The 57,671-nt window shown below is 71.8% G+C and carries 45 protein-coding genes and 2 pseudogenes (2 of these 47 running past the window's edge); 23 read left to right on the plus strand and 24 right to left on the minus strand.

Annotated features, from left to right (window positions below; translation table 11 throughout):
- A protein-coding gene (locus LIV37_RS20805; protein WP_020869090.1) for a serine/threonine-protein kinase crosses the window boundary here: on the minus strand, positions 1-819 show its 5' portion. The gene continues 804 nt to the left of window position 1, outside the view; 819 of the gene's 1,623 nt are visible here — the first part of the coding sequence; it begins with the start codon at positions 817-819; its stop codon lies beyond the left edge, outside the window.
- Between the two features lie 188 nt (positions 820-1,007).
- Here LIV37_RS20805 and LIV37_RS20810 point away from each other — a divergent pair, with 188 nt between their 5' ends.
- From LIV37_RS20810 to LIV37_RS20830, 5 genes are all read left to right on the plus strand, one after another.
- Complete coding sequence (locus LIV37_RS20810; RefSeq protein WP_020869091.1) at positions 1,008-1,922, plus strand: TetR/AcrR family transcriptional regulator; 915 nt, start codon at positions 1,008-1,010, stop codon at positions 1,920-1,922.
- Between the two features lie 49 nt (positions 1,923-1,971).
- The gene (locus tag LIV37_RS20815; RefSeq protein WP_020869092.1) at positions 1,972-2,865 is read left to right on the plus strand and encodes a beta-keto acid cleavage family enzyme; all 894 of its coding nucleotides are present in this window, start codon (positions 1,972-1,974) and stop codon (positions 2,863-2,865) included.
- A gap of 54 nt (positions 2,866-2,919) precedes the next feature.
- Positions 2,920-3,933 (plus strand): 3-hydroxyacyl-CoA dehydrogenase NAD-binding domain-containing protein, encoded by a 1,014-nt coding sequence (locus LIV37_RS20820; protein WP_020869093.1) that lies wholly within the window; start codon positions 2,920-2,922, stop codon positions 3,931-3,933.
- On the plus strand, positions 3,930-4,403 hold the full coding sequence (locus LIV37_RS20825; RefSeq protein ID WP_020869094.1) for a thioesterase family protein: 474 nt from the start codon (positions 3,930-3,932) through the stop codon (positions 4,401-4,403). The genes LIV37_RS20820 and LIV37_RS20825 overlap by 4 nt, the downstream gene beginning before the upstream one ends.
- Positions 4,404-4,527: 124 nt before the next feature.
- Positions 4,528-5,379, plus strand: coding sequence for a class I SAM-dependent methyltransferase (locus LIV37_RS20830; RefSeq protein WP_121825354.1), 852 nt, complete (start codon positions 4,528-4,530; stop codon positions 5,377-5,379).
- A gap of 49 nt (positions 5,380-5,428) precedes the next feature.
- On the opposite strand, the gene LIV37_RS20835 is transcribed toward LIV37_RS20830, so the two are convergent.
- Positions 5,429-5,842, minus strand: coding sequence for an SRPBCC family protein (locus tag LIV37_RS20835; RefSeq protein ID WP_020869096.1), 414 nt, complete (start codon positions 5,840-5,842; stop codon positions 5,429-5,431).
- A complete protein-coding gene (locus LIV37_RS20840; protein ID WP_020869097.1) occupies positions 5,839-6,150 on the minus strand; it encodes an ArsR/SmtB family transcription factor in 312 nt (103 codons plus the stop codon). The genes LIV37_RS20835 and LIV37_RS20840 overlap by 4 nt, the downstream gene beginning before the upstream one ends.
- 343 nt (positions 6,151-6,493) lie before the next feature.
- Here LIV37_RS20840 and LIV37_RS52615 point away from each other — a divergent pair.
- Positions 6,494-6,958: pseudogene (locus LIV37_RS52615) on the plus strand (recombinase family protein); the annotation flags it as partial.
- 245 nt (positions 6,959-7,203) lie between these two features.
- On the plus strand, positions 7,204-8,121 hold the full coding sequence (locus tag LIV37_RS20845) for a recombinase zinc ribbon domain-containing protein (protein ID WP_243146189.1): 918 nt from the start codon (positions 7,204-7,206) through the stop codon (positions 8,119-8,121).
- A gap of 485 nt (positions 8,122-8,606) precedes the next feature.
- Here the strand turns inward: LIV37_RS20845 and LIV37_RS20850 are convergent, their stop codons facing one another.
- On the minus strand, positions 8,607-9,386 hold the full coding sequence (locus LIV37_RS20850; protein ID WP_121824683.1) for a helix-turn-helix domain-containing protein: 780 nt from the start codon (positions 9,384-9,386) through the stop codon (positions 8,607-8,609).
- Positions 9,387-9,767: 381 nt separating this feature from the next.
- Between LIV37_RS20850 and LIV37_RS20855 the strand changes: the two genes are divergently transcribed.
- Positions 9,768-10,832 (plus strand): 1-aminocyclopropane-1-carboxylate deaminase/D-cysteine desulfhydrase, encoded by a 1,065-nt coding sequence (locus LIV37_RS20855; protein ID WP_121824682.1) that lies wholly within the window; start codon positions 9,768-9,770, stop codon positions 10,830-10,832.
- Positions 10,833-10,933: 101 nt separating this feature from the next.
- On the opposite strand, the gene LIV37_RS20860 is transcribed toward LIV37_RS20855, so the two are convergent.
- The 4 genes and pseudogenes from LIV37_RS20860 to ligD all read right to left on the minus strand — a co-directional run bounded on the left by LIV37_RS20860 (position 10,934) and on the right by ligD (position 13,673).
- A complete protein-coding gene (locus LIV37_RS20860) occupies positions 10,934-11,182 on the minus strand; it encodes a hypothetical protein (protein ID WP_020869103.1) in 249 nt (82 codons plus the stop codon).
- Between the two features lie 68 nt (positions 11,183-11,250).
- Positions 11,251-11,667: pseudogene (locus LIV37_RS52620) on the minus strand (MBL fold metallo-hydrolase); the annotation flags it as partial.
- 54 nt (positions 11,668-11,721) lie between these two features.
- A complete protein-coding gene (locus LIV37_RS20870; protein ID WP_185057981.1) occupies positions 11,722-12,663 on the minus strand; it encodes an ATP-dependent DNA ligase in 942 nt (313 codons plus the stop codon).
- Entirely contained in the window at positions 12,660-13,673 is a 1,014-nt protein-coding gene (ligD, locus tag LIV37_RS20875; RefSeq protein WP_020869106.1) for a non-homologous end-joining DNA ligase, read from the minus strand. The genes LIV37_RS20870 and ligD overlap by 4 nt, the downstream gene beginning before the upstream one ends.
- Positions 13,674-13,703: 30 nt before the next feature.
- Here ligD and ku point away from each other — a divergent pair, with 30 nt between their 5' ends.
- Positions 13,704-14,810, plus strand: coding sequence for a non-homologous end joining protein Ku (gene ku / locus LIV37_RS20880; RefSeq protein WP_121824681.1), 1,107 nt, complete (start codon positions 13,704-13,706; stop codon positions 14,808-14,810).
- A gap of 255 nt (positions 14,811-15,065) precedes the next feature.
- Here ku and LIV37_RS20885 read toward each other — a convergent pair whose 3' ends face one another.
- Complete coding sequence (locus LIV37_RS20885; RefSeq protein ID WP_020869108.1) at positions 15,066-15,893, minus strand: NAD(P)H-binding protein; 828 nt, start codon at positions 15,891-15,893, stop codon at positions 15,066-15,068.
- Positions 15,894-16,059: 166 nt separating this feature from the next.
- Here LIV37_RS20885 and LIV37_RS20890 point away from each other — a divergent pair, with 166 nt between their 5' ends.
- Complete coding sequence (locus LIV37_RS20890) at positions 16,060-16,650, plus strand: TetR/AcrR family transcriptional regulator (RefSeq protein WP_243146187.1); 591 nt, start codon at positions 16,060-16,062, stop codon at positions 16,648-16,650.
- A 65-nt stretch (positions 16,651-16,715) separates the two neighbouring features.
- Here the strand turns inward: LIV37_RS20890 and LIV37_RS20895 are convergent, their stop codons facing one another.
- Positions 16,716-18,182 carry a glycoside hydrolase gene (locus tag LIV37_RS20895; protein ID WP_020869110.1) on the minus strand — a complete coding sequence of 489 codons (1,467 nt, stop codon included), beginning with the start codon at positions 18,180-18,182 and terminating at the stop codon, positions 16,716-16,718.
- 297 nt (positions 18,183-18,479) lie between these two features.
- Between LIV37_RS20895 and LIV37_RS20900 the strand changes: the two genes are divergently transcribed.
- Complete coding sequence (locus LIV37_RS20900) at positions 18,480-20,504, plus strand: GTP-binding protein (RefSeq protein ID WP_020869111.1); 2,025 nt, start codon at positions 18,480-18,482, stop codon at positions 20,502-20,504.
- Here the strand turns inward: LIV37_RS20900 and LIV37_RS20905 are convergent.
- Complete coding sequence (locus LIV37_RS20905) at positions 20,501-22,015, minus strand: IPT/TIG domain-containing protein (RefSeq protein ID WP_121824680.1); 1,515 nt, start codon at positions 22,013-22,015, stop codon at positions 20,501-20,503. The genes LIV37_RS20900 and LIV37_RS20905 overlap by 4 nt on opposite strands.
- A gap of 83 nt (positions 22,016-22,098) precedes the next feature.
- Positions 22,099-22,851, minus strand: a complete 753-nt coding sequence (locus tag LIV37_RS20910; RefSeq protein WP_020869113.1) for an IPT/TIG domain-containing protein — start codon at positions 22,849-22,851, stop codon at positions 22,099-22,101.
- Positions 22,852-23,298: 447 nt separating this feature from the next.
- Between LIV37_RS20910 and LIV37_RS20915 the strand changes: the two genes are divergently transcribed.
- From LIV37_RS20915 to LIV37_RS20935, 5 genes are read left to right on the plus strand one after another with little or no spacing between them, the layout of a single operon-like run.
- Positions 23,299-25,002: a S1 family peptidase gene (locus LIV37_RS20915; RefSeq protein WP_020869114.1), complete on the plus strand. Its 1,704-nt coding sequence runs from the start codon at positions 23,299-23,301 to the stop codon at positions 25,000-25,002.
- Positions 24,999-27,419, plus strand: coding sequence for a serine/threonine-protein kinase (locus tag LIV37_RS20920; protein ID WP_020869115.1), 2,421 nt, complete (start codon positions 24,999-25,001; stop codon positions 27,417-27,419). Before LIV37_RS20915 ends, LIV37_RS20920 begins: the two co-directional genes overlap by 4 nt.
- Before the next feature lie 21 nt (positions 27,420-27,440).
- On the plus strand, positions 27,441-28,943 hold the full coding sequence (locus LIV37_RS20925; protein WP_020869116.1) for a VWA domain-containing protein: 1,503 nt from the start codon (positions 27,441-27,443) through the stop codon (positions 28,941-28,943).
- Positions 28,940-29,872, plus strand: a complete 933-nt coding sequence (locus LIV37_RS20930; protein WP_020869117.1) for a hypothetical protein — start codon at positions 28,940-28,942, stop codon at positions 29,870-29,872. The genes LIV37_RS20925 and LIV37_RS20930 overlap by 4 nt, the downstream gene beginning before the upstream one ends.
- Positions 29,869-31,155 (plus strand): ABC transporter substrate-binding protein, encoded by a 1,287-nt coding sequence (locus LIV37_RS20935; protein ID WP_020869118.1) that lies wholly within the window; start codon positions 29,869-29,871, stop codon positions 31,153-31,155. Before LIV37_RS20930 ends, LIV37_RS20935 begins: the two co-directional genes overlap by 4 nt.
- Positions 31,156-31,220: 65 nt before the next feature.
- Here the strand turns inward: LIV37_RS20935 and LIV37_RS20940 are convergent, their stop codons facing one another.
- Both LIV37_RS20940 and LIV37_RS20945 read right to left on the minus strand, forming a co-directional pair.
- Complete coding sequence (locus tag LIV37_RS20940; RefSeq protein ID WP_121824679.1) at positions 31,221-33,122, minus strand: MFS transporter; 1,902 nt, start codon at positions 33,120-33,122, stop codon at positions 31,221-31,223.
- Positions 33,123-33,322: 200 nt separating this feature from the next.
- Complete coding sequence (locus tag LIV37_RS20945; protein WP_020869119.1) at positions 33,323-35,629, minus strand: hypothetical protein; 2,307 nt, start codon at positions 35,627-35,629, stop codon at positions 33,323-33,325.
- A gap of 567 nt (positions 35,630-36,196) precedes the next feature.
- Between LIV37_RS20945 and LIV37_RS20950 the strand changes: the two genes are divergently transcribed.
- From LIV37_RS20950 to LIV37_RS20960, 3 genes are all read left to right on the plus strand, one after another.
- Positions 36,197-36,952: a GOLPH3/VPS74 family protein gene (locus LIV37_RS20950; RefSeq protein ID WP_121824677.1), complete on the plus strand. Its 756-nt coding sequence runs from the start codon at positions 36,197-36,199 to the stop codon at positions 36,950-36,952.
- 381 nt (positions 36,953-37,333) lie between these two features.
- Positions 37,334-38,227, plus strand: a complete 894-nt coding sequence (locus tag LIV37_RS20955; RefSeq protein WP_121824676.1) for a helix-turn-helix domain-containing protein — start codon at positions 37,334-37,336, stop codon at positions 38,225-38,227.
- 193 nt (positions 38,228-38,420) lie between these two features.
- Positions 38,421-38,630: a DUF397 domain-containing protein gene (locus LIV37_RS20960; RefSeq protein ID WP_075200332.1), complete on the plus strand. Its 210-nt coding sequence runs from the start codon at positions 38,421-38,423 to the stop codon at positions 38,628-38,630.
- Between the two features lie 133 nt (positions 38,631-38,763).
- On the opposite strand, the gene LIV37_RS20965 is transcribed toward LIV37_RS20960, so the two are convergent.
- A complete protein-coding gene (locus LIV37_RS20965) occupies positions 38,764-39,591 on the minus strand; it encodes a hypothetical protein (RefSeq protein ID WP_020869123.1) in 828 nt (275 codons plus the stop codon).
- 169 nt (positions 39,592-39,760) lie between these two features.
- On the opposite strand from LIV37_RS20965, the gene LIV37_RS20970 reads away from it, so the two are divergent.
- Together LIV37_RS20970 and LIV37_RS20975 are read left to right on the plus strand one after the other, a co-directional pair.
- The gene (locus tag LIV37_RS20970; protein ID WP_020869124.1) at positions 39,761-40,543 is read left to right on the plus strand and encodes an SDR family oxidoreductase; all 783 of its coding nucleotides are present in this window, start codon (positions 39,761-39,763) and stop codon (positions 40,541-40,543) included.
- A 314-nt stretch (positions 40,544-40,857) separates the two neighbouring features.
- Positions 40,858-42,432: a sodium:solute symporter family protein gene (locus LIV37_RS20975; RefSeq protein ID WP_020869125.1), complete on the plus strand. Its 1,575-nt coding sequence runs from the start codon at positions 40,858-40,860 to the stop codon at positions 42,430-42,432.
- A 164-nt stretch (positions 42,433-42,596) separates the two neighbouring features.
- Here LIV37_RS20975 and LIV37_RS20980 read toward each other — a convergent pair whose 3' ends face one another.
- Positions 42,597-43,184: a GNAT family N-acetyltransferase gene (locus LIV37_RS20980; RefSeq protein ID WP_020869126.1), complete on the minus strand. Its 588-nt coding sequence runs from the start codon at positions 43,182-43,184 to the stop codon at positions 42,597-42,599.
- A 246-nt stretch (positions 43,185-43,430) separates the two neighbouring features.
- Here LIV37_RS20980 and LIV37_RS20985 point away from each other — a divergent pair, with 246 nt between their 5' ends.
- The gene (locus LIV37_RS20985) at positions 43,431-44,843 is read left to right on the plus strand and encodes a glycosyltransferase 87 family protein (RefSeq protein ID WP_020869127.1); all 1,413 of its coding nucleotides are present in this window, start codon (positions 43,431-43,433) and stop codon (positions 44,841-44,843) included.
- On the opposite strand, the gene LIV37_RS20990 is transcribed toward LIV37_RS20985, so the two are convergent.
- The 3 genes from LIV37_RS20990 to LIV37_RS21000 all read right to left on the minus strand — a co-directional run bounded on the left by LIV37_RS20990 (position 44,828) and on the right by LIV37_RS21000 (position 51,836).
- Positions 44,828-45,952 (minus strand): ADP-ribosylglycohydrolase family protein, encoded by a 1,125-nt coding sequence (locus tag LIV37_RS20990; RefSeq protein WP_020869128.1) that lies wholly within the window; start codon positions 45,950-45,952, stop codon positions 44,828-44,830. The genes LIV37_RS20985 and LIV37_RS20990 overlap by 16 nt on opposite strands.
- 184 nt (positions 45,953-46,136) lie before the next feature.
- Positions 46,137-49,151: a tetratricopeptide repeat protein gene (locus tag LIV37_RS20995; RefSeq protein ID WP_121824675.1), complete on the minus strand. Its 3,015-nt coding sequence runs from the start codon at positions 49,149-49,151 to the stop codon at positions 46,137-46,139.
- A gap of 72 nt (positions 49,152-49,223) precedes the next feature.
- A complete protein-coding gene (locus LIV37_RS21000) occupies positions 49,224-51,836 on the minus strand; it encodes a bifunctional FO biosynthesis protein CofGH (protein ID WP_020869129.1) in 2,613 nt (870 codons plus the stop codon).
- 313 nt (positions 51,837-52,149) lie between these two features.
- Here LIV37_RS21000 and LIV37_RS21005 point away from each other — a divergent pair, with 313 nt between their 5' ends.
- A complete protein-coding gene (locus tag LIV37_RS21005; protein ID WP_121825351.1) occupies positions 52,150-53,697 on the plus strand; it encodes a CehA/McbA family metallohydrolase in 1,548 nt (515 codons plus the stop codon).
- Positions 53,698-53,730: 33 nt separating this feature from the next.
- Here LIV37_RS21005 and LIV37_RS21010 read toward each other — a convergent pair whose 3' ends face one another.
- From LIV37_RS21010 to LIV37_RS21030, 5 genes are all read right to left on the minus strand, one after another.
- Positions 53,731-54,387, minus strand: coding sequence for an O-methyltransferase (locus LIV37_RS21010; RefSeq protein ID WP_020869131.1), 657 nt, complete (start codon positions 54,385-54,387; stop codon positions 53,731-53,733).
- A 33-nt stretch (positions 54,388-54,420) separates the two neighbouring features.
- Entirely contained in the window at positions 54,421-54,612 is a 192-nt protein-coding gene (locus LIV37_RS21015) for a hypothetical protein (RefSeq protein ID WP_148717814.1), read from the minus strand.
- A gap of 17 nt (positions 54,613-54,629) precedes the next feature.
- Complete coding sequence (locus LIV37_RS21020) at positions 54,630-55,520, minus strand: SDR family oxidoreductase (protein ID WP_020869133.1); 891 nt, start codon at positions 55,518-55,520, stop codon at positions 54,630-54,632.
- A 4-nt stretch (positions 55,521-55,524) separates the two neighbouring features.
- Positions 55,525-57,267, minus strand: coding sequence for an N-acyl-D-amino-acid deacylase family protein (locus LIV37_RS21025; protein WP_020869134.1), 1,743 nt, complete (start codon positions 57,265-57,267; stop codon positions 55,525-55,527).
- Between the two features lie 113 nt (positions 57,268-57,380).
- Positions 57,381-57,671, minus strand: the 3' portion of a protein-coding gene (locus LIV37_RS21030; protein WP_020869135.1) for an LLM class flavin-dependent oxidoreductase. The gene runs 837 nt beyond the window's last position; the window shows 291 of its 1,128 coding nt (coding positions 838-1,128); the start codon falls outside the window, past its right edge; the stop codon is at positions 57,381-57,383.

Genomic DNA, 57,671 nt, shown 5'->3' on the forward strand with positions numbered 1-57,671 from the left:
CCCGTCCGCCAGGCGCCGCAGCGCGGCTCCGACCGTGGCCGCGGACGGGCGCTGGTCCGGTGACTTGTTCAGCAGGGCCTCGACGACGGGCCGCAGGGCGCCGACCCGTTCCGGGATCTCCGGATCCGCGAAGGTGACCGCGTGCAGCGCGGCGGCCCCCGTGGAGCGCTGGAAGGGCGCTACGCCGGAGGCGACCGCGGACAGGGTCGCGCCCAGCGACCACAGGTCCGACGGCGGGCCGGCCTCCTCCGCGGTCAGTCGCTCGGGCGCCATGTAGCCGATGGAGCCGAGGAGTTCACCGGTGGAGGTGAGCGACTCGTCGTCTTCCAGGGCGGCGATGCCGAAGTCGGTGAGCACGGCGCTGCCGTCCCGGCGCAGCAGGACGTTGGCGGGCTTGACGTCGCGGTGCAGCGCCCCGGCGGCGTGCACGGCCTCCAGCGCGCCGAGCAGCTGCAGCCCGAGGGCGGCGGTGTGGCCGGGGGTGAGGGGGCCGTCGTCCGCGATCCGACGGGCCAGGTTGGGGCCGTCGATCAGCTCCATCACGATCCACAGCCGGCCGTCGTGTTCGACCAGGTCATGGACGCCCACCACATGCGGGTGGTGCACCCGGGCGACGGTACGCGCCTCTCTCAGCGCCCGGCGCAATCGTCGGTGGTACTCGTGGTCGTCGCTCGCGACGTTCAGCTCCTTGGCAGCGACCTCGCGCTCCAGCATCTGGTCGTAAGCGCGCCAGACCGTGCCCATGCCGCCTCGCCCCAGCCGGTTGCCCAGCTGGTAGCGGCCGCCGATAAGCCGTACGTCGTCCCCATCCGATGTCACCCGATCTCTCCTGTCCTCACGCCCGGTGAGCATAGTCGGAAGTGTTCGAACATCATCAGGCACAACTGATGCATCAGTCAGCCCGCATCGCAATTCCCGGGTGAAATTCCAATAGATTTAGGGAGGGACCGGGCATCTCACTGTCACATTCATTGCGTTTATCTCAACGCGTCCGTACGGTGTCGGCCATGCGGCAACAGTTCGACGTGGCGGAACGCGTACGTCAGGTGATCGGCGAAGCCGGTTGCACCCAGCGCGAATTCGCCCGGCGGGTCGTGATGGACCCGTCCAAGCTCTCGCGGTCGCTCAGCGGGAGCCGGCGCTTCACCGTGGCCGAGCTGGCGCGGATCGCCGACGCCGGGAACGTGGACGCCGGATGGCTGCTCGGCACCACGACGGCCGACGGAGCCGAGGGAGCGTACGGCGGGGCGGCCGGGGCGCCGCGGCCGCCCGCCCCCACCGCGCCCCCCGGCAGCGGACGGCCGCTGCAGATCGTGCGGGAGACGGTGCGGCTCATCGCCGAGCGCGGCTTCCACGCCGTACGCGTCGCCGACATCGCCGCCGCCTGCGACACCAGCACCGCCACCATCCACTACCACTTCCCGGGCCGCGCCGAACTGCTCGAGGCCGCCGTGCGCTGGTGCATGGACGAGGACACCGCGCGCCGCGCCGCCCGGATCGCCGCGGCCGACGACGCGCGCGAGGAGCTGCGGCAGCTGATCGCGCTCCAGGCGCCGTACACCGAGGGGCAGCGGCAGCAGTGGCTGGTGTGGATGGACCTGTGGGCCGAGGCCGCGCGGTCCACGGCCATCGGGCGGCTGCACGCCGACTTCTACCAGCAGTGGCGGCGGACCGTGGCCGAGGTGATCCGGCGCGGTATCGAGCAGGGGGTCTTCCGCACCGTCGACCCGGAGTTCAGCGCGCTGCGCCTGACCGCGCTGATCGACGGACTCGCCATCCAGGTGCTGGCCACCGGGCCCGGTGCGGGCGGTACGAGCGCCGAGGCCATGGACATCGCCTGCAACGCGTACGTGGACACCGAACTGACCGCACGGCGCTCCGGCGCCGACGCGGCCGGACCGGCCGACCGGCCCGGACCGTAGCCGAAGCACCACAAGAGTGCGGTGCACCGCGAGAGAGGGAGAGAAGCCCATGCCCATGAACGACAGCGTCATCATCACCTGTGCCCTGACCGGCGCCGGTGACACCGTGGGCCGCAGCCCCCATGTCCCCGTCACCCCCGAGCAGATAGCCCGCTCCGCCGTCGAGGCCGCGGAGGCCGGGGCGGCCGTGGTCCACATCCACGTACGCGACCCCGAGACCGGCGCCCCCGCCCGCGATCCGCGGCTCTACCGCGAGGTCGTGGAGCGGGTCAAGGAGACCGGCACCGACGTCGTCATCAACCTCACCGCGGGCATGGGTGGCGACCTGGTCATCGACCCCGAGAACCCGCTCACCCACCTCCCCGGCACCGACCTGGTCAGCGGCCTGGACCGGCTCCCCCACGTCGAGGACCTGCTCCCCGACATCTGCACCCTGGACTGCGGCTCGCTCAACTTCGGCGACGGCAGCGACCTCTACGTCTCCACCCCCGACATGCTGCGCACCGGCGCCAAGCGCATCCAGGAGCTGGGCGTACGCCCCGAGCTGGAGATCTTCGACACCGGGCAGCTGTGGTTCGCCAAGCAGCTGCTGGACGAGGGGCTGCTGGACGACCCGACCGTCTTCCAGCTGTGCATGGGCATCCCGTGGGGCGCCCCGGCCGATCCGGGCGTGCTCGCGTCGATGGTCAACATGCTGCCCGAGGGCGCCCAGTGGGCCAGCTTCGCGCTGGGCCGGACGCAGATGCCGTGGGTGGCGCAGTCCATCCTGCTCGGCGGGAACGTACGGGTCGGCCTCGAGGACAACCTCTACCTCAGCCGGGGCGTCAAGGCCACCAACGGCCAGCTCGTCGAGCGCGCGGTCCAGATCACGGAGCTGCTGGGCGCGAAGGTCGCCACGCCGGACGAGGCGCGGCAGCGGCTGGGCCTCAAGCCCCGCGCGTAACCCCCCACCGGCTCCCCCTCTTCCTCCTCTCCCCCTCACACCCTTAGGACCGCCATGCCCTCATCCCCCTGCGCCCCCGAAGAGGTACGCCGCGTCGCCTGCGTCGGCGCCGGAGTCATCGGCGGCGGCTGGGTCGCCCACTTCCTGGCCCGCGGCTACGACGTCACCGCCTGGGACCCGGCCCCCGACGCCGAGGAGAAGCTGCGCCGCCTCGTGGCGGCCGCCTGGCCCGCCCTGGAGCAGATCGGCCTCGCCGACGGCGCCTCCCCCGACCGGCTGACCGTCACCGCGACCGTGGCGGAGGCCGTGGCCGACGCGCAGTTCGTCCAGGAGAGCGCCCCGGAGAAGCTGGAGCTCAAGCGGTCGCTGCTGGCCCAGCTGGACGCGGCGGCGCCGCCCGGGGTCGTCATCGCCTCCTCCACCTCCGGCTATCCGATGACCGATATGCAGACCGAGGCCGCCGACCCCGGCCGCCTCGTCGTCGGCCACCCCTTCAACCCGCCGTATCTCATTCCGCTGGTCGAGGTCGTCGGCGGGAAGCGCACGGACGACGCGGCGGTCGAGTGGGCCTCGCGCTTCTACAAGGTGGCGGGCAAGTCCGTGATCACCATGGAGCGCGAGCTGCCCGGCTTCATCGCCAACCGGCTCCAGGAGGCGCTGTGGCGGGAGGCGCTGCACATGGTCGCCAACGGTGAGGCCACGGTGAAGGAGATCGACGACTCCATCACCGAGGGGCCCGGACTGCGGTGGGCGTTCATGGGTCCGTGCCTCACGTTCGCCCTGGCGGGCGGCGACGGAGGCATGGGACATATGCTCGACCACTTCGGACCCTCGTTGAAGTCTCCGTGGACCCGTCTCGAGGCGCCTGAGCTGGACGACACGCTGCGTGCGGCCATGGTCGACGGCTGTGACGAGGCGGCGGGCAGCCGTACCATCGCGCAGCTCGTCGCGGAGCGGGACCAGGGCGTCATAGACGTCCTGCGGGCGACTGGCCGTCTGCCGCGGCAGCGCACCGAGGGGACGGACGGCATCGCACATACCCCCAGCACCATGGGAGACGAGAAGTGAGCAGCACGCTCCCCGACTACCGGCAGACCGTACGTCCCGAGTGGATCGACTACAACGGCCATATGAGCGAGGCGTTCTACGTCCTCGTCTTCGGCCACAGCACCGACGAGATGATGGTGGAGACCGGGCTCGACTCGGCCTACCGCGCCAAGACCGGCTGCTCCCTCTACACCGTGGAGTCGCACATCCGGTATCTGAGCGAGGTCGAGGAGGGCGCCGAACTCACCATCCGTACGCGCGTCATCGGCGTGGACGAGAAGAAGGTCCGGTTCACCCACGAGATGCATGTGGGCGAGCCGGACGGCGCCCCCGTGGCCACGACCGAGCTGCTCGCGCTCCACATCGACCAGAAGGAGAGCCGCTCGGCTCCGTTCCCCGATGAGGTGCGGGAGCGGCTGACGGATCTGCTCGAGAAGGCCCCCGAGTGGGCGGGCCGGGCGATCCGCCCGGTTCCGGCCGAGGCGGGTTGAAGGACCGCCGTACCGCCTGAACGCCCCGGCCCCGGATTCGTCCGGGGGCCGGGGCGTTCGCCGTTCCGGATGAGGGACCGGGTGAGGTTGAATGGCGGTGGAGGCGATGGAAGCGGTGGAGGCTATGGCGGAAACGCCGAGGGACGGCGAGGGCGGTCGGCGCCTCGAGCTGAGCGAGGTGCCCGAGACCCTGCTGTGGAACCTCTATATGCGGGCCGCCGAGGCCCGCCGGGCGCGGACCGTGCTGGACGACCCCAAGGCCGTGGAGCTGGTCGACCGCGTCGACTACCCCTTCGAGGAGACCTTCGGAACGCCCAGCCCGCTGCTGGCGCAGGGCCAGGCGCTGCGGGTCCGCACCTTCGACAACGCCGTACGGGCCTTCCTGGACGAGCATCCGGACGGCACGGTCGTCACGCTCGCCGAGGGTCTGGAGACGCAGTACTGGCGGGTGGACAACGGGCGGGCGCGCTGGCTGTGCGTGGAGTTGCCGGAGACCGCCGAGGTGCGGCGGGCGCTGCTGCCCGACGAGGAGCGGCGGCGCACCCTCGCCCGCTCGGCGCTCGACCTGTCCTGGCGGGACGAGGTCGATCCGGCGCGCGGGGTGCTGATCACCGCGCAGGGGCTGCTGATGTATCTGCGGCCGACCGAGGTGAAGGACCTGATCGCGGGGTGCGCCGAGCGGTTCCGGGGCGGGGCGCTGGTCTTCGACGCGGTGCCGCGCTGGTTCAGCGCCCGCACGATGCGCGGCGAGATGCGCACCGCGCGGGGCTACAGCCCGCCGCCCATGCCGTGGGGCATGGACGCGGGTGAGCTGCGGAAGGTGCGGACGGCCCATCCGGCGATCACGGACGTGCGCGAGGTGCCGCCGCCGCGCGGGCGGGGGTTCTACTACGGGGCGCTGGCGCCGCTGATGCGATGGCTGCCCGCGGTACGGAACCTGCGGCCGACGATGACGGCGATGGCCCGCTTCTCGTAAGGCTTCCGGCCTGTTGCCTCCCGGCCCGTTGCTCTCCCGGCCTTGTTGCTCAGCTCGCCGGTTCGGCGAGGACCCTGGCGAGGTTCTCGAGCACCGAGGGCCAGCCGTGGCCCATGCCGTCGAGCGCCTTCCTGCCGAGCGGGGAGTCGAGGTCGAACCCGGCGTGCTCGAGGAAGAGCCGGGTCCCGGCGCCCTCCGGTTCGAGGCGCCAGGTGATGGTGGTGTCCAGGGTGGTCTCGGCGAACCGGTAGCTCAGCAGCCGCTCCGGCTCCACGGCGATCACCTCGCAGGGCTGCTCCCCCCACGGCCCCATGTCGAGCGTGAAGCGGTGGCCGACCTCCGCCCGCACATCGCCCGCGGCCCACCACCGTGCGTGCAGCCGCGGATCGGTGAGGGCCTTCCACACGACGGCCGGAGGGTGGGGCAGGAACTGGTCGCAGTGGATGGCATCGGGCTCGGTCATGGGTTCTCCTCGTCGAGGACGTCGCGCAGCGCGCGGAGCCGGCCGCGCCAGTAGTGCTCGAAGGGATGCAGCCACTGCCGCACCTCGGCGAGCGGGTCCGGCTCCAGGTGGTAGTACCGCTGCCGCCCCCGCGGCTCCTCCCGTACGAGCCGGGCCAGCCGGAGCACCTGGAGATGTTCAGAGATCGCCGGTCTGCTCAGCTCGAACTCGCCCGCGAGATCGTTGACGGCGCGGGGGCCGTCCCGGAGGCAGTCGAGCAGCTTGCGGCGCACGGGGTTGGCGAGCGCGCTGAAGACGTCTGTGGGCACACCCGGAGATTACGTCGGAGATTTCCGACGCGTCAATATTTCCCGACGCGTCGCCCCCGGCGCGGCGGCAGCCCCCTGAGCGGGCCGGTCACTCCGGCGGAGAGAATGGACAGGTGAGACGCCCGCCAGAGACCACCAGCCCGATACGGCCCCGGCTGCCGTCCCCCGTGCGGGACGTGGTCGACCCGTGGCTCGCCGAGCGGGGCGTGGAGCTGCGGCTGATCGGGACGACCTCATCCACCCGCTGGTGCCCAAGAGTAAGCCGACTGGTGGCAACCGAGTGGGCCAGGTGTTTTAGACGCAAAACTGGACTGCCCGGTGCGCCTTGACCGAAGGTGAACTCATGGGCAGAACAGCAGATCCGTCCAAGCTGTGCGATCTGTTCCTCCGCCGAAGCACATTGCAGGACGACAAGACCACACTCAAGGCCCACGAAAGCGATTTGAGGGAGCGCGCCAAGCGGGAGGGCCTGGCCGTCCGCAAGGTCTGGAAAGAAGAGTTGTCCGCGTTCAAGGCGGGCGTCGTACGAGAGGAATTCGACTCCGCGATAGCGGCCGTGCTCGCTGGGGAAGTACGTCACCTCCTGGTGTGGAAACTGGACCGGCTGAGCCGCCGGGGCATGGGGCAAGTCGGTCAAGTGCTCGACCAATTCGAGGCGGCGGGCGCACGCCTGGTAGCGCATATTGATGGACTTGACAGCAGCGTTCCGCAGCATCGCCGGTTATTCGCCTGGCTGGCGGAACAAGCTCGCTCGGAGTCGTTCAACACATCCACACGCACGCGCAGAACCAAGGCAGAAAAGAAGAGCTCGGGCGCCTGGCCCGGCGGGCAACCTCCGTACGGCCTGCGCATCAACGGGCGAACAAAACAGACGGAGCCTCACCCCAAGGAATACGCCACCTCTCGCCGCATAGCTGACGCACTCCTCCGAAACGAAGCGGCGGGTGCCATCGCCGACAAGCTCAACACGGAGGGGCTGAAGACTCGCCGGGCGGCAAGTGGCGGTCGTCCACGATCACCCAGCTTGCCCACTCCCCCGCGTGGGCCGGGCTCATGCCGGTCCACGAGCGCTACACCGACCGCGCCGGACGGGAGCGCTGGCGGGCCACCGGCGAGCCGTTCATCGGCCTTGACGGCAAGCCACTCCGCATCGGTGAGGGCGTGGTCACGGCAGAAGAGCGGGCACGGATTCTGGCGGGTCTGCGGTCTCGCACGTCCGAGTCCCTGGCCACCGGGAGGCGCGGTAAGCCGCGAGCCCAGTCACTCCTTTCCGGACTGCTGAAATGCGGCCGGTGCGGGGGAAACATGACGAAGGGCGGCCGGTCGTATCGCTGTTATCGGCGCGTGAACCTGGGCAAGGCGGTGTGTCTGGGCATGAGCGTGCTAGTGGAAGACGCAGACAGGGTATTGACATCTGCTTTCATGTCACGCGTCACGTCACTCAAGGACGAACACGAGGTGTTTCAAGCGCTGGCTCACCGCTGGCCCGCCTACGAGAATCCGGAGGCGGACGCGCGCCGCAAGGAATTGTCCATCGCCATGGACGATGCCGAGGCACGCTTGAACGCGCTGGACGACGCCTACTTCGTGAAGGGTCATTTCAAGGGCGCCAAGGGACAGCATCGATACGATCAGCTTCGAACAGCCATCGCCGGTCAGCTTGAAAGCGTCACCGCCGAGTTGGAAGAGATCTCACAAGCCACGGACCTCACAGTACTCCGGGATGGCGACCGACTGCACGAAGCATGGGCTTCCGCCGATCTGGAGCAATCCCGGATACTGCTCCGCATCGCCCTTCACTCGGTGACGCTGCTGCCCCCTCCGAATACCGGTCCCCGGTCCTGGTTCGAGCTCTTCACGCGATTCTGCTTCCACTGGGTGGGCGAGAAACCACAACCGCTGGAAGTGGACAGGGCGCGCCTCGACGGCATCTTCTACTTCGTACCGGACACGGCAAGGCTGGCCGCGTAGGCGCGGTGCCTGGAAGGCGCGCTGTGGACACGCCGACGGCCGTAGAGGCTTTGGACGGGAGCTGCCACGGGGCGAGAGACCAGGGTGCCTTACGCTGGCCCGCGAATCGGGCTGGCTCCTCGCCTGCCCGCAATGGCCCGATCGGCCCCCTGGTCTTGGAGGCTCGCCCCGTGGTGGCTGTCTAAAGTCTCGGAGGCCGTCGGCCCCAGCCACGACGCCCTGTCGCGACGGCGGCCGAGGGGCGCAGGAAGGGAGTCGGACCGTGCCGCTCGCGGAAATCTCCTACAGCCGGGCCGCCTCGCTTCGCCGGGCGGTGGGCGTCCGGACGAGACCGGCCGCCAGGCCGCAGCTCGGCCGGGGCGCCCTGGCCGCCCGGCGCGCCGCAGGCGCGCCCTTGAGTAAGTAAAGAGACTTTAGACGCGCCCTGGCCCGATCCTCTGGCCACCGCTCATGGCCGACCCATTGAGCCGCCCTGAGCGGACCGGTCACTCCGGCGGGACGCTGTACCGCTCCAGAGTCGCCTTGGAGACCGAGGTGTCCATGAGGCGCAGCTCCCATGGTCCGGTGTTGACGTCGAAGTCCTTGCCGAAACCGACCCACTTGCCAGCCATGCGGCGACTGGTCGGCTCCACGAGCATCTGAAGCGCGCCGTGGTAGCACGCCCCCTGGTAGTAGCCGCCGGTGGCCGTCTGCTCGGTCCAGGTGCCCGTGACCACGCTCCGGTCAACGGTGAGGTCCAGGGAGAGCGGGGAGTCCGGGTTCAAGGACGCTCCGTTGAGTGACCGCCCGGTCAGGCGATTGCCGTGCTGCACGAGCACCACGTAGTGCCTGCCCTCGAAGACGTCCTCGCGCCCCGACGAGTAGTACTCGTACCGGGAAAGCCAGACGCCACCGTAGTTCTCCGCCACCGTCCGCTGGCCCGCCCGGGTGTCGGCGGAGGCGGGGGCCACACCCTCCGCGCTCGGTGTCATGTCATGCCCTCCTGCTCCATCACCATGGACTCTCGCCATGGGCACCTGCGGGGCGAACCCCAACGACTCGATCGGTACCCCTGTGACCTTCTCCAGAGCGCGGATGTAGACCGGCCTCGGCGATCTGCTGATACCGGATTCCCAGCGTTGGACCAGCCGCTTGCTGGCCTCGTTCGGCTCGCCTAATTCGACACCTGCCCGGCGGAGCGCCTTTGCCAAGTCGTCCTGGCTCATCCGCAGGCCGATCCGCACAGCCCGCAGCGCGTCATTCGGTGCGTGTACCTCGGTCGTCATGACGTCCACGCTAGCCCTGAACACCCATGAATGACACCGAAATGACGCCCTTTGAGGGACACCCCAGTAGCGCCTTTTCTGTCGTCGCAGCGTCCTGGGCAATGGCGGGACCATCACGACCCAAAGCGGCAGAAGAGGCAGATCGTGATGGACAAGGCAGAAAAGGGACAGCGGCTCATGAGCCTGCGGGTGTCCCATGACAGTGGCCAGACCTGGAGCGCCGAGGTGGTGGTCATCAGCAGTGACCCTCTGGCTCCCCTCCTCACCTCGACATGGCCACCTTGCCAGTGCTTACGCTGTGTGACCGGCTCGGGCCCCGCGTCCGTACGGCCCACAGGCGGCACGGCTCAGTAAAGGAGGACCAGCGGTCAGAATGGACAGGTGAGACGCCCGATAGACCTCGCCACCCTGTACCAGCCCTGGCCGCCGTCCCCGTTGCAGGACGTACAGGACGAGTGGCTTGCCCGCCGGGGCGTGGAGCTGCGGCTCAAGCGGGACGACCTCATCCACCAGTGGCTTTCCGGCGCCGCCGGGGCACATGCGCCAGTGGACCTGTACCCTCCGGGCAACAAGTGGCGCAAGCTCACCCCGAATCTGCGGGCGGCCGTCGAGCACGGCCACACCCGGCTGCTCACGTTCGGCGGGGCGTACTCCAACCACATCCGCGCGGTGGCCGCGGCGGGCGCCGCGTACGGGCTGTCGACGGTCGGGGTCATCCGGGGCGACGAGCTGGCCGACGCGCCGCGCAACTGGTCGCTGGCGCGGGCCGAGGCACACGGCATGGAGCTGGTCTTCGTCACCCGCTCCGCCTACCGCGAGACGCTGCGCGGCCTGGGCGCGGACGGCCCCGGGCCCCTGCGGGCGCTGGAGGAGCGGTGGGGGCGTGCCTACGTGCTGCCGGAGGGCGGTACGAACGTCCTGGCGGCGCGCGGGGCGGCGGAGCTCGTCGCGGAGCTGCCCGGCCCGGGGCCGGGCGATGTGGTGTGCTGCGCGGTGGGCACCGGCGGCACGCTGGCCGGGATCGCGGCCGGACTCCCGGCTGGTGCGCGGGCGGTGGGGTTCGCCGTCCTGAAGGGGGCGGAGGGCTACCTGGACCGCGAGGTGGCCGCGCTGCACGAGCGGGGGTGGGGGCGGGCCTTCGGCAATTGGCGGATCGAGCACGGCTACCACGGCGGCGGCTACGGACGGGTCCCGGCGGAGCTGGCGGCGTTCGCGGCGGAGTTCGAGGCGCGGCACGGGGTCCGGCTGGAGCGGCGGTACGTGGCGAAGCTGCTGTGGGGTGTGTACGGGCTGGTGGGGCGGGGCGAACTGGCTCCGGGCAGCCGGGTGACGGCAGTCATCACCGGCCCGCCGGATCCGGCGGGCCCGCCGGGTCCGGCGGAGCGGGTGGATCCGGCGGGCCCGCCGGGTCCGGCGGAGCGGGTGGATCCGGGCGTTCCCCGCTGACTCCGGGCGTTCCCCGCCGACTCCTCGCGTTCCCCGCCGACTCCTCGCGTTCCCCGCCGATTCCTCGCGTTCCCGGTCAACTCCGGCCGGAGCCGCGGCCGTCACAGCTCGGCGCGCAGCCCGTCGTGGGCGACCTCCCAGCCGCTCAGATCCTCGGCCAGCGCCGTCGGGGACAGATGGGTGAGCAGCAGCCGTCGGCAGGTGAAACGGTCACGGTGGCGCGCGAGCGTGTCGAGGTCGAGATGCCAGCGGATGGGGCGCGGACTGTAGCCCTCGCACAGGAACAACCCGACGCCGTCCGCCGCGTCGAGCAGGGCATCGGTCCACTCGGTGTCGCCCGAGTAGGCCATCGCTCCGCTCGGCCCTCCACCCGTAGCGCGTAGGCGGGAGCTCCGGAGGCGTGCCGCACCTCGAAGGGGGTGACCCGCAGGGGCCCCAGTTCCCTGGGGTGCCGGTCGGCGTGGACCAGGACGTGGACGTCGAAGCGCCGTCGCACCCCGCTCGAGCCGGGGAACAGCGCTTCCATCGCCCACGTCAGCCGGTCACCGGTCCCGGGCGGGCCGACCACGGTCAGATCACGGGTGCGGCGCCGGAACTGCCCGTCGAGGACGAGGAACGGCAGACCGCCGAAGTGGTCACCGTGCAGATGGGTGACCAGGGCCGTGTCGATGTCGTTGGGTTCGATCCCCTGCCGGCGCATCGCCGTCAGGCTGGTCGCGCCACAGTCCACCAGGACGTGGGGCGGGCCGGCCGGGTCGGGGGCCACCGCCAGGCAGGTCTGGAACCGCCCGCCGGAGCCGAACGCGTCACCGCTGCCCACGACCGTCACCCGCATCCGCGCATCGTCGCACGGCCGGGGCACCCGGGGCACGGGGTCGGCCGGAGGTGATCAGTCGGGGATGCGGAGGCGCATGACTCTCGTCGCCGCGTGGCGGACCGTGCCTTCCTGGCGGACCTCGACGGTCAGGTCCGGGGCGATGGGGCGGTAGGCGATCTCGGCGCCGACGCGGTCCAGGGCGGTGGGGAGTTCGGCGGGCGGGGGCTGGGGGTCGGGCAGGTCGCGCAGGGCCGTGCCGAGCTGGGCGCGGACGGCCGTGGAGAGCGGGGCGGAGATCAAGGGCGCGTCGTCGCCGGGGAGCACCAGCGCGAGGGCGCGCGGGCGGAGGCGGGGGCCGACGACGCCGACGACCACGGCGTCACGGGTCTCCGAGTGGCGCACCTTCCGCCAGTGGCGGCCCGGCCGGTAGGGCTGGTCCAGCTCCTTGATGACCAGGCCCTCGATACCGATCTCCAGGAGTGACGCGTACCAGGTGGCGGCGAGCTCCGGATCAGTCGTCATCGGCACGGCCTGGAGCGGTGGGCCGAGCGGTTCGAGGAGCGCCATCAGCCGGGCGCGGCGCTGTTCGTACGGAAGCGGCCGCAGATCCTCCGCGCCGATCGCGAGCAGGTCGAAGGCGGCGTAGGAGGCGGGCAGTTCCCGGGCGAGCCGCCCCGCCCGGGACTCGGACGCGGCGAAGGCGCGCTTCTGGACGGCGGCGAAGTCCGTACGGCCGCCCGCCCACACCACCACCTCGCCGTCGAGGACCGTGCCGGGCGGCAGCGGCCGCGCGGCGGCCGCCAGGTCGGGGAAGGCGCGGGTGATGATGCGGCCGGAGCGGGCCTGCATCCTTACGGTGTCCCCCAGCCGGAAGATCAGCAGCCGATGGCCGTCGAACTTGGGCTCGTACGCCAGTCGCCGGCCGGGCGGGGCGGTGGGCAGGATCGGGACGACACGGGCCAGCGCCACGTCCACGGGTGGCTGAAGGGGCGGCTCAGGGGAGGGCGAGGTCATCGGTCGGCCGCGCCTTCGCCGTCGCCCTGGCCACTGTCCTCGTCCTCGGCGTCCTCCTCGACGGCGGCCCCGGCGTCCTCCTCGACGGCGGCCCCGGCGTCCTCCTCGGCGGCGGCCTCGCCCGTCGGCAGCGGGCGCCCCTCCGCCGGGTCCAGCAACGGGGCCAGCAGATCCCCGTGGCGGTCGAGGCGCGCGGGGATGTCGTCGATCAGGAAGGTCAGCGCCGCGGGGTCGCCGCACGCCTCGACCTCCTCCCAGGTGACGGGCGCGGAGACGGCCGGTTCGGGGACGGCGCGGGGGGTGTACGGGGCGGCGGTGGTCTTCGCGGCGGCGTTCTGGCTGAAGTCCACGTACACCTTCCCGGGCCGCAGTGAGCGGGTCATCTTGCGGATGACCAGGTCCGGCATGGCGTTCGCGGCCTCCAGGGCCAGCCGTCTGGCGTAGGCGGTGGTCTGCCGGGAGGGGGTCGGCTCCACCGGCACCAGCAGATGCAGCCCCTTGGAGCCACTGGTCTTCGCGTACGCCGTAAGGCCGTCGTCGGCCAGCCGTTCGCGCAGCCATACGGCGACGACGCGGCAGTCCACGATCGTGGCGGGCGGCCCGGGGTCGAGGTCGAAGACGAGCCGGTCGGCGATGCCCACGCCCTGGTCGATCCGCCACATCGGGGTGTGGAGCTCCACCACGAGGTTGGCCGACCACATCAGCGAGGGCAGGTCCTGGATCACCACCTGCCGCGCGGTCTCCCCCTTATGGCGGGTGACCTCGGCCGTCATCACCCAGGAAGGCGTGCCCGGAGGCGGGTTCTTGGTGAAGAACTTCTGGCCGTCGGGGCCGTCCGGGTAGCGCAGGAACGCCAGCGGCCGCCCGCGCAGATGGCCGAGGAGCGCGTCCGCGGTGGACGCCAGGTAGTGCAGCAGCTCGCCCTTGGTGGTGCCGGTGGCCGGATGGATGACCTTGTCGAGGTTCCTGAGCGTGATCCGCCGCCCCTCCACCTCCGCGATCGGGGACATACGATAAGAATCTCACGAAAGGGATCAAGCATGCGATCTATCTGGAATGGGAACATTTCCTTTGGCCTGGTGAGCATTCCGATCAAGATCTATCCGGCCACCGAGGACCACTCGATCTCGTTCCGGCAGATCCACACCAGCGACAACGGCCGCATCCGCTACCGCAAGGTCTGCGAGCTCGAGGACAAACCGGTGGAGTCGAGCGAGATCGGGCGGGCGTACGAGGACGCGGACGGCGCACTGGTCCCGATCACCGAGGAGGATCTCGCGGCCCTTCCGCTGCCCACCACCCACACCCTGGAGATCGAGGCGTTCATCTCCGCCTCCGAGATCGATCCGCTCCAGATGGGCGACGCCTACTACCTGGGCACCAGCGGCGCCGCCGGGGCCAAGCCGTACACCCTGCTGCGCGAGGCGCTCAAGCGCAGCGAGAAGGTCGCCATCGCCAAATACGCCCACCGCGGCCGCGAGCGGCTGGGGATGCTCCGCGTCGTGGGCGACACGATCGCGCTGCACCGGCTGCTCTGGCCGGACGAGGTGCGCGAGCCCGCGGGGGTGGCCCCCAAGGAGAAGGTCACCGTGAAACCGGCTGAACTGGACCTCGCGGACACCCTGATGGAGACGCTCGGAGAGGTGGATCTGAACGATCTGCGCGACGAGTACCACGAGGCGCTTGAGGAACTGGTGGCGGCGAAGGTGTCCGGCGCCACGCCCACCGCCGAGCCCGGTGAGCGGCCCGCGGGCGCGCAGGTGGTCGACCTCATGGCGGCGCTGAAGGAGAGCGTCCGCAGCGCCAAGGAGGCCCGGGGCGAGGAGGCCGGGGAGGAGGCGGAGACCGCGGAGGGCGAAGCCGGGGAGGAGCCGGAGGCGACGGTCCACGAGCTGCGCGGCCGTAAGAAGGCACCGGCGAAGAAGGCCGCGGCGGCGAAGAAGGCGCCCGCGGCCGAGAAGAAGACGGCGGCGAAGAGAGGCGGGACGAAGACGGCGAAGGCCGCCAAGGCCGCGGAGGCCGCGGAGGCGGAGCCTGCGGGGAAGAAGCAGGCGGGCACGAAGAAGGCCGCGGCCAAGAAGACGGCGGCCAAGAAGGCCACCGCGAAGAAGCAGCCGGGCAAGCGCGGCACGCGGACCGCCTCCTGAGGCGGGCTTTCCCCTACCCGCCCCTTCCCGGACCATGGGTCTCCGCCCCCTGGACCCTGGACGCCCTTCGGGCGTGTCCTCAATCGCCGGACGGGCTGAGAATCAGCCCCTCCAGGGGGCACCTCCCAGCGGTAGCTGGGGGAGCTTGAGGAGCGGGGTCCGGGGCGGAGCCCCGGTTGTGGGAAGGGGCGGGTAGGGGAAAGCCTGCCGCAGGCGCGACCCGGTGCGTAACCGGGCCCCGGCGCGGCACGCGCCTCAGCGGAAGTCGGCCACGTGGTCCTCCACCCACTGGGCGAACGTCAGCCCGGGGCGCCCCGTAATGCGCTCCACCTCCGGCGAGACGGCCTGCGGCCGGTCCACCAACTCCGCGAAGACCCGCAGCAGCGAGTCCGCCATCTCCGGCGTGAGGAACCCGCCGACCATCCTCTCCCGCGCCGCCTCCGGCGGGATCTCCTCGTACCGCAGCGGCCGCCCGATGACCTCACCGATGACGCGCACCTGGTCGGCGAAGCTCAGCGACTCGGGTCCGGTCAGCTCCGGCGCCTGGCCGACCAGATCGTCGGCGAGCAGGGCACGGGCGCAGACCTCGCCCATGTCGGCCTCGTGGATGAGCGCCATCTGCGCCCCGGCGTACGGCCCGTACACCACGTCCCCCGCCTTGATCTGGTCCACCCACTGCAGCGCGTTCACGGCGAAGCCGCCCGGGCGGACGAACGTCCACTCCAGCCCCGTGGCCTCGACCTCGTCCTCCAGGGCGCGGTGGCGGACGCCGATCGGGTTCCGCTGCGGGTCGACATCGTCCAGGACGGAGGACGAGGAGAGCATCACGATCCGCCGCACCCCGCTCTCCTTGGCCCGCTCCAGGATCTTCTCGGCACCCACCTGCCAGACCACCGCGGGGTTGAGGAACAGCGCCGTGGCACCGTCCAGGGGCAACTCCTCGGTGCGGGCCGCCCGCACGCCCTCCGGCAGCCGGGCCGCCTCGGGGTCGCGGGTGAGCGCGAGCACCTCGGCGCCCGCGTCGGCCAGGTGCTTCACCACATGACTGCCGACGTTTCCGGTGGCTCCGGTCACCACGAACATGATCAATCTCCTTACTGTTCTGCGATCCCGCACATAACCGCAGCCAGGTTCATCCAAACGGATGAAGTTGTCAAACAGTTAGATGAGAGGATGGCGGGCACCCCGGCTAGCCTGTCCGGGCCGACCGCCTGTCCGGGCCGAAGAGGAGATGACGACGATGCACGGGATGTCCAAGAGGCCCCGCCGCGCCCCCACGCCCGAGGAGCGCAAGCAGTGCCCGGAGCGCTCCCGGCGGCTGCTGCTGGAGGCGGCCATGGACGAGTTCTCCGAGAAGGGGTTCGCGGGCGCGCGCGTCCAGGACATCGCGGACCGTGCCGGCCTCAACAAGCAGCTGATCACCTACTACTTCGGCGGCAAGGAGGGCCTCTACCGGGAGCTGGGCCGCGAATGGCTGCGGCGCGAGGCGACCTTCAACGACCCCGCGGTCCCCTTCGAGGAACTGGTCGTCCGCTACCTCCGGGAGGCGTTCGACGACCCCCGCGGCATCCGGCTGGCCAGCTGGCAGGCGCTGACCGGCGAGGTGGGGGACGAGCCGCGCGAGGACCTGTCCGACATGCGGCGCCGGCAGGCGGCGGGCGAGCTGGCGGACGACCTCGACCCGGCCGCCGTGCTGCTGATGTGCTACGCCATGGTCTCCGCACCGGCCACCATGCCGCACGCCGTCCGCCAGATCTTCGGCATCGAGCCGGACTCGCCGGAGTTCCGGGAGCGGTGGGAGGAGCAGTTGCGCCGCATCGTCCGCCACCTCGCCGCGTAACCGCACGCCCACGCCCTACGCGTAACCGCACGCCCACGCCCTGCGCCCCACGCCCTACCGTCGGCTCACTCGGTCACCCCGTCGATCTGGAACGTCTGCACCGACTTCTCGGCGAACGGAACGCTCAGCCGCTTCCCGTCCAGCGCCGTGTCCTGGCGCGCGGTGTACAGATCGCCGGTGCCCGAGGTCTGGGTGGACCAGCGCGGCACCAGCCCGCCCGGGCCCCCGGTGACCTGGCCGAAGCGGGACAGATCGAAGGTCAGCGGCTGCGCGGCGCCGGGGTTGACGGCGACGAGCACGAGCCGCCGCGCCCTCGGGTCGTACGCGGCGACCGCGTGGTCCGAGCCGGTCTCCAGGATCCGCATCCCGGGGCGGATGTGGCGGGTGAACTGCGCGAGCACGTAGTACTTGGTCTGCACGGCGCCGGGCTGGGCGGTGTCCGGGTCGTAGTGGATCAGCGCCCAGCCGGCGCTGGGATCCATCACCTGCCAGTAACACCACGCGGTGGGGTGCAGCCAGTGGAAGTCCAGGCAGAGGTTGGTGGCCAGGGTGAGGCCGGTGCCGTCCTTGTCGCCCGTCTCGGAGTTCCACAGCTTCTTGCCCGCCGCGCGCACGTCCAGGTACAGCAGATCGCGGCGGCCGCCCGAGCCCTGGTAGCCGTGCACGTTGACCTGGTCGACCAGGGCGCGGGTGGCGGTGTCGAACGAACTCCAGGTGGTGCGGGCCAGGTCGTAGCTGGTCTCGTCCGACGCCGAGATCCGGGTGCCGGTCAGGCCGCGCGCGTCGAGTTCCATGCGGAGGTGGCCGAGGACGGTCCGCTGGGCCGCCGCGTCGATGTGGCAGCCCTCCTGGGTGCCGTCCGCCTTCCACCACGCCGACGAGGGCTCGTTGAACGCCTCGACGGTGGCGAAGCGTACACCCCAGTGGTCCTGGGCGTAGCGGGCGGTGGTGGCGAGGTAGAGCGCGAACTGGCGGTAGTTCCAGGACTGGAGGTTGTTGCCGCCGTCCGCCGCGCCGGACGGGTTGTGATTGAGACACATCCACCACATGGGTGAGTTGGAGAACAGCTCGCTGACGGCGCCCCGCTGGACGGCCTTGGCCAGCGCCGCCCGCTGGACCGCGTCGGCGTTCCAGTGCCAGGCCGCGGAGGCCGGGTCCTCGCTGTTCCAGTCGTACCAGTAGCCCTCGATCTGCTTGAACCTGGGGATGTTGGGCGAGGCCACCATGGACTCGCCGGCCACGCTGGTCCACGCGCAGCCGCCGAGGTTGTAGCGGGCGATGTTCAGCCCGAGACCGGGCAGCGAGCGGCCGCCGTAGCCCACCGCCTTGGTGGTGAAGAAGAGATCGGCGAAGTCGTCCCGCTGCCCGAAGAGATTGGCCCACCAGGCGAGCGAGGTGCCCCAGCCCTCCCAGGCCCCGTGGTCGGTGCCGGGGTCGACCCCGATGGTCTCGTCGGCCCAGGCGGTGCCGGTCGTCAGGGCGGTCCCGAGCACGGTGGTGCCCGCCGCCGCCAGAAGCGTTCTGCGCCGCATCGTCAGTCCCCTCAGCCGCACCGGCCCCCGTCGCCTACGAAGAGTCGGGGCAGCGGCGGACGTTGTCGAGAGGCGTGACAGCGCTTTCTACGAGCCGACCGCGCTTCCCACGGGGCGGGCCGGGGGTCACACGGTGACGGGCCGCACGAAATTCGGTTGCCTCCGCCCGCCCCCGTGTCCAGGATGTCCGCGACCTCACGTCCACGAACATCTACGAGCAGGAGCAACCGATGCGCCGATTCCTCGGAACGACTCAGCGCCCCCACCGGACGACCGTTTTCGAGGACCACAGCATCCATGCCCAGCTCTCCACGGGTCTCACAGACCCTCAACATCGGTGTGCTCGCCCATGTCGACGCCGGTAAGACCAGCCTGACCGAGCGGCTGCTCTACGACGCCGGGGTGATCGACCGGCTCGGCAGCGTCGACACCGGGGACACCCAGACCGACACCGGCGAGATCGAGCGGCAGCGCGGTATCACCGTGCGGACCGCGGTCGCGTCCCTCACCGCCGGGGACACCCAGATCAACCTGATCGACACCCCCGGCCACTCCGACTTCATCGCCGAGGTCGAGCGCGCCCTCGGGGTGCTCGACGGCGCGGTGCTCGTGCTGTCCGCCGTCGAGGGCGTCCAGGCGCAGACCCGGGTGCTGATGAAGACCCTGCGGCGGCTGCGGCTCCCGGTACTGCTCTTCATCAACAAGATCGACCGTGCGGGCGCCCGCCACGAGGGGCTGCTCGCCGACATCCGGCGCGCCCTGGCCCCGCATCTCGTCCCGCTGACGTCGGTAAGGGCCCTGGGCACGCGGAACGCCCGCGTCCGGCCGCGTTCCCTGGACGATCCGGGGGTGCGCGCGGAGGCGGCCGAGGTACTGGCCGAGACCGATGACGCGATGCTCGCGCGGGTCGTGGACGGTCCGCTCCCCTCGGCCGGGGAGGTGGGGGCGGCGCTCGCGGCCCGTACGGCGGAGGGGGTGGTACATCCGGTCTTCTTCGGCTCGGCGCTCAGCGGCGAGGGCGTCGGGGCGCTGGTCGAGGGGGTGGCCCGGCTGGTGCCGCCCGCGCCGGACGGCACGGAGCCGTGCGGCACGGTCTTCGCCGTGGAGCGCGGCGGAACCGGCGGAAGCGGCGGAACCGGCGGAAGCGGCAAAGGCGGCGGAACCGGCGGAAGCGGCACGGGCGGTGACCGGAGTGGCGCCCGGGGCGGCCGTACGGCCTATCTGCGGCTGTACTCCGGCGAGGTGACGCTGCGGCAGCGGGTGACCCTGCACCGCCGCGAGCCCGGCGGCGCCCTGACCGAGCACACCGGGCAGATCACCGCGCTGGAGGTCATCGGAGACGCGGGGGCCGCGCGGGGGCCGCTGACCGCCGGGAACATCGCGCGGATCAAGGGGCTGCCCGGGGTCCGGGTCGGCGACCGGCTCGGGCCCGTCCACGACGTCCCGTCGGACCGGCGGCACTTCGCCGCGCCCAGCCTCCAGACCCTCGTCCGCGCCCGCGAGCCCGGCGCCGCCGCCGCGTCCCGGCTGCACACCGCGCTGCTGGACCTGGCCGATCAGGATCCGCTGATCCACGCGCGGGCGATGCCCGGCGGGGCCACGTCGGTGCTGCTGTACGGGGAGGTGCAGAAGGAGATCATCGCGGCCACGCTGGTCCAGGACTACGGCGTCGAGGCGGACTTCGAGCCGAGCCGTCCGGTGCTGGTCGAGCGCCCCTCGGGGGTGGGCGAGGCCGTCCGCGAGATCGCCCGGGCCGGCCACACCGGGCCCTGGGCGACCGTCGGGCTGCGCGTGGAGCCCGCCGAGCGCGGCGCCGGGGTGGTCTTCGGCTACGAGACCGAACTGGGCGCGCTGCCCCGGGCGTTCCACAACGCGATCGAGGAGACCGTGTACGGGACGCTCTTCCACGGGCCCCGCGGACGCTCGGTGACGGACTGCCGGGTCGTTCTCGTCCGCTCCGGGTTCATCGGCCCGCTGAGCACCGCGGCCGACTTCCGCGACCTCACCCCGGTGGTGCTCGGGGAGGCCCTGGAGCGCGCGGGGTGGCGGATCTACGAGCCGTACCACGCCTTCGAACTGGAGCTCCCGGCCGAGACGCTCGCCGCGGTCGCCGCCCACCTCGCCGCCGCCGAGGCGGACATCGGCGAGAGTGCGGACGGTGCCACCGGGTGGCTGCTGCGGGGCGAGATTCCGGCCCGCCGGGTACACGGTTTCGAGCGGATCCTGCCCCGGCTGACGCACGGCGAGGGGGTGTGGTGGTCCCGGCCGTGCGCCGACCGGCCGCTGCGCGCCGGGGCGGCGGGCCCCGGCACCGGCTCCTAGATCCCGGGCGGTCCCACACGGGTGTAGACGACGCTGTTGCTGCTGCCGCCGGGCGTGCGGACCTGTACGTTCACCGGGCCTGCGGGCCCGGACGGCGCGATGGCGGTGGCCCAGGTGTCGGAGACGATGGTGAACGAGGCGGGCGTGGAGCCGAAGAGCACCGAACTGGTGGTGGTGAGACCGCTGCCGAAGAGCGTGACCGTGGTCCCGGCGTCGAGCGGCCCCTGGGCCGGCGACAGGCCGGTGAGGACGGGGGTGGGCACATACGTGTACGGGACGCCGTTGCTGGTGCCGCCCGGCGTGACCGCCGTGATCTGCACGGTGCCGCTGCCGGATGGCGCCACGGCCGTGATCTGCGTGGCCGACACCACCGTGAAGGAGGTCGCGTTGACGGCCCCGAATCTGACCGCCGTCGCACCGAGGAGGTTGGTGCCGGTGAGGGTGACGGTCGTACCGCCGGAGGTGGGGCCCTGGGCGGGTGTGGCGCCGGTGAGGGTGGGCACGCCGACGTAGAAGTACGTGACGCCGTTGCTGGTGCCGCCCGGCCCGGTCACGGTGATCTGCACCGGCCCGGCGGCCCCCGGCGGGGCGACCGCGGTGATCTGGGTGGCCGAGACCACGGTGAACGACAAGGCGGGCGTCGAGCCGAAGTTGACGGCGGTGACACCCGTAAGGCCGCTACCGGTGAGCGTCACCACGTTCCCGCCACCGACCGGCCCCTGTCCCGGCGAGACGGCCGTGAGCACCGGCACCGCCACCGCCACATAGCTGTACGACACCCCATTGCTCGTCCCACCCGGCGTCGTCGCGGTGACCTGCACCGTGCCGCTCCCCGGCGGAGCCACCGCCGTGATCTGGGTCGCCGAGACCACCGTGAACGACGAGGCGGGCGTCGAACCGAAGCGCACGGCCGTCACCCCCGTGAAGCCGCTCCCCGTAAGCGTGACGGTATTGCCGCCACCGACCGGCCCCTGTCCCGGCGAGACGGCCGTGAGCACCGGCACCGCCACCGCCACATAGCTGTACGACACCCCATTGCTCGTCCCACCCGGCGTCGTCGCGGTGACCTGCACCGTGCCGCTCCCCGGCGGAGCCACCGCCGTGATCTGGGTCGCGGACACCACCGTGAAGGAAGTGGCGTTGACGGCCCCGAATCTGACCACCGTCGCGCCGAGGAGATTGGTGCCGGTCAGGGTTACGGTCGTACCGCCGGTGGCGGGGCCCGTGGCGGGCGAGATGCCGGTGAGGGCGGGGGCGGCGGCATAGCCGAACGCCACCCCGTTGCTCGTCCCACCCGGCGTGGTCACCGTGATCTGCACGGTGCCGCTGCCCGCCGGAGCCACCGCCGTGATCTGCGTGGCGGAGACCACGGTGTACGACAGGGCGAAGTTCGGGCCGAAGCGGACCGCCGTGGCCTGGGTGAAGTTGCTCCCGGTCAGGGTGACCGGGGTCCCGCCGCCGGGCGAGCCGGCGGCGGGGCTCACGGAACTGATCACAGGAGGGGACGCCATGGCCGTCGAGGGACCGGTGCCTGTACCTGTGGCTTGAGGGGTACTCAAGGTGGTTCTCCTTCTGGCGGGTCGTCCCACGGTGATCAGATGCCCGGACCGGCCACGTACTGGAACGGGGTACCGGCAGTCGCGCTGCCGGCCTGGGTGGTGACTGTGATGTCGGCGGGGCCGGGCTGCCCGTCCGCGGTGGGCGGCGAGACCGCGGACACGCTGGCGTCGCTGATGACGATGAACGACGCCGCGATGCCGCCGAAGGTCACCGATTGGGTGGTGGACAGATTGGTGCCGGTGATGGTCACCGCGGTGCCCCCGGAGGGCGGGCCCGAGGCGGGCGTGAAGCCGGTGACCGTCGGGGTGGCCACATAGGTGTAGGAGAACCCGTTGTTGCTGCCTCCCGCGGTGGTGACGGTCACCCCGACCGGCCCGGCCGCTGCGCCGGTCGGCACGACCACGGTGATCTGGCTGTCGGAGACGATGGTCGGCGTCGCGGAGTTGGCGCCGAAGGCCACGGCGCTGGCGGTCGACAACCCGGTGCCGGTGATGGTGACCGTATTGCCGCCCGCGAGCGGCCCGGAGGTGCTGCTCAGCGCGGACTTGAAGGGCGGGCCGACGTAATAGAAGTTCAGCGGATTGCTGGTGCCGCCGGGCGTGGTCACGGTCACCTGCACTACCCCGCTGCCGGACGGCGTGGTGACCGTCACGGAGGTGGCGTTGTTGGCCGTGATGGTGGCCAGTTTGCTGCCGAAGTGCACGGCCGTGGCACCGCCGAGGTTGGTGCCCGTGATGACGACGGTCTGTCCGCCGGCGGACGACCCCTGGCTGGGTGAGATGGGCATGGCGCATTGCCTCCTGGGTGAGGACGGGCGTGGACGGGACCGGGCGGGCTGGACCCGCTCGCGCTCACGGGAGTCCGGTGCGCGACCGCGGGCTTTGGGGCACCCGCCCGGTCCTCCTCGCGGTACGCCTGGCGCCCGGCTCCGGCGAGGACGCGGCGCCCCCCAGCGCCGAAAGAATCGACGGGAGGTTCCACCGCACACTTTCAGTAATCCATCCGACGTAGCCCGCCACAAGAAGAGGTGACGCGACGTCACCCGAATGGCCGGGCGCGCGCGACCGGCGGCGCCGCACACCGGACGCGCCGGGCCTGCCGTCCCGCCCCGTACGGCCCTGGCACGCCCCTCCCCGGCCCCGGGCCCCGCCCCTCACCCGTTCCCGTGACCCATCCGACGGACGGGTCACTTCCGTACGTCCCGGGCGTATGCTCTTGCCACATGGGGGCGGAAATGGGCATTACCGCCGATGCGACCTCCAACGGGGGCACATGGCGGGTGAGGATCCGTAGTTCGGCCGGTGACGTCCTGGGCGCCGGAATCCTCCTGGGCAGCGAGACGGTGCTGACGTGCGCCCATGTGATCCCCGACGACGGGCTCCCGGTGCCCGCCACCGAGGTGCTGGTCGAGCTGGTCGAGGTGCACGAGGCGCGGCCCGTCCCCGCGCGCGTCGCCGACGGCTGCTGGGTGCCCCAGCGCTCCGACGGCTGCGGCGATGTGGCGCTGCTGCGGCTGGGCCGGCCGCAGCCCGCCGAGCACGCCGCGCCCCTCTACCGGCTGCCGCCGGTGCTCGGCCGGCCGGTGTGGATGGGCGGCTTCCCCGAAGGGCTCGACAACGGCCACTATCTGCGGGCGAAGACCGCCGGGCGGGTCGGCCCCCGGGCGGAGTGGGTGGGTCTTGACCCCAAGTCGCCCAGGGATGTGGTCCGTAAGGGCTTCAGCGGCGCCGGGGTGGAGGACGAGGCGACCCGGCATGTCATCGGCATGGTCGTGAGCCGGTACGACGACCCCGTCGACGTGCCGTCCGCCGAGCGCCTCAGCGTCTCCTACATGATCCCGGTCGAGACGATCGTGCGCCATCTGCCGGTGGTCCACCGCTGGGTGCGCGGCGACCCCGGGGTGGACCGGCCGCTGGTCTCCCCGCTCACCACCCGCGTCCAGGACATCGGCTTCGCCCAGCGGCTCGCCGTATGGCTGCGCCGGGAGCCCCTGACCGGGCGCGCGGGCATCACGGACGTGGAGACCGTGGTCATCGAGGACGACGACCACGCGCGGTACGAGGCGCTCAGCCGCGCCATCACGCTCGCCGACCGAGAGCTGTCGGGCGGCGGCCCCGACGAGGCGGTCTCGGCCGCGCCGCACGGCACCGTACCGCCGCTGGGCAGCGTGGACCTGGCCATCGACGTCACCAAGCGCACCGACACCGAGGTCGCGCTGCGGGTCGCGGACCGGATGGATCTGCGCTCGCCCGGCGACACCTCCCCGCTCAGCCGGGTCCGGGCCAACGCCGTGCCGCTCACCATCGTGGCCGTCGGCGTGGACCGCGCCCGCGACCCGGAGGCGCTGGTCGGCTTCATGAAGCTGCTCGCCGACCGGGGCAGCCGGCTGCTGCTGGTCTTCCGCGACCCCCAGTCGGGCGGACTGCGGCTGGCCGAACGGCTGTTCCGTCCCGAGGCGGCCCGGATCGACGCCTGGCTGGACGAGCTCGCCGGGCGGGTGGCGCTCGCGGCCGACCGCGAGCACGAGACGGCCGAGCGCGGGGCGCGCCGTTCGTCCTTATCGGACGCCGAGGACGCCACGGCCCTGCGGATCAATCTGACCCGGCTGCGCTCCGACCCCGAGCTGCGCTCCCACCGCATCGTCGCCAAACTGGCCGCGTTCGAGCACTCGGTGCGGGCGGTCGCCGAGCGGGCCGAGGAGACACTGCGGGTGATCGACGCCCAGCAGCCGGCGGTCCAGGAGCTGAAGTGGCAGCTGGTGTCGTACACGGCGATGCTCGGGACCAAGGCCGAATCCGAGCGGGCCGAGCTGATCCCGCTGCACCGCGCCGCGGTGCGGCTGCTGGCCGAGGTGCCCTGCGATCTGCCGGAGGCCCGCCGCGCCGTCGACCGGTTCGTGGCCGCCGTGCACGCACCGCCGGAGGGGGAGGCGCCATGACGGACCCGACGGATGGGACGGTCTGCCACCGCCCGGACTGCCGCGGCGGGGGCCTGGGCCGGATCAACGCCCGGGGGTTCTGCTCGGAGTGCGGCCGCAGGCCCCTGCCCGCCGCCGCTCCGCCCGCTCCCCCGCCCGCCGGGTCCGCCGCCCCTTTGGCGTCCGAGTCGACGGCGACCACGGCCCGTGCCCGCCGCCGCGACGTGGCGCGGAAGTTCACGGTGCGGCCGGCGGGCGAGGGCCTGCTGAACCTGCCCCGCGTCGAACTCCCCTCGCTGCGCGACCTGGTGATGGACGATCCGCATCCCCCCTCGCGCGGCCAGACCTGCGGCTGGGAGGGGTGCGACGCGACCGTGGGCGCGCCCTACGCCGGACAGCCCGCGCTCTCCCGGGGCTACTGCCCGCGCTGCCGCCATCCGTTCGACTTCACTCCGCGGCTGAGCCCAGGCGATCTGCTGGGCGATCAGTACCGGGTGATCGGCTGCGTCGGGTACGGCGGGCTCGGCTGGGTCTATCTCGCCGAGGACACCCAGCTGGACGACCAGCCCGTGGCCATCAAGGGCCTGATCAACAACGAGGACGAGGCGGCCCTGCGGGTGGCGGTCGAGGAGCGCCGCTATCTGACCGTGCTCGACCACCCGGGGATCGTCCGGATCATCAACTACGTCACCCAGCCCGACCCCCGCGACGAAGGCGCGCTGACCGGCTACATCGTGATGGAGTTCGTCGGCGGGATGACCCTCGCCCAGATCAAGGACCACATCGCGGACGCGGTGAGGCCGTACGACGGGCCGCGGCTGTACGAGCACATCCTGGCCTACGGCTGTCTGGTGCTGCGCGCGCTGGGCTATCTGCACGGCGAGAAGCTGCTGTACTGCGATCTCAAGCCGAGCAATGTGATGCACTACGAGGACCGGGTCAAGGTGATCGACCTCGGCGCGGTGCGGCGGCTGGGCCAGCGGGACGGCGGGCCGCCGGTGATCACCGAGGCGTTCGCCGCCCCCGAGGTGCTGGCCCGGGGCGCCTCGGCCCTCACCGAGCGCCATGACCTCTTCGGGGTCGGCAGGACGCTCGAGGAGCTCTCGGACAAGGCCGCCCGGCAGACCCAGCGGCCGCCGGGCCTGGGCGCCGAGTCCTACCGCCGGGTGCTGGCCCGCGCCACCGCGGCCGACCCGGAGCGGCGGTTCGGTTCGGCCGCGGAGATGTCCGAGCAGCTGTGGGGCGTGCTGCGGGAGATCCACTCGCTGCGGTTGAACCGGGAGCAGCCGGAGCCGTCCACGCTCTTCGCCCCCACCTCGGCGCTGCTGGACTCCTCGCTGGGCCGGATCCCGGACCTGGAGCGCTGGCTGGACGGGGAGCCGCGCCCGCTGCTTGCGTCCGGGCTGCCCCGGCCGGAGCGGGTGCCGCTCGGGCTGCCGGTGCCGTTCCCGGACGCGGCGGATCCCGGCGCGGCGCTGCTGGGCGTCCCGACCGACAGTGGGCCGCGGCGGCTGATCGAGCAACTGCACGCCTTCCCCCGCCCCTCCGCCGAGATCCGGCTGCGCGTCTGCCGCGCCTGTCTGGAGCTGGGCGAACGGGACGCGGCGGCCGATGAGTTGGCGATCGCCGTCGAACTGATCGGCTCCGCCGCCCCGTATGACTGGCGGCTGTCCTGGCACCGCGCCCTGCTGCGGCTCGCGGACGGCGCGGTGGCCGACGCCCGGCGCGAGTTCGACGAGGTCTACAGCGCCCTGCCCGGGGAGTACGCGCCCAAGCTGGCGCTCGGTTACTGCGCCGAGCACCTGGGCGACCACGAGGCCGCCAAGCGGTTCTACGAGGCGGTGTGGCAGCGCAACCGCTCGCAGGGCAGCGCCGCCTTCGGGCTGGCCCGGCTCCGGCTCGCGGCGGGCGACCGGGGCGGCGCGGTGGAGATCCTCGGCGGGGTGCCGAAGGTCTCCCGCCACTACGACGCCGCGCGGATCGCCATAGTACGGGTGCTGTCGGGGCGGCTGGGCCACCCCGACGCCCTGCCGACGGCCGAGGACCTGGCGGAGGTGCGCACGAGGCTGCCGCGGCTGTATCTGGACGAGGGGCGCGAGTCCGGCCCGGCCCGGGACCGGCTGACGGCGGAGTCGCTGGAGGTGACGCTGGACTGGGCGGAGCGGCAAGCCGGGTCCGGGGAGCAGAGGGGTGAGCCCGCTGGGCACGCCCGTTCACGGCGCTGGACACGGAAGGGGCGCCCCGATCCGGCGGCCGGAGCGCCCCGGAGCGGAACCGAACCTCCGTCACTGGTGTATGGGGAGTGGGAGGACGAAAGCGCGCTGCGCGGGGAATTGGAGCTGACGCTGCGCCGGGTGGCCCGGCAGGTGGACAGCCCCGAGGCCCTCGGGGCGCTGATCGACCGCGCGAACGCCATCCGGCCCGTGACCCGCGTCTGACAGGTCTGACAGGGGGATCAGATGAACGAGGACCGCAGAGAGAGACAGCACGGCCCGGGCCCGGAGGGCGCCGGCGGGGGCCCGGCCCTCACCCTGCGGGTGCACCAGAACAAGTACCTGCCCGCCTCCGCGGGCCGCACCGAGATGCACGCCATCGTCAGCGTGCGGGCCCACGGTCTGGGCCCGGCGGCGGCCCGCACCGCCACTTCGGAGGTCATCGTCATCGACTGCTCGATGTCGATGAGCTGGCCGCCGACGAAGATCGCGGCGGCGCGCCGGGCCACCGCCACCGCGGTCGGCATACTGCGCGACGGCACCCGCTTCGCGATCGTCGAGGGCACCGAACAGGCCCAGGTGGTCTATCCGTTCACCGGCGGCATGGCGGTGGCGGGGCCGGACACCAAGGCCGCCGCCGCCCGGGTGGCGGCCCGGCTGCCCGCGGTCGGCGGCACCGCGATGGGCTCCTGGCTGGACCTCGCCCGGCGGCTGCATCTGCGGCAGCCCGCCGCGATCCGGCACACCCTGCTGCTCACCGACGGCCGTAACGAACACGACCCGCCCGGCTACCTGGACCAGGTGCTGGACGCCTGCGCCCCGCATTTCACCTGTGACGCGCGCGGGATCGGCGACGGCTGGGACGCCACCGAGCTGAAGCGGATCGCGCACCGGCTGCACGGCCGGGCCGACGCGGTCCTGAAGGACTCGGCGCTGGCCGCCGAGTTCGAGGAGATGGTCTCCGCCTCGATGGCCAAGGCGCTGGCCGGGGTGCGGATCCGGATCCGCACCCGGGCGGGCAGCCGGGTCGGCTTCGTCAAGCAGGTGCACCCCACCCGGGCGGACCTCACCGACGAGGGCGTCCGCCCCGATGAGCGCACCTGGGAGTGGACCGGCAGGTCGTGGGGCGACGAGACCCGCGAGTACCAGGTGTCCGTGCTCGCCGATCCGCGACGCGACCCGATGGGCGAGGACGTGGAGCTGGCCGCCGTGGAGCTGGTGGTGGAGGGCGACACCGCGCTGCCGCTGCCCGAGCCGGAGTCGGTGCTGGTCCAGTGGACGGACGATGTGCTGCTTTCATCCCGTATCGACCCCCGGCTGGCCCACTACGACGCCGACTCCGAGCTGGGTCACGCGATCACCGCGGGCTGCGACGCGTACGAGGCGGGCGACCGGGAGCGGGCCCGCCGCCAGTGGGGGCGCGCCGTCCAGCTGGCCCATCAGCTGGGCAGCGAGAAGATGCTGGCCCGGCTGAGCGGGCTGGTCCACATCGTCGACGCGGGCACCGGCGAGGTGCGGATCCGCGAGCCCATCCGGCCGCTGGACCTCAACTCGGTGATCGTCGTGTCGGAGGAGAGCGCCCCCTTCATGGGGATGGAGCGCCCGGGTCCCGTCGCGCCGCCCGCCGCGGACGTCCTCTGCCCGGCCTGCGGGCGCCGGTCGCCCGCAGGCGCCGGGTTCTGCCAGCAGTGCAACGCCCCCCTGAGCGGCGAACCGGGCGAATCGGGTCAAGCGGGCGGCGCGACATGACCGCCACCCGGGCCTTCCTGGTGCGCCGGCTGATCGCCCTGCTCGTGGTCACGGCGGTGGCCGTGGCCGCGCTGCTGGCCGCGTACTACGGCGTCAGCCGCAACTCCAAGGCGGTGACCGACCGGTCCACCCCGGCGATACTGCAGGTGGCCGCCGCGATCGACGCGCTGAACGCCTCGTACGACGAGGCGCGGCGCAGCATCTCGAGCCCCACGGCGGAGTTCGAGGGGCTCAGCGAGGAGTACCGCGACAAGCTGTCGACGGCCAAGCAGAGCCTGACCCAGGTGTCCAAGAACACCATTGGGGGCGAGTCGGCGCGCGGGGCCCTGCGCACCTCGGCGGCCCTGGTGACGTCCTACGGCGACACCGTCGAGCAGGCGTACGCGAACCGCGAGAACCCGACGCTCAGGGATGCCTACCTGCGGTACGCCGACTCCATCCTGCGCCACGACCACAGCGGTGTCCTCGACCGTCTGAAGGCGGTGCAGCAGCGGCAGTTCGGCGTGCTCGACGACCAGACCTCGTTCGGCTGGCTGCTGACGTTCGCCTGGTGGCTGCTGGTGCCGGGGCTGTTCCTCACGCTGGCGGCGCTGCTGGTCCACACCCAGCGCTTTCTGCGGCACCGCTTCCGGCGGCTGGTCAATCCCTGGCTGGCGGCGGCCACCGCGCTGCTCGTCGCCCTGCTGCCGCTTGCGGTGTTCACGTACCAGACCCAGGACCGGCTGGAGTCGGCCCGGGCCAGCCTGACCCAATCGGACATCGGCCGCACCGGCGGCCCCACCGCCAGGGAGGTCGCGAGGACGATGCGGAACGCGCATTGGCAGGCCGGTGCGGTCGGCTGGATACCCGTGGGCGGCGCCGTGCTGGCCGCCCTGATCCTGGTGGGGCTCCAGCCGCGTATCGACGAGTACCGGTTCCAGCCCCGATGAGCGCGGCGAAGCGGTCCGGCCACGCCACGGCCACGGTCCTCGGGCTGTGGATGGTACTGCTGTGTGTCGTGGGCGCGGGCGATACGAGCGGCTGGCAGTCGCGCGGCAGCGTCAGCGTGCTCGCGTCATGGACCGGCGACGAGGGCGGGGCGTTCCGGGCCCTGCTGGACACGTTCACCCGGCGCACCGGCATCCATGTGGACTATCAGGGCACCACCGCGCTGCGCGAGGTGCTGTCCTCGGAGGTGGCCTCCGGGACCCCGCCCGACATCGCCGTACTGCCCAGCACGGGCGAGCTGGCCGCGTACGCCCGCCAGCGCCAGCTGACCCCGCTGGACGGAGTGATCCCGAGCCGGGAGCGCACGGCCTACGGAAAGCTGTGGACGCCCCGGCTGAGCGCCGACGGACCGGTGTACGGGATCGCGGTCAAGGCCGATCTGAAGAGCATCGTCTGGTACGACCGCGACCGCCGCCCGGGAACGCTGCCCGCCCTCGCCGCCGACGGCCGCCAGTGGTGCGTCGGCATGGGCGACGACGCGACCTCCGGCTGGCCCGGCACCGACTGGATCGAGGATCTGCTCCTCCAGCAGCAGGGCAGATCCGTCTACCAGGACTGGGCCACCGGCGGGCTGCCATGGACGGACCCCCGGGTGGAGCGGGCCTGGCAGAGCTGGGGCTCGCTCTTCGGCAAGGACGCCGCGCGCACCGCGCTGATCACGGACTTCCGCGAGGCGGGCGCGAAGCTGTTCGGCACGAAACCGCCGTGCGCGCTGGAGCACCAGGGGTCGTTCATCCGCGGCGGCTACCCCGACCCCGCCAAGGCGGCCTTCGCCTTCTCCCCCGGGCTCCTCCCCGACACCGACCAGCGATCCACCGCCCGGGAGGTGTCCGGCGACTTCGCCGCGATGTTCCGCGACACCCCGCAGGCCCAGGAGCTGATGCGCTATCTGATCTCGGCCGACGCCCAGCGGGCGTGGGGCGAGAAGACCGCCGACAGCAGCACCCACCCGTTCTTCGCCAACCGCGACGTCCAGTTGGACGCCCAGGGCGACGACGCCGTGGGCCGGAGCATCGCGAAGACCCTCCGGGACTCGGCCTCGCTGTGCCTGGACGCCTCCGACGCCATGCCCACGCGAATGCGGGTGGCCTTCCAGCGCGCCGCGCTGGCCTACCTCAGCGACACCGGCAAGCCGCCGGACGGGCTGCTGCGCAGCCTGGAGAGAATCCGCCAGAGCCTGCACGACACCCCCGACCAGCCCTGGCTGTCGACGGTCTGCGGCTGACCCGGCTGCCCGAGCCGGGCCGTGGCCGACCCGGCTCGGGCAGCCGGGTCAGCCGATGGCCGGGTTCAGGGCGCCATCTCGTCCGGGCAGGGCGTGCCGCGCGGCAGCTGGTACTTGCCCGTTATCCGGTAGACGCCGGGCCGGGGGGCGTGCAGCACCGTCCACTCGTCCTCCGGCTGGCCCTCCTCCCCCCCCACGATCTGCTTGGTGAGGCAGCCCTCGCGGTTGATCGGCAGCCGGTCGTCCTCCCCCTTCGGGGCCCGGACGCTGTGCCCGTCCTTGTCCACCAGGCCCAGCCACGGCGAGTACGGGATGCGGATGAGCACCGGGCCCTTGGCGCGGACCGACAGCACCAGCTGGTCGGCGCCCGCGCGCCGCACGGTGGCGGGCGAGTCGGCGATCTGTGTCGGGTCCTTGACCTCGTACAGCTTCCAGTTCTCGTCCGACCAGACCTGGCGCAGATACGGCAGCTCGGTGCCGAGCAGCTCGGACTCCTTCTCCGCCGCGGTGTCCGGGTCGTCCGCGGGCAGCACCACAAAGTGCACCGCCCAGCGCTTGAGCCATTCGTGGTAGCTGACCGGTGTGAGGGTGTCCTCGCCGTAGAAGATCGGGTTCCGGTCCAGGTCGCGCTGGCGGTTCCAGCCGCGCGCCAGATTGACGTACGGGGCGAGCGCGGAGGATTCGCGGTGGCTGCGCACCGGAACCACCTCGACCCGCCCCCGGTCGGCCTGCTCCCGCTTGAGCCGGTCGACCAGCGGTGCCAGCTCACGGGCCCAGGACGCCGAGGGGGCGGTGTGGATCACGTCGTCGACGGTCTTGACCCCCTGCCACACCGTGACGGTCGCGAGCGCCAGCACCAGGACGGTCCAGCGGCGGCCCGCGCGCGTCGTGCGCAGCTCGGCGCGCGGTGGCTTGCGCACCGCGGGCAGCGCGGCGATCAGCACCACACCGCCGAAGACCATGCCGAGCCGGGAGATATTGGTGCCGATCTGGGAGGGAATCGCCCAGGTGAGCACCACCCCGAGGCAGTAGAGCCCGGCCCCGACCCGCACCGTCGACCAGGTGCGCGGCACACACATCAGCGTGGCGGCACCGGTGATGAACGGCAGGATCACCGACCCGATGCCCATCGGCTGCTCACCGGAGAACGGAAACAGCCACGCCGACAGGCCGACCACCACGGCCGGGGTGATCCCGAGCGCGTACGCGGCGGGGCGCCGCTTGGTCAGCCACAGCCCCGCGGCCACGACGCCCACGAACAGACCGGCCACCGGACTGGACATGGTCGCCAGCGCCGACAGCACGGCGGCCAGGACGAACCGTCCGGTCTTGTGGTGCCAGTGCCGGGAGCGCCACCGCCGGGGCCAGGCGAAGATCACGGCGACGGCCGCGAGCCCGAACATCGCGCCGAGCCCGAAGGTCACCCGGCCCGAGATGGCGTTGCAGGTGAGCGCGAACGCGCCGTACATGGCGGGCCACATCGGCCGCCGTACGGCACGGCTGCGCACCAGCAGCAGCGCGAGCAGCCCGGCGGACAGCGTCCCCGCGACCATCATCGTCGAGCGGACCCCGAGGACCGCCATCAGATATGGCGAGATGACGCTGTACGAGACGGGGTGCATCCCGCCGTACCAGGCCAGGTTGTACGCCAGGTCCGGATGTTGGAGGGCGAACTCCGCCCAGGCGTCCTGCGCGGCGAGGTCACCGCCGCTGTTCGCGAGCAGCGCCACCCACACCAGATGCAGCAGCGCGGCGGCGGCCAGGGCGGCCAGAACCGGATGGCGCAGGGCCGCCGTCCGGGCGCGCTGGAGCAGCCCGGACGAAGCGGCCTGGCGGCTCTCGCGCTCCGCCTCCGCCGGGCCGGTCGGCTCTTCCGGCCAGCGCTGTGTGGGTACGCGTATTCGTGCGGCGGTGCTCTCCTCCGAGCCCCCGCTTTCATCGGCCCGTGTCGGATCCACGGTGGTCACTGCGGCTCTCCCCGTCTTCCCCCGAGGTCTGCCCCATCGTCCTCAACCCCGCGCCGGGTCACTCCGGTTCCGCGGTGGGTCCAGGCCGGGGACCCATCGACGCTAGCACGCTCGGGCGGCCCCGATCCGGCTCGGGCCCCGGCGGCGTTTCGCGCCGGGGCCACTTCCTCTCGTCCCCTCTATCCGACTTCCCTCGCGAGTCAGCCGATACGGGTCAGTTTCGCGCCGAACGACGGCTCGGACAGATCCTTCTGAAGCGCCACCGGCGCCTTGAGCTGTCCGGGGCCCGTGCCCACGGTCACCTCGCCGACGACCGTGCCCGCCTTGGCCGAGTGCGGCACCTTCTCACCGCCGTCGCCGATCTTGATGTCGACCGTCAGACCGGACCAGCCGACCGCCTTCAGATCCTTGGTGGCGACGACCGGCGTGGTGCCGCCGAGGCCGTCGTCGACCTGGCCGACGACATCGCCCTTCTTGATGACCGTGGCCGAGGTGAGGGCGTCCTGCGCGGCGCTGATCAGCTTGTAGCTGTTGGTCTGCGCGAGCTGGAGGCTGGCGTCCAGCGTGGTGGTCGCGCGCTGCTCGAGCACCACACCGAGGATCCGCTGCTTCTTGCCGTCGATCGTCCGCACCGCGCCCCACATCAGCGCACCGCCGGCCGGGGTGGACGAACCGGTCTTGATACCGATCACACCCGGCTTCACCAGCAGATTGTTGTTGTTGTAGATGCGGTCGTCGAGCCCCGGGATATCGGTGTTGGGCGTGGCCACGACCGCCCGGAACGCCTCGGACTGCATCGCCGCCTTCGCCAGCTTCAGCTGGTCGGCGGCGGTGGACTTGGTGGACTCCTTCAGACCGCTGGGGTCGGTGTAGGTGGTGTGCTTCATCCCCAGGCTCTCGGCCGCGTCGTTCATCTTCTTCACGAACGCGTCGAGCGATCCGGCGTCCCAGCGGGCGAGCAGCCGGGCGATGTTGTTGCTGGAGTTGATCAGCAGCAGCTGGAGCAGTTGGTGCTGGGTGAAGGTCTGTCCCTCCTTGACCTCCGCCCGCGACTCGTCGGCGGACTTCGCCTCCTCGGCCGCCTGCGCGTCGATCTTGATCTTCGGACCCTCCGCGTCGCCCTTCAGCGGATGGTCCTTGAGCACCACATAGGCCGTCATGACCTTGGTGACGCTGGCGATCGGCACGGGCTTCTGCTCTCCGGAGGTGCCCAGGCTGCCCACGCCCTCGACCTCGGCGGCCGACTGCCCCTGGTCGGGCCACGGCATGGAGAGCGCCCCGCCGCCGAAGCGGTAGGCGGCGTCCGAGGTGAGCTTCAGCGACGGATCCGGCAGCGGCCGCATCGCCTGGACGACGCCCAGGATGATCACCAGCAGCACGGCCAGCGGCGTCCAGATCTTGACCCGGCGTACCGCCGTCCGCAGCGGCGTCTCGGGCTTGGGCGGCGTATTGGTCAGCTGCGCCAGCAGGTCGAGCGGCGCGGGCTGTTTGCCGTCCGGGGCCAGCGGCGGCAGCGGCTGCTGCTTGGTCCGCTCGGCCTCGGGGACCGCCGCGGGCGGGGCGGCGGGGGCCTTCGGCGCGGCGGGCGGGGCCGCGGGCTTCGGCGGGGCCGGGTCGTCGGGGGACCGCAGTGGGACGAACTTGCTGGTCCGCTCGTTGTCCGACTCGCCGACGGGCTTCTTGCCGGACGCCTTCGCGTCGGACGCCTTGTCGGCCGTCTTGCTGTCGGCGGCCTTGCTGCCGGCCGTCTTGCTGCCGGCCGTCTTGCTGTCGGCGGCCTTGCTGCCGGCCGTCTTGCTGCCGGCCGTCTTGCTGTCAGCCGGGGGGCTGACCGCCTTGAAGGCGGTGGTCGGCTGGTCGACGCCCTTCTTACCGCCCTTGTCGCCCTTACCGGGCTTCTCCGGGAGCACGCCGAAAGCGGCCGTCGGGCGGTCGATCGGCTTGCCGGAGGCGTCGTCGTCCGCGGCGGACGCGGCGGCCTCACCGGACTCGCCCTTGGGCTCGTCCGCCCTGGCCGCTTCCTTCTTCTTGGCCTCGTCCCTCTTGGGCTCGTCCTTCTCGGACTCGTCCTTCTTGTCCTTGCCCTCGGCGTCCGCCTTGGGCTTCACCGTACGGAAGACGGCCGTCCGCTGATCCACCGGCGGCTTCGACGACTCATCGCCGTCCTCATCCGCATCCGCCCCGGCCTCGGAGGCACCCTCAGCCTTCGCGTCGGCGTCCTCCTTCGGCTTCACCGTACGGAAGACGGCCGTCCGCTGATCCACCGGCGGCTTCGACGGCTCGTCACCGTCCTCGTCCGCCCCGGCTTCGGACGCACGCTCAACCTTCGCCTCGGCGTCCGCGTCATCAGAGTCGTCAGCGTCGTCGGAGTCATCGGCGCCGTCCGCACCGTCCTCGTCCGCTTCTGCCTCCGCCTCCGCCTCCGCACCGGGCTCGGCCGCGTCCCCCTTGGGCGATTCGTCCGTCGCACCGGCATCCGCCTCCGGCTCCGCCTTCACCTCCGACACCCCGGAACCTTCACCCTGTTCACTATCGCGAACACCAGAAACCTTCGCTTCGCCCCGGTCGACCGCCGGTGCCTCTGGTTCCGCTTCCGCCTCCGCTTCGGCTTTCGCCTGGGAGGTCACCCCGGGCTCGCCAGGAGCCGATTCCGGCTCCTCGGAACCCGACCGGAGGTCGTCGGACACGACGGCGACCGCCGTCGAGCCCTGGCCCGCCTCCGCTTCGCGCGAGATCGCGAGCCTCGGATCGCTCTCTCCCCTAGCCGTCTCCCCCGACGACTTCTGCTGATCCGACCTGCCGGGGGACTCGCCCGCCACCGATGCCTCCTCGATATGTGTCGCGGGACGCCCTACGCCCCATGGCGTCACGTCCCGCAGCCCAACCTCTACCAGTGTCCTGTGTGTCCGGCACGCGATCGCGCATCGCCACAGCCGGAGAGCGTCTTCAGGTGCCCGCCCACCTGCTAGACGAGAACGACATACCTACTGGTTCCCACCCAAACCCCCCAGGCACTCTCGACAGACCAATGTGAGAGGGGTCACCCTGTCATTCATCCACGCGGGGAGGCATGGATGGGCAGGAGCCGCAGAACAATTCCGGAGGAGCTTCTGCTGCTCGCTTTGGACCCGACCACGGGTACCACGGCGCAGCCGCAGTCGCTTGACCTCGGTCTTGCCGGGGCACAGCTAGTAGAGCTGGCCCTGGCCGGACGGATAGCCCCTGACGGGGATCGTATCGCCGTGGTGCTGCCACGGCCGACCGGAGATCCGACTCTGGACTCCGCGCTGGAGCTGCTGCGCCGACGCGGCAGCCCGGTGCGCGCGGTCCACTGGATCGGCGGGCCCCGACTGGGGCTGCGCCAGACGTACCTCACGCACCTGGAGCGCTGCGGCATGGTGCATGCCGTCGCGGGCCAGATGTGTGGCGTACTGCCGACGACGCGCTACCAGGCGACGGACACGGCGATCAGCCGGGAGATCAGGGCCCGGCTGGACAGCGCGATCCGCACCGGCGTACCGCCGGACCCGCGGACCGCCGCGCTCGCCGCGCTGGCCCACGCGGTCGGACTCGGCAAGCACCTGTATCCCGGGAACGAGGGGCGTTCCTCGCGCTCCAGGCTCCGGGATCTGATCCGGCACGACCCGATGGGCGGTCTCGTGGCGCACGCCGTGATGGACGTGCAGAACGGTGTCGCGGCGCAGCCACGGCGCGCACCGGCCGCGGGACCGGGCCGACAGCCGGGCACGCGCGCCGCGGCGGAGCCCGCGGCCGGCGTTCCGGCCCAGCCGTCCCGTCGCGGGAGCATGGCCCGCGTCGGAGCGCGCTGAGGCCCCTTCGGGGCACCATCGCACCAGTACGCACCACCCAGCCCGTCGAACGCACCAGCAGCCCGTCAGCGGGGCGGCGGACACCGCTCCCGGCACCGTCCGGGGCGGAGCGCCACCGTCCGGCTCCGAGCAGCACCGAGTACCACTGACGCTCCACCGACCGCGCCGCAGTCCCCACTGACCCGGTTCGGGAGCCGCTGAAGCGCGCGGGGTGGTGGGACGGCCGATTTGGACGACCGGCCGTCCCACCGCCCCGCGCGCGCGTTCGCCCACCGTTGTGCGGCCGCCCTTGTGCGGCCATTTCCCAGCGCGGCCCCGTCCGGTAGTGGCAGGCTGCTGAGCAGCATAAATCAGCAGTACGAAGCCGGAGGTGCACGTCCCGTGACATCGAACGTCGGCCCCACTGTCCGGCGACGCCGGTTGGGCCAGGAACTGCGCAGGCTCCGCCAGGAGAAGGGCATGACGGCGGAGGAGGTGGCGGAGGAGCTGATGGTCTCCCAGTCGAAGATCAGCCGACTGGAGAACGGGCGCCGCAGCATCAGCCAGCGCGATGTGCGCGACCTGTGCCGCACCTACAAGGTGGAGGACAAGGCGCTGGTCGATTCCCTGATGCAAATGGCGAAGGAGTCGCGCCAGCAGGGCTGGTGGAACGCGTTCGGCGACGTGCCGTACAGCGTCTACATCGGCTTCGAGACGGACGCGGCGTCGCTGCGGGTCTACGAACCCCAGGTGATGCCCGGCCTCTTGCAGACCCCGGAGTACGCGGAGGCGGTGATCAGCGGCGCCCTGCCGGAGGCTCCTCAGGACCAGATCGCCCAGCGGGTGCAGGTCCGGCTCAGGCGCCAGGAGCGGATCACCGACCCGCTGGCCCCGCTGCGGCTGTGGGCGGTCGTGGACGAGGCGGCGATGCGGCGGGTGGTCGGCAATTCCAAGATCATGAGCGATCAGCTGGACTATCTGGTTCGGATGAGCCACGAGCCCCATGTGACGGTGCAGGCGCTGCCCTTCGACATGGGGTCGCATCCGGGGATGAGCGGTCAGTTCACCATCCTGGAGTTCTCGGACGAGTCGGACACCAGCGTCGTCTATCTCGAGGGCGTCACCAGCGACCTGTATCTGGAGAAGCTCAGCGATGTGCAGAGCTACAGCATGATGTACGAGCATCTGCGAGCCCAGGCGCTGAACGCGGACCAGAGCCGCCAGTTCATCACCGAGATGGCCCAGGAGCACGCCCGCAGGCACCAGGAGGAGAGCGAGGCGGCTCCGGCGGACTGAGGGGGGACGGAAACGCTCCGGCGCGAACGGCGAAGGGCGGAGGTTACACCTCCGCGCCTCGCCCCGGAAGGGGCCGCGGGAATATGCCACCCGGTCGAGTGAATGGCCCGCTTTCCAGACGATGTTGCCGAGTAACGTCGGTGACGCCCCCAATCGAGGGTGCGTCTCATCTTCACAATGCATCGGAGCAATCGTGTCCATTCAGCAGGGAAAGACGAGCATGTGGGTGAAATCCTCGTACTCGGCCGGAAACGGCGCTTGCGTGGAAATCTCCTCCCCGGTCATCAGCGAGATCGCCGTGCGCGACTCCAAGGACCCGCAGGGACCGACACTCAGCTTCGCCCCCGCATCGTGGTCGGCCTTTGTGTCCGACGTCAGCCGAGGCGCCTTCGACCTCGGCTGATCTCCGCAACATCCGGCCGCGCCAGCGCGGTCGGCGGCGCGGAGCGCCAAGCCCGCATCCGAGCCCTCTCGACCGGTCGCCGTCCCTGCCGAGAGGGCTCTTGCCGTTTCCGGCGCTTTCCCGCACCGCCGCTTCAGCGGAGTTCCGCCACGTATTGGTCCGTACCGGGAATCGTCGGAATGAACGGCGCCATGAATTCCACCCGGCCGAGACCGGCAGCGGCCACTTCACCGTCCAGACCGGTGAAACAGGGCTCCCAGCATTCCCGGGGATCGGACTCCAGGAACCAGAGCAGGGTCAGCCGGGTGTCGACCCCCTCGACCTGCTTCACATACGACATCCGGTCCGAGGGCAGCGGGGTCGGCCGGAAGACCGTCACCATCGCGGCGGGCGAGCCCGCGAGCCGGCGCGGCAGATGTCTGGATCGGAGCCATGCGAGCAGTTCCTCCCGCTGCTCGGGGCCCTCGCTCTCGATCACCTCCAGCGCCAGCCCGGCGTAGGGGTGGTCCAGCGCGTGGTGGTCGCGCGGTCCGGCCGCCCCGTCCCGGTAGACGGTGGCCTCGTGGTCCTGGAAGGCCGTGAAGACGTGCGTACGGTCCTGGTAGACCCGCCCGTCCCGCAGGAGCCGCTTGTTGATGCCGACCGTCCACCGCATGTGGTCCGCGTAGCGCCCCTCGGTGAGCCAGTAGACGGAGAGGTAGCAGCCGGCGGTCACCGGCTGGGCGATCGCCGATTTCCCGGGGTAGCGCAGCAGTTGCAGCTCACGGGTGGCGACCCAGCGGCGGCCCGCGTACATCCAGGGCATGGCCATCGCGCCCGCGATGAAGTGGTCGTCCTCGTACCAGCGGTTGTAGGCGTACTCATGGCCCGGGTGCGGCTCGACCAGGGTGATCAGGGCGTGGCCCGGACGCACCCCGTACGGGCCGACGGAGGCCAGTTCCGCGTACGCGTCGCTCGTCATGTCCCTCAGGTGTAGCTGACGTGACGTCAGTTGGGGAGGGGTGCGTACGAATCAAGTGCGCGGAATCGGACGGCGAAACGGGGCCGACGGCGCTCTGGCCATCTCACGGCCGCGCCCCTAACCTGACGCGACGCCAGATACGGGGACGCCAGATACGGGAGGGACCGCCATGCCGCTGCAGGGCAAGACCGTCGTCGTCTCCGGGGTCGGACCCGGGCTGGGAGCCCGGGTGGTGGCCGCGTGTGTCCGGGACGGGGCCCGGGTGGTGCTGGGGGCGCGGACCGAGGAGCGGCTGCCGAAGGTGGCGGAGGAGGTCGATCCGGGCGGTGAGCGCACCGCCTGGCGGCCCACCGACATCGCGGACGAGGCGCAGTGCGAGGCGCTGGCCGCGCTCGCCCTCGACCGCTTCGGCCGGATCGACGCCGTCGTCCATGTGGCCGCGCTGGACAGCCACTTCGGCGGGCTGGAGGACGCCGACTTCGCCTCCTGGGCCCGGGTGGTGGACATCAATCTGCTGGGGACGCTCCGGATGACCCGCGCCTGTCTGCCCGCGCTGAAGCGGAACGGCGGCTCGGTCGTGCTGATCGGCACCCAGTCGTCGTCCGCCGCCCCCACCGAGCTGCGCCAGACCGCCTACGCCGCCTCCAAGGGCGCGCTGACCTCCGCCATGTACGCGCTCGCGCGTGAGCTGGGTCCGCACCGGATACGGGTCAACACCGTGCAGCCCGGCTGGATGTGGGGGCCGCCGGTGCAGGCGTACGTGACCTTCACCGCGCAGACCGAGGGCGTGGGCGAGGCCGAGGTGCTGGGCCGGCTCACCGACCGGATGGCCCTGCCCGAGCTGGCGACGGACGGCGATGTGGCGGAGGCCGCGGCGTTCCTGGCCTCCGACCGGGCCCGGGCGATCACCGGACAGTCGCTGCTGGTGAACGCCGGTGAACTGATGCGTTAGCGCGACTCCTGTCCGGCCTTTCGGGATCCCGCTCCCGTGCGACCCGGCGATCGGTGGGCGTGCGTCTGACGAAGTGCCCGCCCATCGTGGGCGCACAGACATGCGAACGACAACGCCCCGTCAGGTCAAGAAAGCGTAAATTCGTTCTTCTTTCTGATCTGCGTTCACATTCGTGACCTATAGAACCCTTGACCGGTCACCCGAGCGAGCGGTTCAATCCCGGAAGTACCCCGCTCCCGCTCGGGGGAACCGCCCATGACGAACGTCGCGGCGAAGTGCGCTCCCGTTCATATGGCGGACCCCTGGGAGGGGACATGAACAGTCTCGACTGGGTTGTACTGATCGGCTACTTCGGTGTCATGGTCGGCATCGGCCTCTGGTCCCACAAGCGTGTGGACAACGTCAGCGACTTCTTCACCGCGGGCGGCAAGATGCCCTGGTGGCTGTCCGGGATCTCGCACCACATGTCCGGCTACAGCGCCGTGATGTTCACGGGATACGCGGCCATCGCCTACCAATACGGCATCACCTCCTATGTCACCTGGTCCTTCCCCATCGCCATCGGCATCGCGATCGGCGCCAACCTCTTCGCGCCGCGCCTGAACCGGGTGCGCAGCAAACTCAGGGTGGCCTCGCCGCTCGAATATCTGAAGAACCGCTACAACCTGCCCACACAGCAGGCGCTGGCCTGGTCCGGGGTGCTGTTGAAGATCGTGGACGTGGGTGCCAAGTGGGCGGCCATCGCCACCCTGCTCTCCATCTTCACCGGTGTCTCGCTCAACCAGGGCATCCTGATCACGGGCGCGGTCACCGCCGTCTACTGCACCGTCGGCGGGCTGTGGGCCGACGCGCTCACCGAACTCGGCCAGTTCATCATCCAGTTCGTGGCGGGCATCTCGATGCTGATCGCCGTACTCCACGAGCTGGACGGCTTCAGCACCTTCTGGACCGTCTGGGACGACCTCCCCGACACCCACCACCAGCCGACCGTCGGCCCGTACACCCTGGTCTTCCTGCTCGCGTACCTCTTCATCAAGACCTTCGAGTACAACGGCGGCATGTGGAACCAGGCGCAGCGCTATATGGCGACCGACAGCGCCCACTCCGCCAAGCGCTCGGCCCGGCTGTCGGCCATCCTGTGGTTCGTCTGGCCGCTGGTGCTGTTCTTCCCCATGTGGGTCGCGCCGCTGATCATCAAGACGGACAAGCCCGCCGACTCGTACGCCGAGATGGCCGAACACCTGCTGCCGCACGGTCTGCTGGGCCTGGTGATCGTCGGCTTCTTCTCGCACACCATGGCGATGTGCTCCTCGGACGCCAACGCGATCGCGGCCGTGGTGACCCGGGACATCATGCCCGCCATCTTCAAGTCCGTACGGGAATGGTCCTCCCGCACCGGGCTGCTCGCGGCCCGCTACACCACGCTGCTCTTCCTCGCCCTGTCGATGGCCATCGCCACCCAGGTCAACTCGGACTTCTTCGGGGACATCATCACCGTCGTGATCAAGTGGGTCGCCGGGCTCATGGGCCCGATCGCGATCCCGTTGATGCTCGGCATGCTGCACACCTTCCGCAAGTCGGGTCCGACGGCGGCGCTGACCAGCTGGGCCATGGGTCTGATCGCCTTCTACCTGGTCAATTACCCGATCAACGACGCGATCGACGGAGGCGTGAACCTGGAGTACCAGATCTCCGTCCCGCTCGCGGTCTCGCTCGTGCTCTTCATCGTCATCGGCTACCTCAAGCCGGAGGACACCCCGGAGCGCGATGCCATCCTCGCCTCGCTCAACTCGGATGACGACGGGCCGGGTTCTGCGAGTGCCGCGCTGTCGGTGCCGGAACAGGGCGACACCGACGGCCGCAAGTCGGTCGCGGGCGCCACTGACTGACGCCTTCCGCGCGGCGGCCATGACCCGGGCCGCCGGTCACCACCCTGTGCGGGGTGACCGGCGGCCCGGTTCTGTCTGTTCGTCGGTGCGCGCCGTACATCGGTGCGCACCGTCTATTGGGGCGCGCCGTCTATTGGGGCGCACCCTCCATCGGGGCGCACGGTCTATTGATGCGCGCGGGCCGTCAGGTCGCACTGCATGAGGCGGGTGTCGATCCAGCGTCCGTGCTTGTGGCCGACCCCGGCCAGCAGGCCCGCCGGGCGGAAGCCGAAGCGCCGGTGCAGGGCGGCCGAGGCATCGCTGCCGGAGTCGGCGATGACCGCGACGACCTGCCGTACGCCCGCCTCGGCACAGCGGGTGAGCAGGGCGTCGAGCAGCGCGGCCCCGAGCCCCCCGCCGGTCCGCCCGGGGGCGAGGTAGATGGCGTCCTCGGCGGTGTGGCGGTAGGCGGGCTTGGGCCGCCAGGGCCCGGCGTAGGCGTATCCGGCGACCGTGAGGCCGTCATTCCCGGGGGCCGTAAGGCCGCCCTGCACCGGCACTCCGGGGGCCTTACGGCCGTCGTCGACCTCGGCGACCAGGAACGGCAGCCCCCGGTCGGCCAGCTCCGCGAGCCGCCGCGCCCAGTCCTCGACGGTGGGTGGGGTCTCCTCGAAGGTGACGACGGTCTCCATGACGTAGTGACCGAAGATCGCGGCGATGGCGTCCAGGTCGGCGTGGGTGGCATCACGTATGACGGCGGTGGAGGCAGGCACCGGGCCACCTTACGGCCGACAGTTCCCGGCGGGGCGGAAGCGGAACGCGGGGATGGGGTGGCGATGAGGAGATCCCTCCTGTCCAGGCAACCTTTTGCTCACCTGCGGTTCGCATCCGGAACGTACTATGGTCGGCCGTCCGAGCCCGCCCGCCACCGAACGCACCAACCGCACCGACCGCACCACCCGGACCCGACTCGCCCCGCCCCCACCGAGCCGCCGTCCTCAGGGACCCCTGGAGCCCCCGTGACCGCCACCCAGACGATCACCGACTCCCGGATCCACCGGGTCCGCGCCCTCGTACTGCGCCGACCGGTCCTGTGCGCGGCGGTCTTCTGCCTGCTCTCCTTCACCGGGTTCTGGATCGCGCAGCGTGCCGCCCAGGTGTCGATGGTCGATCTGCTGGTCTATCGCGCCGAGGGATGGACCGTACGCGATGCGATGGATCTGTACGACATGCGGGCGACTGAGCACAATCTCCCCAATACCTATCCACCGTTCGCGGCCCTGCTCTTCACCCCGCTGACCGTGCTGAGCACAGGCGTCCTGCGGACCTTCGGGACGGCCGTCAATCTCGTCCTGATGGTCGCCGTGGCCCATCTGTCGCTGCGGCTGGTCGGACTGCCCGCGCGGGTGCCGCGACCGGCCGCCGTCCTGGCCCTGGCCGCCGTCGGGGTGTGGTGCGAGCCGGTGTGGACGACCCTGCGCTACGGGCAGATCAATCTGCTGGTCACGGCGCTGGTGCTATGGGATCTGACCCGCCGGGCCGGCCACCGCTGGGCGGGGGTCGGGACGGGCATCGCCACCGGGATCAAGCTCACCCCGGGGCTCTTCGTGGTCTTCCTGGGGCTCGCCGGGCTCCTCCTCGGCCTCCGGCGGCTGCGGGCGGCCCGAGGGCGCGCCGGGCCCGGAGGCGGTCCGCCGCCACGGCGTCTCCCGAACGACCATCTGCGGCGCGCGGCCGTCGCGACCGCCGCCTTCGTCCTTACGGTCGCGTTCTCGGCCCTGGCGCTGCCGCATGACTCCCGGCGCTTCTGGACCGAGGTCGTCTTCGCGACCGACCGCCCCGGCGATGTCGAGGGCGCGGGCAACCAGAATCTCAAGGGCGCCCTCGCCCGTGTGCTGCACACCCCCGACCCGGGTATGTGGTGGCTCGCGGCGGCCGCGCTGGTCGGCTTGGTGGGCCTGGCCACGGCGGTGGCCGCCCAGCTGACCGACGACGGCCACCTGCCGAACGCCCGCGCCTGGGCCGCCCTGACCTGCGCGGTGACCGCCCTCATGGTCAGCCCGGTCTCCTGGTCGCACCACTGGGTGTGGGCCGTCCCGATGGTCCCGCTGCTCGCGGTGGAGGCGGTGCGGCGGCGCACGGCGGCCTGGACGGCCTGGACGGTGGTGACCGGGCTGCTGTTCTGCTCCTTCATGGTCTGGTACGCGCCCCACAGTCGGCCGGCCCGGGTGGAGCTCCACCAGAACCCCGCCCAGATGCTGCTCACCGCCGTCTATCCGCTGCTCGGCGTCGCCTTCCTGGGCGTGGCCGGGTATCTGACCGTGCGCGCCGTAAGGCGTCCATGGCGTCCCTGGGAGGGCATCGGGACCCTGGGACGGCAGCGGACGGACGCGGCGCGGCGGCGGCCGGAGCGGACCTACGCGCGCGGGTAGCGGGTGAGCCAGGCCGGGGAGGAGCTGCCGGGGCCGTGCAGGGCCGGGCCCTGGGTCATCTCCATGGCGAAGTCGTCGGCCAGTTCCAGGATCGTGCCGCGCCCCTCGACTTCCGCCAGCCAGGCGGGCGGCAGCGCCGTCTCACCGTGCAGCGCGCCCAGCAGATTGCCGCAGACGGCCGCCGTGGAGTCGCTGTCCCCGCCGTGGTTGACCGCGAGCAGCAGCCCATGACGGACGTCCTCGGCGACCAGTGCGCAGTACAGGCCCATCGCCAGCGCCTCCTCACCGGTCCAGCCCTCGCCGAGCGAGGCGACGCGGTCGGGGGTCGGCAGGCCCTGCCGTACGGCGCCGAGGGCGTGCCGCAGCGCGTTCGTGGTCTCGTCGTGGCCGGGGCGGGTGGCCAGATGGGCGAGGGCGCGCTGGACGGCTCCGTCCAGCGCCTCGCCGCGCGCCAGGCCGTGCACGATGAGGGCGAAGGCACCGGCCGAGAGGTAGCCGGTGGGGTGGCCGTGGGTCTGGGCGGCGCACTCGATGGCCAGTTGGAAGACCAGCTGCGGCTCCCAGCCCACCAGCAGTCCGAAGGGCGCGGAGCGCATCACGGCGCCGCATCCCTTGGAGTCGGGGTTCTTGGGCCGCTCCAGGGTGCCCATGGTCTCGTCGGCGAGCCCGGTGATACAGGCCCGGCCCGGGGACCGCTGGGCGTACAGCCACTCCTCGCGGGCCAGCCAGCCGGCGTCCTTACGGCGCTCATCGGGGCCCCAGTCGCGCTGGGTGGAGTACCAGCGGCGGTGGGCGGAGTGGATGTCGGTGGGCGGGTGCCAGGCCCCGGTGTCGCGGCGCACCTGCGCCCGTATCAGTCCATCCACGGTGAACAGCGTCATCTGGGTGTCGTCGGTGACCCGTCCGCGGCCGCCATAGGCGGGCAGGAAGTCCGTCACGCCCTCGGGTCCGTGTGCCGCCCTGATCTCGTCCAGGGAGGCGAACTCCACGGCCGCCCCCAGCGCGTCCCCGATGGCCCCGCCGAGCAGACAGCCGCGCACCCGGCTGCGGAAGTCCTGCTGTTCGGCGCGGCCCCATACGCCGGTCGCTGCGCTGGCGGTTGCGGTCACGACCTATGCCTCTTTTCTTCGCTGCGTGAATGGCCCTGAACTGTCTTCGAACTGTAATGGACACCTAATGATCGCCTCTTGGCCGCCGCGGATTGTGAAGGCGTCATCACGGAGAAGACGACGGACGGTCGCATTCCGAGAATGCGAATTCCCTCACCGAATGTCGGCCGCGCGCCGAAAGCCCTTATCCGAGCGCCGTCCGGCCGGGCTCCAGACTCGCCAGGAGCTCGGCGAGCGGCGCGCGGAGGGCAGCGAGCGGGGTGGGGTCGGCCCCGGGTATCCGGGCGAGCTCGTCCAGTGCGCGCAGGGCGACGTCGACGATCTGCCAGTACGGCCGGGCGGCGGGCAGCTCCGCCACGAGACGCTCCGCCCCGGCCCCGTCCCCGAGGGCGGCCCTGCTGATGATCGGAGCGGCCGCCCGGGCCGCTGCGTCCCAGTGGCTGTCGTGCTCCTCCAGGAGCGCTTCGAAAGCGGCCCACGGCCCACGCGCCTCGACGAGACCGGCCGCGTGGCTCACCAGCATCGCGTGCTCGAAGGCGATGTCGAGGTCCTGGCCGTCCAGGGCCGCCGCCCGTTCGATGTCCGTGGCGGCCTCGGCGTACCGGCCCGCCAGGCGGTGGCACCTGGCCCTGGACTCCAGCGCGAGCAGGCCGTCGGGGCCGATCTCGAGCGACCGGTCCAGATCGGCGAGGGCGGCCCCGTCGTCGCCCAGGCGCAGCCGCAGGGCACCCCGGTTCGCCAGCACCCACGCGTCGTCGGGAGAGGCGGAGGCGGCGGTGTCGAAATCCGCCAGGGCTTCGCCGAGCAGACCGATGTGCTCATACGTCTGCCCCCGGCGGACCAGCGCGAAGACATACGACGGCTCGATCTCGATGGCCCGCCCGAAGTCCGCCAGCGCCTCCTGGAAGCGGTCCGTCATCCGGTGTGCCTCACCGCGCTCGGCGAGCACGGCCTGGTCCTCGGGCCGGGCCGCCAGGCACTGGTCGGCCGCGTCGATCGCCTCCTCGTAACGCGCCAGGTTGCGGAGGGCGTGGACGTGCCCGAACGCGGCGTAGTCGGCACCGAGTTCGAGGGCCCGTTCACAGTCCGCGAGCGCCTCCTCGTCCCGCCCCAGAAAGCGGTAGGTCCCGGCCCGCTCCGCGTAGATCCAGGACCATTCGGGAGTGATCTCCACCGCCCGCGCGAAATCCGCCAGCGCTTTCTCGTAGTCCTCCATGGCGTGGTGGACCTGAGCGCGGGTCCCCACCGTCCATGCGCTCTCGTGCAGGTCGAAGGAGCGATTGAGGTCCGCCAGGCTTTCCTCGTACCGTCCGAGAAGGCGATACGTCTCGCCGCGCCGGGCGAGCGGCCAGGGAAAGTCGGGATCCAGTGCCACGGCGCGGTCGAAGCTCTCCAGCGCCTGCTCGTAGAGCTCCCTGTCGAGGTGCACGCTCCCCCGGGCGGCAAGAGCACGCACACAGTCGGCGTCCAGCTCCAGCGCTCGCTCCGCGTCCGCCAGCGCCCCTTCCAGCTCGTTCATGTCCGCGCGGACCATGCCGCGGAGCCCGAGCGCCATGGACACGGCCCGCTGGTCCGACCCGACCTCGTCCAGCAGCCGCGTCGCGTTGTCGACCAGGTCGCCCCTCGTGGACTCCGCGAGAAGCCGGTCGCCCCAGGCGGCCACGGACCCGCTGCCGGAATCCCGGCCCGCCTCCACGAGCATCTGCCTCCAGCGGTGCTCCCACGACACCGACGCGTAGTCGATATACGCGCACACATACGCGCGCAGCTCCTCGCGCAGGGCCTCCTCCGGAGTCGCGCACAGCCGGTGGTAAGCCTCCTCGAGCCGATAGTCCAGCCACCGCTCGTGCTCCCACTTCTCGTCGCCCTCCAGCGTCTCCTCGATCTGCCGCTGCCATCGCGCGAACGCCTCGGCCAGCCGGAGGTGACGGGCGCTCCACGCCTGCGGGGACTGGTTGCGCTGGAGCCGCAGCATGGCGGTGCGGACGACCTGGTGGTAGCCGCAGCGGCCGGAGCCGTCGGCCACGAACGGGAGCGAGCGGAGCCAGCCGTAGAGGTCGGCCGCCTCCTCATCCACCGCGGCCGCGAACACGTCCTCGTCCAGGCGCCGGGGCAGGGCCGCGGCCAGGGCGGCCGAGCGGTGGGTCTCGTCGCTCACCCACTTCAGGAAGCGCTCCACGGCGGTGCCGGAGGGGTCGCCGACGGCCTCGGGGGTGGTGGGCCGCGCCTCGGCCAGCATGGACACCAGTACCGGCAGCCCTCCGGTGAGCCGGAGGACGACCTCGATCACCTGCTCGTCGTCCACGCCCTTGGACGTCAGGAGCTGCCGGGCCTCCGCCTCCGTGAAGGGCACCAGGGGGAGGTCGGCGACGAGGTCGGCGTAGTCGGCCCAGCAGCGCGGGGCGAGCATGCCCTGTCCGGCCAGCGTCACCACCGCGTTGGCCGGGAGCGAGCCGTAGCGGCCCTCGAACATCACATCGCGCAGCCACAGGTCGAGCAGCGGACCAGTGCGCTCATAGGTGTCGAAGAACCACACCATCCAGGGCACGGACGCGGCCACCTCGCCCACGTCCTTCAGGAACGCGGGGGTGAGGGCGTCCAGAGGGGACATCACCAGGTCCACGTCGTCATGGCTGCGGAGGCGGGCACTGAGCTTGGCCCGCGCCCGGTCGGCGGCCTGGGCGACCCGGTCCGGCTCCGCCGCCCCGGCGAGCGCCCCGACGCCCGGCACCATGCCGAGCCCGATCAGCCCCGCCCGGGCGACGAACGCGCTCGACGCGGACGGCCGGGGCTCCCCCGCCGCCCCCTCCGAAGGCTGCGGCGCGGGCTGCTGCGCCGCCGCATCGGCCTCGTGGCGCCGCTGCCGGTAGGTCGCCAGCAGCTTGTCGAAGGACTTCAGCGGATGGCCCGCTTGCGCGAACTGGGCGCTGATGGCCGCCATCACCTCGGGGACGCTGTTCACCGACTCGTCCACCGAGGCGGTGAGCGCCCGGTGCTCCCGCGCGGTGTTCTCGAGCTGCCGCAGCAGCGTCGTCTTGCCCACCCCGGCGTCGCCGCGCACATGGAACAGGAAGTGGTGCGCGGCGTCCTCGGGCGGCACGGTGAAGTTCTCCCGGAACGCGGCCAGCTCCTGCCGCCGCCCCACGAACCGGCGCCGCTGCCGGATCAGCTCCCGAATCGTCGGACGCCGCTCTGCCATGGGTGCCCCTTCCCCCGCTTCCCCTGGCAGCGTATCCACGCGGCGCGCCCGCGAACCGTGCGGCGGGGTCAGTCAGTCCCCCAGCACCGGGAGCAGCTCCGGCAGATGGCCGTCCGAGGCGAGGGCGGCGGCCCGGCGGTCCTCGGGGACGGGGCCGTAGGTGGTGGTGCGGGGGCGAGCCGGGCGGCCGGCCAGCTCGGCGATGCCCACCAGGTCCTGGATGGAGCGGTAGGAGCCGTAGGAGGAGCCCGCCATACGGGAGATGGTCTCCTCCATAAGGGTGCCGCCCAGGTCGTTGGCACCGGAGCGGAGCATCTCGGCGGCGCCCTCCGTGCCCAGCTTCACCCAGCTGGTCTGGATGTTGGGGATGTGGGGGTGGAGCAGGATCCGCGCCATGGCCGTGACGGCGCGGTTGTCGCGGGTGGTGGGGCCGGGGCGGGCGATACCGGCGAGGTAGACGGGGGCGTTGGTGTGGATGAAGGGGAGGGTGACGAATTCGGTGAAGCCGCCCGTCTCCTGCTGGATCTCGGCGAGCAGCCGCAGATGGGCCAGCCAGTGGCGGGGCTGGTCCACATGGCCGTACATCATCGTGGACGAGGACCGGATGCCCAGCTCATGCGCCGTCTTGACGACCTCGACCCAGGTGGCCGTCGGCAGCTTGCCCTTGGTGAGGACCCAGCGCACCTCGTCGTCCAGGATCTCGGCGGCCGTGCCGGGGATGGTGTCCAGGCCCGCCTCGCGCGCCGCCGTCAGCCATTCGCGGATGGACATGCCCGTACGGGTCGCGCCGTTGACGACCTCCATCGGGGAGAAGGCGTGGACATGCATCCCGGGCACGCGCTCCTTGACGGCGCGTGCGATGTCGAAGTACGCGGTGCCGGGCAGATCCGGGTGGATGCCGCCCTGCATGCACACCTCCACCGCGCCCACGTCCCACGCCTGCTGGGCGCGGTCGGCGACCTGGTTCAGGGAGAGGGTGTAGGCGTCGGCGTCGGTGCGGCGCTGGGCGAAGGCGCAGAAGCGGCAGCCGGTGTAGCAGACATTGGTGAAGTTGATGTTCCTGGTGACGATGTAGGTGACGTCGTCGCCGACGGTCGCCCGGCGCAGATCGTCGGCGATGCGGCACAGGGCGTCCAGCGCCGGGCCCTCGGCGTGGAGCAGGGCCAGCGCCTCGGGGTCGGTCAGCCGGGTCGGGTCGTCGGCGGCCCGGGCCAGCGCGGTCTTGACGTCGGTGTCGATACGGGACGGTGCCATACCGGGGGCGGCGGCCTCCCGCAGCGCCTCCCAGTCGCCGTAGACCTCGTCGAAGTCCTCACGGCGGTCACCGGTGCGGCCCTCGGTGTCGATGGCACGGTGCAGATCGGTGCGGCCGGAGGCGCTGAACGCCTCGTCGGGCTCCTGCCAGGGCAGCCCGGTGGGGATCGCGTCCTCGCGGGCCAGGCCGGTCTCGGGGTCGGCGAGGGCGGTCACATGCGGCAGCAGCCGGGGGTCCAGCCAGGGCTCACCGCGCTGGACGTACTCGGGGTAGACCGCGAGCCGTTCGCGCAGCCGGAAGCCGGCGGCCGCGGAGCGCTCGGCCAACTCGTCCACCTGCGGCCAGGGGCGCTCGGGGTTGACGTGGTCCGGGGTGAGCGGGGAGACGCCGCCCCAGTCGTCGATACCGGCCCCGATCAGCTGCTCGTACTCCGCGTCCACCAGGTTGGGCGGCGCCTGGATGCAGGCGGACGGGCCCAGGATGTGGCGGGCGACGGCGACGGTGGCCACCAGGTCGTCCAGCTCCGCGTCCGGCATCCCGCGCATGGCGGTGTCCGGCTTGGCGCGGAAGTTCTGGACGATGACTTCCTGGATGCCGTGGTACGAGCGGGAGACGCGGCGCAGCGCGAACAGCGACTCGGCCCGCTCCTCATGGTTCTCGCCGATCCCGATCAGCAGCCCGCTGGTGAACGGGACGGAGCTGCGCCCGGCGTCCTCCAGAACCCGCAGCCGCACGGCCGGCTCCTTGTCCGGCGAGCCGTAGTGGGGGCCGCCGGGCTCGCTCCACAGCCGCTCGGCGGTGGTCTCCAGCATCATGCCCATGGAGGGGGCGACCGGCTTGAGCCGCTGGAAGTCGGTCCAGGTCATCGCGCCGGGGTTGAGGTGGGGCAGCAGGCCCGTCTCCTCCAGGATGCGGATCGCCATGGCCCGTACGTACGCGATGGTGTCGTCGTACCCCTCGGCCTCCAGCCATTCGCGTGCCTCGGGCCAGCGGTCCTCGGGGCGGTCGCCGAGCGTGATCAGCGCTTCCTTGCAGCCCATTTCGGCGCCCCGGCGGGCGATGGCCAGGACCTCGTCGGGCGACATGAACATCCCGTGACCCGCGCGGCGCAGCTTGCCGGGGACGGTCGCGAAGGTGCAGTAGTGACACTTGTCCCGGCACAGCCGGGTGAGCGGGATGAAGACGCTGCGCGAGTAGGTGATCACCCCGGGCCGGCCGGCCGCCTCCAGACCCGCGTCGCGGACCCGGGCGGCGGAGGCCATCAGCTCCCGCAGGTCGTCACCGCGCGCCTGGAGCAGCACCGCCGCCTCGGCGGTGTCCAGCGCCACGCCGTCGCGGGCGCGCTTGAGCGCACGGCGCATCGCGTTGGCTGTGGGGGCGGCGGAGCCAGTCGGGGCACCCGGTTCGTTTCCCTGCGCGCTCGTGGTCATCCTCCGAGCATACGAGCGGTGCGGGACACCGCCAGACGGCCCGGGCCTGCGGTTTTGTGGGTCTGATCACGGCGGCCGGGGACCGTGGGCGGGAATACGGCGCGGTGGAACGTGCGGACTACACCCACTGGGCGCCGACGGCCGTCGCCCGGACCGGACTTGGCGGGGGCGCTGATCGCCGGGCGGAAGCGGCGGGGCCGTCTGTTCCCTCTCCGCCATGGAGTTATCCACAGGGCTTTCCGCGCGTGTCACCCACGCGTACAACGGTGTCACGCGGGTGTCGGACGGCACTCTCGACTCTGGGGGGCACCTCATGCAGCGACGCGATGTACTCAGGCTCTCCGCGCTTGCGGGCGCGGCGGGTGTGCTGACACTCGATCCCATGACCTTCACCCAGGCCGACGCGGCGGGCACGGCCGACGGTCCTGAGCAGACCAAGACCCTCAACGGCCATCTGCCCACCGGCGCGCCCGACTTCGTCTACGTACCGGTCGAGGTACCGCGCGGAGTGCGCGAGATCGCCGTGTCGTACTCGTACGACAAGCCGACAGTCCCGGCCGGCACGCAGGGCAACGCCTGCGACATCGGCATCTTCGACGAGCGCGGCACGGAGCTGGGCGGCCGCGGCTTCCGCGGCTGGTCCGGCGGGGCCCGTACGGAGTTCGCCATCAGCGCCGAGGAGGCCACCCCCGGCTATCTGGCGGGGCCGGTCAAGGCGGGCACCTGGCATGTCGTGCTGGGGCCGTACACGGTCGCCCCGCAGGGCCTGGACTACAAGGTCACCGTCACCATGCGGTACGGCGCGCCCGGCACCACGCCGAAGCAGGGGGCACCTCCCGGACGGAGTCTGGGGGCCTTTCCGCCGCAGCGCGCGAAGGGCCGGGGCCGCGCCTGGTACCGGGGCGACTCGCATCTGCACACCGTGCACTCCGACGGCAAGCGCACCCCGGCCGAGCTGGTCGCCGCCGCCCGCGCCGCGGGGCTGGACTTCATCACCACCACCGAGCACAACACCACGTCCGCGCATACCGCGTTCGAGGGTCTGTGGGGCGATGACCTGCTGATCCTCACCGGCGAGGAGATCACCACGCGCAACGGCCATGTGGTCGCCCTCGGCACCGACCCCGGCGTCTTCATCGACTGGCGCTACCGCGCCCGGGACAACCGCTTCGGCCAGTTCGCCCGCAAGGTCCGGCAGGCCGGCGGCCTGGTGATCCCGGCCCATCCGCACGGCACCTGTGTCGGCTGCAACTGGAAATTCGGCTTCAACGAGGCCGACGCGGTCGAGGTGTGGAACGCGGACTTCACCCCCGACGACGAGATCACGATCTCCGAGTGGGACAACACGCTGGTGGCCGCCTCCCGTGGCGACGGCCGCTGGCTGCCCGCCGTCGGCCACAGCGACGCCCACCGCGAGCCCCAGGTCGTCGGCCTGCCCCAGACGGTGGTGCTCGCCGACGACCTCTCCCGCACCGCCATCCAGGAGGGCATCCGGGCCGGCCGCAGCTGGATCGCGGAATCTTCCAAGATCGACCTCACCTTCGAGGCGGTCGGCGGACGCGGCAGGCACGCCGGAATCGGCGAGCGCCTGAAGGTCGGCGGAGCGGAGGAGGTCACGGTCCGCCTGAAGGTCTCCGGCGTGGGCCCGGACTGCTCGGTCCGTTTCATCACCGACCAGGGCCCCCTCTACGGAACGCCGGTCCCCGCCTCCGGCGAGCTCACCGCCGAATGGCGCACGACGGCGTCCTACGCGGCGTACGTCCGCGCCGAGGTCCGCCACGCCCCGGCGGACGGCGGGACATCGGGCATACCGGGCCCGATGGCGGCGATGACGAACCCGATCTGGCTGGGCGAGCGCTGACGGCTCCCCGACCGCGCGGCGGGGCGGGCGGCGTCAGAGGCGGCAGCTGATCTCCATGCCGTCCTCGATGGGGAAGCTGACGTTCTGGTAGCCGTTCGCCGGGTCGCGTACGTAGTCGAGGTACGGCCGCATGGGGCCCTCGAGCTGGTCGATGTCGTCGGCCACCACGAGGGCGCCGGGCCGCAGGCGCGGTTCGAGCATCCGCAGCACGGGCAGGCACAGGTCCTTCCAGCCGTCGAGCAGGACCAGCTCCAGGGGACCCTCGAGACCGGCGAGGGTCTCCCGGGCGTCCCCCTCCAACACGGTGATCAGGTCGTCAAGACCGGTCTCGGTGAAGGTGCGGCGGGCCGCGGCGATCTTCTCCTTGCTCATTTCCGTGGTGACGACGCGCCCGGTGCCGTTGTCCCGCACGGCGGCGGCCAGATGGAGCGTGGAGATCCCGTAGGACATCCCGAACTCGACCACCGTGGCCGGGCGGATGGCGCGCACCAGGTTGTAGAGCAGCTTCCCGCCGTCGGCGGAGATCGGCATATAGATCCCGGCCGCGGCGTCGGCGAGCGCCTGCGGGGCCATTTCCAGCGCGCCGGGCGGCAGCTGGCTCTGGGCGGTCTCGTCCCGCTCGGCCAGCTTGAACATGCGGCTGATGGCGGTCTCGACCCGGGGGTCGGCAAGGGTGTGAGTGAGTGTCATGAGGGCTAGCGTAGACGCTACGTTGCGTCTCGTCTAGCGGATACAGGGCTGCCCCGGCTTGCCGACCGCTGCGAGGTGAGCGCCGGGGCCCGCTTCGGCGCGGTGGAGCACCGTCACCATCAGCGGGTAGCCGCCCTCCTGGTTGAGGCGCTCTCCGATGACGCGGACCTCGTCCTTGTCGTCCCTGAGCGCATTCGGCCCGAGCTGGACGAGCGGATGCGCCACTCACGCGAGGAAGCCCCCTAGGCGGGGCGGAAGGCCGCGCGGACGCGGCGGCCGCCGTCGACCACCAGGTCCGTGCCGGTGATCCAGGACGCCTCGTCCGAGACCAGCCAGCGGACCGCGCGCGCCACGTCCTCCGGTTCGCCGATCCGGGCTAGCGGGAGCGTCGCGGCGATCTCCTGTTCGTCGGGCTCCCAGACGAAGCGGGCCATCTCGGTGCGGACCAGGCCCGGGGAGACGGCGTTGACGCGGACGGCGGGGGCCAGTTCGGCGGCGAGCTGGCGGGTGAGGCGGAGGAGGGCCGTCTTGGTGGTGCCGTAGGCGCCGACGTCCGGGCCGACGCCGTGGGTGCCCTCGGTGCAGATGTTGACGACCGCCCCGCCGTGGTCGCGCATCCAGGCCCGCCAGGCCGCCTGGGCCAGCCGCAGCGGGGCCTCCACGTTGACCGTGAAGGCCGTGCGCCAGGCGAGCGGGTCCACGGCCATCAACGGGCCGAACGGGGTATTGGTGGCGGCGTTGTTGACCAGGATGTCGAGGCGGCCGAACTCGGCGAGGGTGCGGGCCACCGCCGCCGACAGATGGGCCGGGTCGGCCGCGTCCCCCGGGCAGCCGATGGCGCGCGGGCCGAGGCAGCGTACGGCGTCGGCCAGCCCCTTATGGTCCCGCGCCGTGACGCACACCGCCGCACCGTCCGCCGTCAGCGCCTGCGCCACGGCGAGCCCGATGCCCCGTGAACCACCCGTGACCAGGGCGGCCCGGCCGGTGAGGGAGCCCGGTCCGGCGGGTCCGCCGGAGGCGGTGGGTCCGGCGGAGGCGGTGGGTCCGGCGGAGGCGGTGGGTCCGGCGGAGGCGGTGGGTCCGCCTGGCCCAGACCCCTCACGCCCGCCGGACCCGGCCGCCGCGTGCGTCACCGCCTCAGCCCCTCGTGCTCACCGTCTCCGTGTCGCGGCCCGACCGGAGCACCTTCCCCGGCACCGCGCCGGTGATCTCGTCGTCCCGGATGGTCTCGGTGCCGCCCACCCGGACGCTCACGATGCCCGTCGCGCGCGAGTCCAGCCGGGGGCTCTCGCCGGGCAGGTCGTGGACCAGCCGTGCCTGGCCCGCGTCGATCCGGTCGGGGTCGAAGAGGACCAGGTCGGCGTGGTAGCCCTCGGCGATCCGGCCGCGTTCGCGGAGACCGAGCAGCCGCGCCGGATCGTCCGTCAGCATCCGCACCGCCCGCTCCAGGCCGACCAGCTTCCGTCCGCGCAGACAGTCGCCGATGAACCGGGTGGTGTACGGGGCGCCGCACATCCGGTCCAGATGGGCCCCGGCGTCGGAGCCGCCGAGCATGACGTCCTCGTGCTCCCAGGTCTGCCGTCGCAGCTCCCAGCTGGCCGGGTCGTTGTCGGTCGGCATCGGCCACAGCACCGTACGCATCTCGTCCGCCGCGCAGATCTCCACCAGGCAGTGGAACGCCTCCTGTCCGCGCTCGGCGGCGATGTCGCGGACGACGCGCCCGGTCAGGCCGGCGTTGGCCTCGCTGTAGGTGTCGCCGATGACGTACCGGCCGAAGTGGGTGAGCCGCCGGAAGACCCCGGCCTCGGGGCTGCTCGCGCGGCGCAGCATCTCCTCCCGTACGGCCGGGTCGCGGAGGGTCGCGATCCGTTCCGGGATGGGCAGCCCCAGGATGTCGCCCCAGCCCGGGATGAGGTTGAGCGCGCAGAAGGTGCCGAGCGACATGTTCATGGGGGTGAGGATCGGCATCGTGAGGGCGACGATCCTGCCGCCCGCCTTACGGGCGCGTTCGCTGGCCTGGAGCTGGCGCGGCACCCGCTCGGGGACGGCCGCGTCGATGGTCAGCACGTTCCAGTTGAGCGGGCGGCCGGCGGCCGCGCTCATGTCCACCAGCAGCTCGATCTCCTCGTCTGCGAACTGGTCCAGACAGCCCGCCACGATCGCCTCGATCTGCGTCCCCTCGTGGTCGCCGACGGCCCGGGAGAGCGCCAGGAGTTCACCGGGCCGGGCGTGCCGGGAGGCGACCGGCTGCCCGTCCCCGTCCGAGTGGGTGGCGGACTGGGTGGTGGACAGCCCCCACGCGCCCGCGTCCATCGCCTCGTGGAAGAGCCGCAGCATCTCCTCCAGCTGCGCGGGGCTGGGCTGTCCGCCGATCGCGTCCTCGCCCATCACATGGCGGCGCAGTGCGCAGTGCCCCACCATGAAGCCCGCGTTGACGGCGATCCGGCCCTCCAGCGCGTCCAGGTACTCGCCGAAGCCGTGCCAGTTCCAGGGCGCGCCCTGCTCCAGCGCCACCAGCGACATGCCCTCGACCCGGCTCATCATCCGCCGGGTGTAGTCGGCGTCGCCGGGCCGGTCAGGGTTGAGCGGGGCGAGGGTGAACCCGCAGTTGCCGCCCGCCACGGTGGTCACGCCGTGGTTCATGGACGGCGTGGCGTACGGATCCCAGAACAGCTGGGCGTCGTAGTGGGTGTGCGGGTCGACGAATCCGGGCGCGAGGACGAGCCCGGTGGCGTCCTCGGTGGACCGGGCCGGTTCGGTGACGGCCCCGGGCTCGGCGATGGCCACGATCCGGCCGTCCCGGATGCCGACGTCGGCGACGTACGAGGGCGCGCCGGTGCCGTCCGCCACGGTGGCGCCCTTGATCAGGTGGTCGAGCACGGGTTCAGGTCCCTTCTCGCGGCTGCGGCTGGTGTCTGTGGCCTGTGACTTGTGACTTGTGACTTGTGACTTGTGACTTGTGGCCTGTGGCTACTGCGTGACGGCCGGTGCGGCTACTGGGTGACGGTTTGGCGGAATCGGGTCGTGCGGTGCACCGGATCGGTGTCGATCTTCGGGATGACGTGCTCACCGATGAGCTTGATCGTGTTCATCGTGTCCTCGTAGCCGATCCCGATCGGCAGCCCGAACGACAGCTGGTCGGCCCCGGCCTGCTCCCACCGCTTGCACTGGCGGAAGACCTCGTCCGGGTCGCCGCAGATCATCAGCTCCTCGGCGATGAGGAGTTCGATGATCTCCTCGGTGTACTCCGGCAGCAGTTCGGGCCACTGCGGGATGCCCTCGGG

Source organism: Streptomyces rapamycinicus NRRL 5491 (genome assembly GCF_024298965.1).
Classification (GTDB): domain Bacteria; phylum Actinomycetota; class Actinomycetes; order Streptomycetales; family Streptomycetaceae; genus Streptomyces; species Streptomyces rapamycinicus.

What these genes read in the sequence shown, in the direction of transcription:
- LIV37_RS20810 (WP_020869091.1), top strand. Translation starts at nt 1,008, where the DNA reads ATGCGGCAACAGTTCGACGTGGCGGAACGCGTACGTCAGGTGATCGGC.
- LIV37_RS20815 (WP_020869092.1), top strand. Translation starts at nt 1,972, where the DNA reads ATGCCCATGAACGACAGCGTCATCATCACCTGTGCCCTGACCGGCGCC.
- LIV37_RS20820 (WP_020869093.1), top strand. Translation starts at nt 2,920, where the DNA reads ATGCCCTCATCCCCCTGCGCCCCCGAAGAGGTACGCCGCGTCGCCTGC.
- LIV37_RS20830 (WP_121825354.1), top strand. Translation starts at nt 4,528, where the DNA reads ATGGCGGAAACGCCGAGGGACGGCGAGGGCGGTCGGCGCCTCGAGCTG.
- LIV37_RS20835 (WP_020869096.1), bottom strand. Translation starts at nt 5,842, where the DNA reads ATGACCGAGCCCGATGCCATCCACTGCGACCAGTTCCTGCCCCACCCT.
- LIV37_RS20845 (WP_243146189.1), top strand. Translation starts at nt 7,204, where the DNA reads ATGCCGGTCCACGAGCGCTACACCGACCGCGCCGGACGGGAGCGCTGG.
- LIV37_RS20850 (WP_121824683.1), bottom strand. Translation starts at nt 9,386, where the DNA reads ATGACGACCGAGGTACACGCACCGAATGACGCGCTGCGGGCTGTGCGG.
- LIV37_RS20860 (WP_020869103.1), bottom strand. Translation starts at nt 11,182, where the DNA reads ATGGCCTACTCGGGCGACACCGAGTGGACCGATGCCCTGCTCGACGCG.
- LIV37_RS20870 (WP_185057981.1), bottom strand. Translation starts at nt 12,663, where the DNA reads ATGACCTCGCCCTCCCCTGAGCCGCCCCTTCAGCCACCCGTGGACGTG.
- ligD (WP_020869106.1), bottom strand. Translation starts at nt 13,673, where the DNA reads ATGTCCCCGATCGCGGAGGTGGAGGGGCGGCGGATCACGCTCAGGAAC.
- ku (WP_121824681.1), top strand. Translation starts at nt 13,704, where the DNA reads ATGCGATCTATCTGGAATGGGAACATTTCCTTTGGCCTGGTGAGCATT.
- LIV37_RS20885 (WP_020869108.1), bottom strand. Translation starts at nt 15,893, where the DNA reads ATGTTCGTGGTGACCGGAGCCACCGGAAACGTCGGCAGTCATGTGGTG.
- LIV37_RS20890 (WP_243146187.1), top strand. Translation starts at nt 16,060, where the DNA reads ATGTCCAAGAGGCCCCGCCGCGCCCCCACGCCCGAGGAGCGCAAGCAG.
- LIV37_RS20895 (WP_020869110.1), bottom strand. Translation starts at nt 18,182, where the DNA reads ATGCGGCGCAGAACGCTTCTGGCGGCGGCGGGCACCACCGTGCTCGGG.
- LIV37_RS20900 (WP_020869111.1), top strand. Translation starts at nt 18,480, where the DNA reads ATGCCCAGCTCTCCACGGGTCTCACAGACCCTCAACATCGGTGTGCTC.
- LIV37_RS20905 (WP_121824680.1), bottom strand. Translation starts at nt 22,015, where the DNA reads ATGGCGTCCCCTCCTGTGATCAGTTCCGTGAGCCCCGCCGCCGGCTCG.
- LIV37_RS20910 (WP_020869113.1), bottom strand. Translation starts at nt 22,851, where the DNA reads ATGCCCATCTCACCCAGCCAGGGGTCGTCCGCCGGCGGACAGACCGTC.
- LIV37_RS20915 (WP_020869114.1), top strand. Translation starts at nt 23,299, where the DNA reads ATGGGCATTACCGCCGATGCGACCTCCAACGGGGGCACATGGCGGGTG.
- LIV37_RS20920 (WP_020869115.1), top strand. Translation starts at nt 24,999, where the DNA reads ATGACGGACCCGACGGATGGGACGGTCTGCCACCGCCCGGACTGCCGC.
- LIV37_RS20925 (WP_020869116.1), top strand. Translation starts at nt 27,441, where the DNA reads ATGAACGAGGACCGCAGAGAGAGACAGCACGGCCCGGGCCCGGAGGGC.
- LIV37_RS20930 (WP_020869117.1), top strand. Translation starts at nt 28,940, where the DNA reads ATGACCGCCACCCGGGCCTTCCTGGTGCGCCGGCTGATCGCCCTGCTC.
- LIV37_RS20935 (WP_020869118.1), top strand. Translation starts at nt 29,869, where the DNA reads ATGAGCGCGGCGAAGCGGTCCGGCCACGCCACGGCCACGGTCCTCGGG.
- LIV37_RS20950 (WP_121824677.1), top strand. Translation starts at nt 36,197, where the DNA reads ATGGGCAGGAGCCGCAGAACAATTCCGGAGGAGCTTCTGCTGCTCGCT.
- LIV37_RS20965 (WP_020869123.1), bottom strand. Translation starts at nt 39,591, where the DNA reads ATGACGAGCGACGCGTACGCGGAACTGGCCTCCGTCGGCCCGTACGGG.
- LIV37_RS20970 (WP_020869124.1), top strand. Translation starts at nt 39,761, where the DNA reads ATGCCGCTGCAGGGCAAGACCGTCGTCGTCTCCGGGGTCGGACCCGGG.
- LIV37_RS20975 (WP_020869125.1), top strand. Translation starts at nt 40,858, where the DNA reads ATGAACAGTCTCGACTGGGTTGTACTGATCGGCTACTTCGGTGTCATG.
- LIV37_RS20995 (WP_121824675.1), bottom strand. Translation starts at nt 49,151, where the DNA reads ATGGCAGAGCGGCGTCCGACGATTCGGGAGCTGATCCGGCAGCGGCGC.
- LIV37_RS21000 (WP_020869129.1), bottom strand. Translation starts at nt 51,836, where the DNA reads ATGACCACGAGCGCGCAGGGAAACGAACCGGGTGCCCCGACTGGCTCC.
- LIV37_RS21005 (WP_121825351.1), top strand. Translation starts at nt 52,150, where the DNA reads ATGCAGCGACGCGATGTACTCAGGCTCTCCGCGCTTGCGGGCGCGGCG.
- LIV37_RS21010 (WP_020869131.1), bottom strand. Translation starts at nt 54,387, where the DNA reads ATGACACTCACTCACACCCTTGCCGACCCCCGGGTCGAGACCGCCATC.